The 57,671-nt window shown below is 69.1% G+C and carries 49 protein-coding genes (2 of these 49 cut by a window edge); 19 read left to right on the top strand and 30 right to left on the bottom strand.

Translation table 11 applies throughout. From position 1 onward, the window contains the following. The 3 genes from ACIBGM_RS36940 to ACIBGM_RS36930 all read right to left on the bottom strand — a co-directional run. A protein-coding gene (locus ACIBGM_RS36940; protein WP_396388195.1) for an alpha/beta fold hydrolase crosses the window boundary here: on the bottom strand, positions 1–92 show its beginning. The gene continues 880 nt to the left of window position 1, outside the view; the window shows 92 of its 972 coding nt (coding positions 1–92); the start codon lies at positions 90–92; its stop codon lies off the left edge, out of view. Between the two features lie 1,173 nt (positions 93–1,265). Beyond that, the gene (locus ACIBGM_RS36935; protein WP_360536798.1) at positions 1,266–1,475 is read right to left on the bottom strand and encodes a hypothetical protein; all 210 of its coding nucleotides are present in this window, start codon (positions 1,473–1,475) and stop codon (positions 1,266–1,268) included. A gap of 234 nt (positions 1,476–1,709) precedes the next feature. Continuing rightward, entirely contained in the window at positions 1,710–4,466 is a 2,757-nt protein-coding gene (locus ACIBGM_RS36930) for an AAA family ATPase (protein WP_360536801.1), read from the bottom strand. A gap of 558 nt (positions 4,467–5,024) precedes the next feature. Here ACIBGM_RS36930 and ACIBGM_RS36925 point away from each other — a divergent pair. Further along, positions 5,025–6,878: a glycoside hydrolase family 15 protein gene (locus tag ACIBGM_RS36925; RefSeq protein WP_396388194.1), complete on the top strand. Its 1,854-nt coding sequence runs from the start codon at positions 5,025–5,027 to the stop codon at positions 6,876–6,878. Between the two features lie 141 nt (positions 6,879–7,019). Here ACIBGM_RS36925 and ACIBGM_RS36920 read toward each other — a convergent pair whose 3' ends face one another. Then, positions 7,020–7,454 (bottom strand): transposase, encoded by a 435-nt coding sequence (locus ACIBGM_RS36920; RefSeq protein ID WP_396388193.1) that lies wholly within the window; start codon positions 7,452–7,454, stop codon positions 7,020–7,022. Between the two features lie 390 nt (positions 7,455–7,844). Then, entirely contained in the window at positions 7,845–9,266 is a 1,422-nt protein-coding gene (locus ACIBGM_RS36915) for an NAD(P)/FAD-dependent oxidoreductase (RefSeq protein WP_360536809.1), read from the bottom strand. Positions 9,267–9,541: 275 nt separating this feature from the next. On the opposite strand from ACIBGM_RS36915, the gene ACIBGM_RS36910 reads away from it, so the two are divergent. The 3 genes from ACIBGM_RS36910 to ACIBGM_RS36900 all read left to right on the top strand — a co-directional run bounded on the left by ACIBGM_RS36910 (position 9,542) and on the right by ACIBGM_RS36900 (position 13,762). Beyond that, positions 9,542–12,316, top strand: a complete 2,775-nt coding sequence (locus tag ACIBGM_RS36910; protein ID WP_396388192.1) for an AAA family ATPase — start codon at positions 9,542–9,544, stop codon at positions 12,314–12,316. Between the two features lie 551 nt (positions 12,317–12,867). Further along, positions 12,868–13,071: a hypothetical protein gene (locus ACIBGM_RS36905; protein WP_360536813.1), complete on the top strand. Its 204-nt coding sequence runs from the start codon at positions 12,868–12,870 to the stop codon at positions 13,069–13,071. Position 13,072: 1 nt separating this feature from the next. Beyond that, on the top strand, positions 13,073–13,762 hold the full coding sequence (locus tag ACIBGM_RS36900) for a hypothetical protein (RefSeq protein WP_360536815.1): 690 nt from the start codon (positions 13,073–13,075) through the stop codon (positions 13,760–13,762). A 200-nt stretch (positions 13,763–13,962) separates the two neighbouring features. Here ACIBGM_RS36900 and ACIBGM_RS36895 read toward each other — a convergent pair whose 3' ends face one another. From ACIBGM_RS36895 to ACIBGM_RS36885, 3 genes are read right to left on the bottom strand one after another with little or no spacing between them, the layout of a single operon-like run. Next, a complete protein-coding gene (locus tag ACIBGM_RS36895) occupies positions 13,963–16,290 on the bottom strand; it encodes an arylsulfatase (RefSeq protein WP_396388191.1) in 2,328 nt (775 codons plus the stop codon). A 54-nt stretch (positions 16,291–16,344) separates the two neighbouring features. Continuing rightward, complete coding sequence (locus ACIBGM_RS36890; RefSeq protein WP_396388189.1) at positions 16,345–16,641, bottom strand: SHOCT domain-containing protein; 297 nt, start codon at positions 16,639–16,641, stop codon at positions 16,345–16,347. A gap of 58 nt (positions 16,642–16,699) precedes the next feature. Beyond that, the gene (locus ACIBGM_RS36885; RefSeq protein ID WP_360537043.1) at positions 16,700–17,143 is read right to left on the bottom strand and encodes a DUF6325 family protein; all 444 of its coding nucleotides are present in this window, start codon (positions 17,141–17,143) and stop codon (positions 16,700–16,702) included. Positions 17,144–17,337: 194 nt separating this feature from the next. Between ACIBGM_RS36885 and ACIBGM_RS36880 the strand changes: the two genes are divergently transcribed. The 5 genes from ACIBGM_RS36880 to ACIBGM_RS36860 all read left to right on the top strand — a co-directional run bounded on the left by ACIBGM_RS36880 (position 17,338) and on the right by ACIBGM_RS36860 (position 21,490). Next, complete coding sequence (locus tag ACIBGM_RS36880; protein WP_360537041.1) at positions 17,338–17,592, top strand: hypothetical protein; 255 nt, start codon at positions 17,338–17,340, stop codon at positions 17,590–17,592. Next, entirely contained in the window at positions 17,589–17,852 is a 264-nt protein-coding gene (locus ACIBGM_RS36875) for a hypothetical protein (RefSeq protein ID WP_396388188.1), read from the top strand. Before ACIBGM_RS36880 ends, ACIBGM_RS36875 begins: the two co-directional genes overlap by 4 nt. 296 nt (positions 17,853–18,148) lie before the next feature. After that, entirely contained in the window at positions 18,149–18,286 is a 138-nt protein-coding gene (locus ACIBGM_RS36870; protein WP_360537037.1) for a hypothetical protein, read from the top strand. A gap of 63 nt (positions 18,287–18,349) precedes the next feature. Then, positions 18,350–21,091, top strand: a complete 2,742-nt coding sequence (locus ACIBGM_RS36865; protein ID WP_396388187.1) for an AAA family ATPase — start codon at positions 18,350–18,352, stop codon at positions 21,089–21,091. 111 nt (positions 21,092–21,202) lie between these two features. After that, positions 21,203–21,490 (top strand): YiaA/YiaB family inner membrane protein, encoded by a 288-nt coding sequence (locus ACIBGM_RS36860; protein ID WP_360537033.1) that lies wholly within the window; start codon positions 21,203–21,205, stop codon positions 21,488–21,490. Here ACIBGM_RS36860 and ACIBGM_RS36855 read toward each other — a convergent pair. From ACIBGM_RS36855 to ACIBGM_RS36840, 4 genes are all read right to left on the bottom strand, one after another. Next, entirely contained in the window at positions 21,474–21,857 is a 384-nt protein-coding gene (locus ACIBGM_RS36855; RefSeq protein WP_396388186.1) for a hypothetical protein, read from the bottom strand. The two genes, ACIBGM_RS36860 and ACIBGM_RS36855, sit on opposite strands and share 17 nt — an antisense overlap. An 8-nt stretch (positions 21,858–21,865) precedes the next feature. Beyond that, a complete protein-coding gene (locus ACIBGM_RS36850; RefSeq protein ID WP_360537031.1) occupies positions 21,866–22,120 on the bottom strand; it encodes a hypothetical protein in 255 nt (84 codons plus the stop codon). Positions 22,121–22,129: 9 nt separating this feature from the next. Then, a complete protein-coding gene (gene dnaG / locus ACIBGM_RS36845) occupies positions 22,130–24,040 on the bottom strand; it encodes a DNA primase (protein ID WP_360537029.1) in 1,911 nt (636 codons plus the stop codon). 64 nt (positions 24,041–24,104) lie between these two features. After that, entirely contained in the window at positions 24,105–25,241 is a 1,137-nt protein-coding gene (locus ACIBGM_RS36840) for an alpha/beta hydrolase (RefSeq protein WP_396388185.1), read from the bottom strand. Positions 25,242–25,366: 125 nt separating this feature from the next. Here ACIBGM_RS36840 and ACIBGM_RS36835 point away from each other — a divergent pair, with 125 nt between their 5' ends. Continuing rightward, positions 25,367–26,218 carry a biopolymer transporter Tol gene (locus ACIBGM_RS36835; protein WP_360537025.1) on the top strand — a complete coding sequence of 284 codons (852 nt, stop codon included), beginning with the start codon at positions 25,367–25,369 and terminating at the stop codon, positions 26,216–26,218. Here ACIBGM_RS36835 and ACIBGM_RS36830 read toward each other — a convergent pair. Further along, complete coding sequence (locus ACIBGM_RS36830) at positions 26,215–27,456, bottom strand: FAD/NAD(P)-binding oxidoreductase (protein ID WP_360537023.1); 1,242 nt, start codon at positions 27,454–27,456, stop codon at positions 26,215–26,217. The genes ACIBGM_RS36835 and ACIBGM_RS36830 overlap by 4 nt on opposite strands. A gap of 96 nt (positions 27,457–27,552) precedes the next feature. Between ACIBGM_RS36830 and ACIBGM_RS36825 the strand changes: the two genes are divergently transcribed. Continuing rightward, positions 27,553–29,439, top strand: a complete 1,887-nt coding sequence (locus ACIBGM_RS36825) for an exo-alpha-sialidase (RefSeq protein WP_396388184.1) — start codon at positions 27,553–27,555, stop codon at positions 29,437–29,439. On the opposite strand, the gene ACIBGM_RS36820 is transcribed toward ACIBGM_RS36825, so the two are convergent. Continuing rightward, positions 29,428–30,666, bottom strand: coding sequence for a deoxyguanosinetriphosphate triphosphohydrolase (locus ACIBGM_RS36820; RefSeq protein ID WP_396388183.1), 1,239 nt, complete (start codon positions 30,664–30,666; stop codon positions 29,428–29,430). The genes ACIBGM_RS36825 and ACIBGM_RS36820 overlap by 12 nt on opposite strands. Before the next feature lie 171 nt (positions 30,667–30,837). Here ACIBGM_RS36820 and ACIBGM_RS36815 point away from each other — a divergent pair, with 171 nt between their 5' ends. Continuing rightward, on the top strand, positions 30,838–31,572 hold the full coding sequence (locus ACIBGM_RS36815) for a DUF899 family protein (RefSeq protein WP_360537017.1): 735 nt from the start codon (positions 30,838–30,840) through the stop codon (positions 31,570–31,572). On the opposite strand, the gene ACIBGM_RS36810 is transcribed toward ACIBGM_RS36815, so the two are convergent. After that, positions 31,556–32,173, bottom strand: a complete 618-nt coding sequence (locus ACIBGM_RS36810) for a dihydrofolate reductase family protein (RefSeq protein WP_360537015.1) — start codon at positions 32,171–32,173, stop codon at positions 31,556–31,558. The genes ACIBGM_RS36815 and ACIBGM_RS36810 overlap by 17 nt on opposite strands. Before the next feature lie 74 nt (positions 32,174–32,247). On the opposite strand from ACIBGM_RS36810, the gene ACIBGM_RS36805 reads away from it, so the two are divergent. Continuing rightward, complete coding sequence (locus ACIBGM_RS36805; protein ID WP_360537013.1) at positions 32,248–32,814, top strand: winged helix-turn-helix domain-containing protein; 567 nt, start codon at positions 32,248–32,250, stop codon at positions 32,812–32,814. Then, positions 32,811–34,067, top strand: coding sequence for an MFS transporter (locus ACIBGM_RS36800; protein WP_360537011.1), 1,257 nt, complete (start codon positions 32,811–32,813; stop codon positions 34,065–34,067). Before ACIBGM_RS36805 ends, ACIBGM_RS36800 begins: the two co-directional genes overlap by 4 nt. Here the strand turns inward: ACIBGM_RS36800 and ACIBGM_RS36795 are convergent. Then, positions 34,013–34,633: a TetR/AcrR family transcriptional regulator gene (locus tag ACIBGM_RS36795; protein WP_360537009.1), complete on the bottom strand. Its 621-nt coding sequence runs from the start codon at positions 34,631–34,633 to the stop codon at positions 34,013–34,015. The genes ACIBGM_RS36800 and ACIBGM_RS36795 overlap by 55 nt on opposite strands. Positions 34,634–34,717: 84 nt before the next feature. On the opposite strand from ACIBGM_RS36795, the gene ACIBGM_RS36790 reads away from it, so the two are divergent. Then, positions 34,718–35,563, top strand: a complete 846-nt coding sequence (locus ACIBGM_RS36790; RefSeq protein WP_396388182.1) for an alpha/beta hydrolase family protein — start codon at positions 34,718–34,720, stop codon at positions 35,561–35,563. Here ACIBGM_RS36790 and ACIBGM_RS36785 read toward each other — a convergent pair. Continuing rightward, positions 35,528–37,054 (bottom strand): UDP-N-acetylglucosamine 1-carboxyvinyltransferase, encoded by a 1,527-nt coding sequence (locus tag ACIBGM_RS36785; RefSeq protein WP_360537005.1) that lies wholly within the window; start codon positions 37,052–37,054, stop codon positions 35,528–35,530. The genes ACIBGM_RS36790 and ACIBGM_RS36785 overlap by 36 nt on opposite strands. A gap of 196 nt (positions 37,055–37,250) precedes the next feature. Here ACIBGM_RS36785 and ACIBGM_RS36780 point away from each other — a divergent pair, with 196 nt between their 5' ends. Beyond that, positions 37,251–38,471, top strand: coding sequence for a hypothetical protein (locus tag ACIBGM_RS36780; protein WP_360537003.1), 1,221 nt, complete (start codon positions 37,251–37,253; stop codon positions 38,469–38,471). 126 nt (positions 38,472–38,597) lie between these two features. Here the strand turns inward: ACIBGM_RS36780 and ACIBGM_RS36775 are convergent, their stop codons facing one another. The 6 genes from ACIBGM_RS36775 to ACIBGM_RS36750 form a co-directional block, all read right to left on the bottom strand. Next, the gene (locus ACIBGM_RS36775) at positions 38,598–38,876 is read right to left on the bottom strand and encodes a YciI family protein (RefSeq protein WP_396388181.1); all 279 of its coding nucleotides are present in this window, start codon (positions 38,874–38,876) and stop codon (positions 38,598–38,600) included. A gap of 189 nt (positions 38,877–39,065) precedes the next feature. Beyond that, the gene (locus tag ACIBGM_RS36770) at positions 39,066–39,458 is read right to left on the bottom strand and encodes a hypothetical protein (protein WP_360536999.1); all 393 of its coding nucleotides are present in this window, start codon (positions 39,456–39,458) and stop codon (positions 39,066–39,068) included. A 73-nt stretch (positions 39,459–39,531) separates the two neighbouring features. Further along, entirely contained in the window at positions 39,532–42,186 is a 2,655-nt protein-coding gene (gene ppdK, locus ACIBGM_RS36765) for a pyruvate, phosphate dikinase (RefSeq protein ID WP_396388180.1), read from the bottom strand. Between the two features lie 278 nt (positions 42,187–42,464). Continuing rightward, the gene (locus ACIBGM_RS36760; RefSeq protein WP_360536997.1) at positions 42,465–44,423 is read right to left on the bottom strand and encodes a VWA domain-containing protein; all 1,959 of its coding nucleotides are present in this window, start codon (positions 44,421–44,423) and stop codon (positions 42,465–42,467) included. A gap of 2 nt (positions 44,424–44,425) precedes the next feature. Further along, the gene (locus tag ACIBGM_RS36755) at positions 44,426–45,823 is read right to left on the bottom strand and encodes a sigma 54-interacting transcriptional regulator (RefSeq protein ID WP_396388179.1); all 1,398 of its coding nucleotides are present in this window, start codon (positions 45,821–45,823) and stop codon (positions 44,426–44,428) included. A gap of 44 nt (positions 45,824–45,867) precedes the next feature. After that, on the bottom strand, positions 45,868–47,145 hold the full coding sequence (locus tag ACIBGM_RS36750) for a serine hydrolase domain-containing protein (RefSeq protein WP_396388178.1): 1,278 nt from the start codon (positions 47,143–47,145) through the stop codon (positions 45,868–45,870). A 36-nt stretch (positions 47,146–47,181) separates the two neighbouring features. On the opposite strand from ACIBGM_RS36750, the gene mug reads away from it, so the two are divergent. Beyond that, positions 47,182–47,682 carry a G/U mismatch-specific DNA glycosylase gene (gene mug, locus ACIBGM_RS36745; protein WP_360531441.1) on the top strand — a complete coding sequence of 167 codons (501 nt, stop codon included), beginning with the start codon at positions 47,182–47,184 and terminating at the stop codon, positions 47,680–47,682. On the opposite strand, the gene ACIBGM_RS36740 is transcribed toward mug, so the two are convergent. Beyond that, complete coding sequence (locus ACIBGM_RS36740; RefSeq protein WP_360531444.1) at positions 47,675–48,604, bottom strand: alpha/beta hydrolase; 930 nt, start codon at positions 48,602–48,604, stop codon at positions 47,675–47,677. The genes mug and ACIBGM_RS36740 overlap by 8 nt on opposite strands. Before the next feature lie 117 nt (positions 48,605–48,721). Here ACIBGM_RS36740 and ACIBGM_RS36735 point away from each other — a divergent pair, with 117 nt between their 5' ends. Together ACIBGM_RS36735 and ACIBGM_RS36730 are read left to right on the top strand one after the other, a co-directional pair. Then, complete coding sequence (locus tag ACIBGM_RS36735; protein WP_396388177.1) at positions 48,722–49,294, top strand: TetR/AcrR family transcriptional regulator; 573 nt, start codon at positions 48,722–48,724, stop codon at positions 49,292–49,294. A gap of 30 nt (positions 49,295–49,324) precedes the next feature. After that, a complete protein-coding gene (locus tag ACIBGM_RS36730; protein WP_396388176.1) occupies positions 49,325–52,630 on the top strand; it encodes a hypothetical protein in 3,306 nt (1,101 codons plus the stop codon). Here ACIBGM_RS36730 and ligD read toward each other — a convergent pair. The 6 genes in view from ligD to ACIBGM_RS36700 are tightly spaced (at most 26 nt apart) and all read right to left on the bottom strand, a layout consistent with a single transcriptional unit that may run on beyond the window. Next, positions 52,627–53,607, bottom strand: coding sequence for a non-homologous end-joining DNA ligase (ligD, locus tag ACIBGM_RS36725; protein ID WP_396388175.1), 981 nt, complete (start codon positions 53,605–53,607; stop codon positions 52,627–52,629). The two genes, ACIBGM_RS36730 and ligD, sit on opposite strands and share 4 nt — an antisense overlap. Positions 53,608–53,633: 26 nt before the next feature. Continuing rightward, a complete protein-coding gene (locus ACIBGM_RS36720; protein WP_396388174.1) occupies positions 53,634–54,728 on the bottom strand; it encodes an aminotransferase class V-fold PLP-dependent enzyme in 1,095 nt (364 codons plus the stop codon). Further along, positions 54,721–55,572 carry an acetylxylan esterase gene (locus ACIBGM_RS36715; RefSeq protein ID WP_396388173.1) on the bottom strand — a complete coding sequence of 284 codons (852 nt, stop codon included), beginning with the start codon at positions 55,570–55,572 and terminating at the stop codon, positions 54,721–54,723. The genes ACIBGM_RS36720 and ACIBGM_RS36715 overlap by 8 nt, the downstream gene beginning before the upstream one ends. A gap of 5 nt (positions 55,573–55,577) precedes the next feature. After that, a complete protein-coding gene (locus tag ACIBGM_RS36710; RefSeq protein WP_396388172.1) occupies positions 55,578–56,504 on the bottom strand; it encodes an acetylxylan esterase in 927 nt (308 codons plus the stop codon). Between the two features lie 26 nt (positions 56,505–56,530). Next, entirely contained in the window at positions 56,531–57,622 is a 1,092-nt protein-coding gene (locus ACIBGM_RS36705) for an ABC transporter ATP-binding protein (protein ID WP_396388171.1), read from the bottom strand. 3 nt (positions 57,623–57,625) lie between these two features. Continuing rightward, a protein-coding gene (locus ACIBGM_RS36700) for a carbohydrate ABC transporter permease (protein ID WP_360531469.1) crosses the window boundary here: on the bottom strand, positions 57,626–57,671 show its 3' end. Its footprint extends 848 nt past the window's final position; only the last 46 of its 894 coding nucleotides appear in the window; its start codon lies off the right edge, out of view — the gene reads right to left on this strand; it ends in the stop codon at positions 57,626–57,628.

Raw genomic sequence — 57,671 nt, 5'->3', positions numbered from 1 at the left:
GCCGAGAGCTGCGGAGACCCGGCGACCGAGCCGAACGAATCGCTCGCCGCGGCCGGTGCAGAAGAGGCGGTGCCGGCCGACAGCGATGCCAAGCACGCGACCAGTGTCGCCAGTGCTACCGAGGCACCGGTGACAATTCGGCGCGAGAACCTTCGACGGCGCGTGGTGGCTGGCGCCGGGGACGAGCCCGGCGGGGTGTCCAGGGGGGACATGTCCATGGGGTTTCTCCTTTCGTAGTACCGACCTTGAGGTCGGTGACGTCAGGAAGCCTCGTCCGATTGGCCCCCGGTGGCGCCCGTGGAATCCCTGGTCCCCTCCCTAGTCGCCAGAGGATCTCGTCAGACGCTGGCCAGCGAGCCGCTCACCATCAGCGTCAGTGAGTACTCCGGACCAGAGACCCGTACGGCGGCTTGCAGCCACCGTGTATTCGGCCCCGGAGGCGGACCTCCGAACCCCTGGGTTCCGCCCGGGACGCGGACCGGGGGTCTTCCGGGCGCCTTGGGGCTCGAAGGCAGCCATGCTGGGTGAGTGTTGGGCAACGGTTGGGACCCGCAAGAGGGAAATCGTGAGCAGCTCCGACATGCGGCCTCGGACGCCTGGTGCGGGCGGGACCGCAGCATGTCGACCGCCCTGTTCCCGTCGGCGCGGCCGATGTCGTCGGCACGCTTGACGTCACCAGAGCCCAAGTCCAGTCGACTGTCGGGGAAATGCGTAGGCATCCGGAATCGGAGTATGAGCTGCGACCTCATGTGGAGGCAGTCGTGGGTGACGGTCCGAACCGCGAAAGGCGAGGGGCGCGCGGGCCTCGAGACGAGTGCGAGGCGTTGGACGGTGTGGTGCAGGCGGCTCTTTCGGGCCGCAATGCGGTTCCGGTAGTGCGGAGCGAGCCGGGCGTCAGGACGTCGGCGCTGCTGGGGTACGTGGTCGGGCGCTGAGCCCCTATCGGGTCGCTGGTCCCAGGCGCGGACAGGCTGCGCCGGCATCTGTTCGACCGCTCGGGACCAGGACGCATCACCGATCGTGTCGGTCACCAGCTTGCCGCCGACCATCGCCGTGAAGAGTACGTGCCTGCTGCTCGTCGGGCCTCACCGGCCTCGGCGTCGCCAGCGGCCGTGTAGTTGAAGTCTTCGAAGAGGTTCACGACCCCTCGGGCGTACTCGGCGGATCATTCGCCCGCGTCCTAGGGGTTCGCGTCCTGGCCGAAGCGAGCATCGGATACCGCGCTGTCGTCGGTGCGCGATCGCTCAGGTAGAAGGGCATCACAGTCAGTCAGCCGGCGGCACGGCGACGTGCTTGACGTCGGCCATGTAGCGGCCGGCGGCCTCGGACGCCTGGTCGGGAGAGCTGCCGTTCTGCCGCGCGTGCAGGTAGGCGGCGTACCAGTCCCACCAGTCGTGCGCCGGTGCGATCTTCTCGTAGGTGTCGTGATGCTCGGCGGTTTCGTGGAGCAGGTCCGCCAGGGACGCTACGTCCATGTCAGTAACACCTCTCTCGACCCGGGGCCGGTTCGTGGTCTTCCCAGCGGAGATGGCGGTGTCGAACTGGGGATTGGTCGAGCTGATCGAGGCGGCTGTGCGTGCCGGTGATCGCCCCACTGCGCCGCTGCGTTCGAGCAGCTCTCCGAGATGACGCAGGCCAGCGGCACCGAGTGGGCGCTGGGGGTAGCGGCGCGCTCCGAGGCGCAGCTCCACATTCAAGGAATCAACCATCTAGGTGGTGCCGATGATCGGCAGATCGCGATCGGCCAGGGCATGGCGGAGCTGCCAGCGGGAGGTGATGGCGAGCTTGGCGAAGATCCTGCTGAGATGCCATTCGACGGTGCGGGCGGAGAGGAACAGCTGGGCTCCGATCTGCTGGTTCGACAGGCCGTCGCGGGCGAGCCGGGCGACCAGCGCCTCCTGTGCCGTGAGTTCGGTGGTGGTGTCGACTGTGCGCTTTCTCGGGGTCGCCCCGGTGGCCAGCAGCTCGCGACCGGCTCGCTGCGCGAACGCGGCCATTCCCATGGCCATGAACATCTCCTCGGCCGTGGTGAGCTCGCCGCGGGCGTCGGTACGGCGGTTGGCCCGGCGGAGCCACTCTCCGTACAGGAGGTGGGCACGGGCGAGCTCGGCGCGGACCCGGGCCCGGCTCAGACGCTCGATGGCTTCGCGGAACATGAGCTCCGCGTCATCGCTCAACAGGGCCTGTGAGCGGGCCGCGATCCCGAGCGCCCAGTCCGTTCGGCAAGCCCGGGTCTTCATGGTCAACCTCGCGGCGGTCTCTTGCGCCACATCGGCGTGTCCTGTTCGTACGGCGGACTCGATCAGCTCGGCCATAGCCCAGTTGTGGGCGACCATCTCCTTCGGGTCCACACAAGCATCGCGAGCGGCCTCGAACGCCTCGTCGTACCTGCCCAGGCCGTTGCACAGGACAGCGCGCGAGTACTCGCAGATGGCGACTCCGATTCCCTCACCGCGGGTGGTCGCCTCCCGTTTCGTGGTGTCGATGAGGTCGATCCCCTCGCGTTCCTGGCCTCGCCACGCTGCCAGGATCAGTGCGCCGTACGGCGCCTCAGCGATCCCCGCCGCCTGCAGCACCGACCGGGCTTCCGCTGCCAGCGATGCGGCGGCAGCGAGCTCGCCAGCGAACACGAGGATGGGTGTGTGCGCGCCGAGGGCGAGCGGGAGTTCGGTGAGCATGCCGGTCGTCCGAGCCGTCTGAAGATGCCGCTCCGACAGGATGTATGCGCTCTCGTCGTCCCACAGTTCGAGAGCGAGCACGCACCCCTGCCACAGCCAGCGAAGCCTCTCCCGCGCGGGATGGGCGTCGCCACGGAGCGCGGCCAGTGCTTCCCGGCCCGGCGGGACAGCATCGGTGTAGTCATCGTTGAGCGCGATGAAAGCGTCCAACAGCAGGTCGCCCGCCGTACGCGCAGTGTCGGGCGGCAGCGGTGCCGACCGGGCGGCACGGGCCACCTCAGCGGTGCCGACGCCCTCGTCGAGCCGGCCCGCGAACTGCGCGGCGGAGAACGCGTCCAGGTACGTCTGTCGTGCGAGCTCGAGGTTCAGTGGCTGAAGGCGCCGGGCGGCGGCCAGCATCAGCAGCATGGCTTCCTTCCCCCGGCTCGAGGCGAAGGCCAGCTGAGCACGTATCAGTTCGATCTGGGCGCGTTGCACGTCGTCGAGCGGTCCACTTCCGGCGTTGGTGAGCATGGATTGGGCGGTTCCGAAGGCGCCGGCCTGCACGTTGGCCGACGCCGCTGCAAGCGCGCGCCGGGCCTGCGTCGTACGAACCGGTGTGAGCTCGGTCGCGCCGGTCAGGAAGGCGGCAGCTGCTGCGAGCCCCGCACGAGCAGCGGCCCGGTCGGCCGACCGTTCCAGCTCGGCTGCCACGCCCTCGTCAGGTGTGCCGGTGGCACGCGCCCTGTGCCAGGCACGCCGGTCCGGGTCGATCTGGGCGTCGGTGACCTCGGCGAGGGTTTGGTGCGCACGGCGCCGGTCCGTCGTGGCGGCTGTGCGGTACACGGACGAACGGGCCAGAGGGTGGGCGAATTCCACGCGGTCGTGCACCCGGACGAGCCCGGCGTCCACCGCAGGATTCACATCGGCCATCGTTAGGCCCAGCACACCGGCGGCGCGTTGGATCAGCGCGGGGTCGCCGACCGGATCCGCGGCCGCGACGAGTGTGAGCAACTGGGTTTCGGTAGGGAGCGACTCGACACGCCGCGCGTAGCTGCGTTCGATCTTGCCGGTGACAGGCTGGCTGTTGCCGGGCAGGCCGAACCCGCCGGCGAGGTCTGTTTCCCGCCAGGCGCGCGGCAACTCGAGCAACGCCAGTGGGTTGCCGTGGCTCTCCGCGACGATCTGATCGATGACCGCCGCGTCGAGCGGGCCGTGCAGGTTGTCCAGCAGCAGTCGGTAGGCGTCGTGGTCGCCGAGGCGATGGATCAGCAGCTCGGGCAGTCCGGCCAGCACGCCGTCAACGGCTCCCGTGCGTGCCGCGCAGACCAGCGCGACGCGCTCGGCCAGCAGGCGCTGTGCCACGAAGGCGATGACCTGAGCGGACGCCTGGTCGAGCCATTGTGCGTCGTCGACGATGCAGGCCAACGGCTGATGCTCAGCGGCCTGGGCCATCAACGTCAGCGTACCCAGTCCCACCATGAACCGGTTGGGCGCTGGACCGGTGCCGAGCCCGAATACGGTCGCCATCGCGTCGCGCTGCGGTGCGGGGAGTTCGTCGAGCTGATCTAGCAATGGCACGCACAACTGGTGGAGACCGCTGTACGGCAGCTCCATCTCGGACTCGACCCCCCCAGCCGACACCAGCCGCCAGTCGGCCACCTGCCGCGACAGGTAGCCGAGCAAGGCGGTTTTCCCCATGCCTGGTTCGCTGCGGAGGACAAGGACACGACTGGCGCCGGCGAGCACCTCGGACACGAGCCGGTCGAGCTCTTCACATTCGGTACGACGCCCAACCAGCTCGCCCACGGCCCCTCCCCGGCCAAGTTTCATGCTCCCGGCTCTGACGGCATCGGTCGTCCGAAGCCGAGCTGCGTCACGCTCTTATCGGCATTCTTACCAACCGATCGACATCTGACCAGAGCGACGAACTGGAGACCGTCGGGTATGCGCCGACTCCGATACCGCGGTGGCCGAACAGTTCCTCGCCCGCGTCAGCGAACCATCAACCTGGTATGGAGATTCGGCCTCCCGACCGAAACATTCCCGTCGGGCGCCTCACCCTGCCTCTTGATAGGTAGCCACTCCATATCAGTCGTGTGGCTAGACCTGGACACCGTCCACTTCCGGTGACTGCGACCGCACCCGGAGACCACCGCGCCATCGGGGGCGCGCACGGACGCGATGCCGTCCGCGCAACCCACCAGCGGAGTGCGAGGGATCGGCCTGCGCCTACCGCCACCACCCGCGACTGACCAGGCTGGGGGAGCCTTCGCCAGGGTGCCGGCCAGGGCTTGCACGGGCGCGACCAGGGCCCTCGCCGACGAGTCTGAAGTACACGAACCAGAACCAGCGGAACGGACGACCATGACGCAGCACATCGAGGACTACGCCCTCATCGGCGACCTGCGCACGGCTGCCATGGTCAGCGTGGACGGGGGGATCGACTGGCTGAGTCTGCCGCGCTTCGACTCCCCAGCCGTCTATGCGGCCCTGCTTGGAGACGCGCGGCACGGCCAGTGGAGTCTCGCACCCGTCGGTCCGGACCGCTGCAGCCGACGCCGCTATCGGACCGGCACCCTCGTCCTCGAAACCGAGTGGACCACCGGCGATGGCGCGGTCAGGGTCACTGACCTGATGGTCCCCGACTCCTCCGCACCGATGGTGGTGCGGATCGTGGACGGCTTGGTCGGCACGGTTGCGATGCGTACCCGGATCGCGCCACGGATGAACTACGGCAAGAACATCCCGACCTTGCGGAGCGCCCACGGGGATCTGGTCGCGACGGCCGGCGGGGACGAGCTGTGGGTCACGAGCGACGTTGAGCTGAGCACTGCCGACGGGTCCTGGACCGGTGCCTTTATCGTCAACGCAGGCGAGAGGGTCTCCTTCACACTCAGCTACGCCGCGGCGGGGGAGCCCTACCGACCGGCCCCGGACGCCGAGTCCGCCCTCGCTGCCACTGACACGTTCTGGACCGAATGGATCAGCCGGTCGACCTACACCGGCCCCTGGGAGACCGAGGTCAGCCAGTCGCTGATCATCCTCAAGGCGCTCACCTACGCGCCCACCGGCAGCATCCTTGCCGCCGCCACCACTTCGCTACCTGAGCAACTCGGCGGATCGCGCAACTGGGACTACCGCTACTCCTGGTTGCGCGACGCCACCTTCACACTGCAGGCGTTCCTCGCCACCGGCTACCTCGAAGAAGCCGAAGCCTGGCGCGATTGGCTGATGCGCACCGTCATCGACGACCCCGCCGACATGCAGATCATGTACGCCGTCGACGGGACCGGTGACCTGCCCGAACAGACCCTCGACTGGCTACCCGGGCACGCCGGCTCCACGCCGGTCCGGGTCGGGAACAGCGCAGCCACCCAGCAGCAGAACGACGTGTGGGGCGAGGTGCTCGACATCCTGTCAGCGGCCCGGGACGCCGGACTGCCTGATGCCGCGGACCAGGAGAAGCTGGAACGGGCGCTGCTTGACCAGATCGAGAGCCAGTGGCAGGACCCCGACAATGGACTCTGGGAGGTCCGCGGTCCCCGACGGCACTTCGTGCACTCCAAGCTGCTGGCCTGGGTAGGTGTCGACCGGGCCGTGCGCTCGCTCGAGGATGACGGCACTGAGGAAACACACCAGCTGCGACGGCTCCGGGCGCTGCGTCGCACCATCGCGCGAGAGATCTCCGAGCGTGGGTACCACCCTGGACGGGGCGCGTTCACCCAGTCCTACGGGTCACCCAGGCTGGACGCGGCCGTACTGCTGATGCCGCGCTACGGCTTCCTCTCATGGGATGACGCCCGCATGGTCTCCACGGTCGACGCGATCGAACGCGACCTGAGCGACCACGGGCTCGTTCTGCGGTACGCCGTCAGCGATGACGGTCACAACGTCGACGGTGTCCCCGGCAGCGAAGGCGCCTTCTTGGCCACTTCGTTCTGGCTCGCGGACGCACTGCACGGCGTCGGCCGCTCGGACGAGGCGACCGAACTGTTCGAGCGGCTGCTCTCGCTTCGCAACGACGTCGGACTGCTCAGTGAGGAATACGACCCAAGGACCGGACGCCACCTTGGCAACACGCCCCAGGCCTTCAGCCACGCGGGCCTGATCAGCACCGCCCTCACGCTCAGCGCCGCTAACACTTCGGTCTCGAGCTTTGCAGGCGCACCGGAAGCGCTCGGTGGGCAGGGCGCCGAAACGCGCACCGCGGTCGCCTAGCAGTTCAGCCACGTCAAACAACGACCAGCAATGCGCGGGAAAGGGCGCAGGAGCGCCTTCTGCCTGTGACCGCATCGCCGATGGTCCGCCTGACACGCTGGGCGGATTGGTAGGGCGGGTCGTTCTTCAACCCGCGGCGCCTCAGGGTCTGCTGTTGTACCCGCCGGCGCACCTCGTCAGTTCGTTCGACCCCAGGCGTACGACGTGGAACGCGTCGAGCACCGCGACCGCGTCGGGCACTTCGTCGCGGATCGCGTTGGCGTAGCTGCGGAACGGGTCCAGGGCCGCGTGCTCGACGGTCACGGTGACCGTTCTTCTACCAGTCGGCGTAGACGGCGCCGGAGCGGCCTTCGACGGCGTCCAGCAGGCGGGCATGCAGACATCTGTTCTCGTCCGGGTCAGGTCCACAAACACCGTGACCGCCCGGTTCGTGCCGCGCAGGCCAGGTCGACAGATGTGCTCATCCACGCCGAGCGTCTTCACACCCTTCAGCCGTTTGGGCTTCTTGACCCAGCGTCTGGCTTCGGCCCAGGCGGTGCGCCAGTCCACGCCCAGGTGCCGGGCGATCGCTGACACGTTGTGTCGTCGTGCCGCAACGCATCCGTGGTCCACGAGATCGCCCGGGCCGTGAGCTTGGACCGCTTGGCGTAGCCGTGTTCCGCGGTCCAGATCGAGACCGGGCACGCCGCCTCAGCGCACCGCCAGACCGCTTGCGCCACCGCACCAGCACCACGCCGTCGTCGCGCGTGGACACGTCGAGGACATGCACGCCCTCGACACCGCACAGTTCATCGGCCCGGGCGCACCGCGACACACGGGAACTACACGTACAGTGAGACACGTCAGGGTCTTGTCTTGTCAGCTGCTTGGTCGCTGCTGATCGTGAAGGCCCTGACTCCTTTCTCCCGCCTACGCCACGCCGACAGTGACGAGCGCCTCAACCACGCTCAACTCCGAAGAGCCGGATCAGGCAACCGGCCGTCCGTACGTCTCGAGGAGGCGTAGCCAGATCTCGTTGACGGTCGGGTAGGCCGGTACTGCGTGCCAAAGTCGGTCGAGGGGCACCTCCGCTACGATCGCCACGGTCGCTGCCTGGAGCAATTCGCTCACGTCCGGACCGACGAAGGTGATGCCCAGGATGACCTTGCGCTTCTCGTCCACGACCATCCGGGCAGTTCCCTTGTAACCATCCGCGCGAACGCTCGCGCCGGCGACATAGCCGATCTCGTAGTCGACGACCCGGATGTCGTAGCCGGCCGCGCTAGCGGCTGCAGCCGTGAGGCCGACGGACGCGACCTCAGGCTCAGTGAACGTGACCTGTGGGACCACCGCGTGGTCGGCTGTCGCGACGTGGGCTCCCCACGGGGTGTCCGCGACTGACGCTCCCGTCGCGCGGGCGGCGATGACGTCACCGGCGGCCCGTGCCTGGTACTTGCCCTGGTGGGTGAGCAGCGCTCGATTCGTGACGTCGCCCACGGCGTACAGCCAGTCGAACCCGCGGACGAGGAGTGTGTCGTCGGTCTCCAACCAGGAGCCGGGCTTGAGCCCGATCGCGTCCAGCCCGATGTCACCGGTCCGCGGAGTACGGCCGGTTGCGACCAGCACCTCCTCGGCCGTGACGGTTGACCCGTCGCCGAGTTCGACGACGACCTTGGCTTCGGTCCGGGTGACCCGCCTCGTCTCGGTGTCGAGCAGAACCGTGGCGCCCTGCTCGCGCAACGCATAGGCCACCATGTCACCGGCAAACGGTTCCATGCGCTCGAGCAATCCGGAGCGCGAGATCACCGTGACCTCGGTACCGAAGGCGGCGTATGCCGTTGCCATCTCACAAGCGACGACGCCGCCACCGATGATCGCGAGGCTGCCGGGCACCGACTTGGCGCTCGTCGCCTCGCGACTCGTCCACCCGCGGGCCTCGTGGAGGCCCTCGATGCCGGGAACGAGTGCGTCGGACCCGGTCGCCACAACCACCGCGTGCCGCGCAGTGAGCAGGGCCGTGCCGTTCGCGGTGGTGACGGTGACCTCCTTCGGTCCCGTGATGCGACCGTGGCCCCGTACCAGCGAGATGCGTGCATGATTCAGCCACCGCACCTGTCCCGCATCGGACCAGTTGCTGGCGAAGGCGTTGCGGCGTGCGAGGACCGCATCGACATCGAGCTCACCGGTCACGGCCTGGGCCGCGCCGGGGACCTGCCGGGCTGCCCGGAGAACCTGCGCGGAGCGCAGCAATGCCTTCGACGGCATGCAAGCCCAATACGAGCACTCGCCTCCGACGAGGTCACTCTCGACGATGACGGCGGTCAGACCGCCTTGCAACGCACGATCGGCGACGTTCTCCCCGACAGCGCCACCGCCAAGCACGATGACGTCGTACTCGGTTGTTTCCATGCTGACTCCCTTGTTCGTACTCGATTGACACCCCGCCACAGTCGGTCGAGGTGGTCGTTGCTGGGATCTGTCGACTCACCACGGTGGCGTCTGAGCTGGCCGGTCGCGCCAGTGGAATGCCCAGGCGGCGCACTGGCCGGCACGGTTGACGGCGTCGCCGAGAACGGTGAGGTGGGCTCGGGTCGAGGGTTTGCGGCTGACGGGCGAGGGCGGCTTGTTGGCGCGGCCGTTGCGACTGATGTGCGTGTGCGTCAGGCTGTATTCGAGGAGCGCTGATGAACAGTCAACAGGAGCGTTCGCGACTACTGGGCAGACGCCGTGAATGCGCATTCCTCGACGAGCTAGTGGCCCGAGCCCGTTCCGGGGAGAGCAGCGGCTTGGTGCTCGAGGGCGAGGCCGGAGTCGGGAAGACCGCCCTCTTGGCCTACCTGGCCGAACACGCCCATGGGTGCAGGGTCGTGCGCGTTGCCGGAGTGGAGTCTGAGATCGAATTGCCGTACGCCGGGCTGCATCTGCTCTGCGCGCCCTTCTTGGATTGCCTCGACGCGCTGCCGGAGCCCCAGCGCGAGGCGCTCGAGACGGCATTCGGGCTTCGGCACGGCACATCTCCTGGCCGGTTCATGGTCAGCCTGGCTGTGCTGACCTTGCTGACCAACTCAGCCGAAAGGCAGCCGCTGGTCTTCGTCGTCGACGACGCCCAATGGCTGGACAGGGCATCGGCACAAACGCTGTCGTTCGTGGCGCGACGGCTGCTTGCCGAAAGAATCGTCATGGTCTTTGCCCTCCGTCACCGAGCCGACGACGACGAGTTGACGGGTGTGACTGTGCTGCGCGTCCACGGGCTGGAGAATGAGGACGCGCGCGAGCTGCTGCGCTCGGCCTTCCCCGGGCCGCTGGAGGACCGGGTCCGCGACCGCCTTCTGCGCGAGACACACGGGAACCCCCTTGCAATCCTCGAACTGCCACGAGGATGGACATCGGGCGAGTTGGCGTTCGGTTTCAGCGACACAGCCCGGATGCCGCTCGCCACCCGGATCGAGGAGGGGTTCCGGCGGCGACTGCAGCGGCTCCCGGGCCAAACGCAACGGCTGCTGCTCATCGCGGCTCTCGAGCCGTCTGGAGACGCCACGCTCGTGTGGCAGACAGCGAACCACCTCGGTGTTGACGTGACCGCGGCGGCCGCACCGGCTCTCGAGGCCGGGCTCCTCGCGCAGAGCGCGGGGATCGATCGCGGAGTGCGGTTCCGCCATCCGCTGGTGCGCTCGGCGGTCTACCGGGCGGCGACGGTCGGTGATGTCCGTGAGGTTCACGGCGCGCTGGCTGAGGTCACCGACGGTGACTCCGACCCGGACCGCAGGGCCTGGCACCGCGCACAGGCGACAGTCGGCTGGGATGAGGGCGTCGCAGCGGAATTGGAAGCCAGCGCCGAACGCGCGCAGGCGCGTGGTGGTCTCGCAGCCGCTGCAGCATTCCTCGAGCGTGCAACGGCACTGACCGCCGACCCGCTGCTGCGCGCACGGCGCGCGCTCGCGGCCGCGCAGATCAAGCAAGAAGCCGGCGCACCCGCGGAGGCTCTGACACTGTTGTCGGTCGCGGAGGCAGGGCCGCTAGGCTCTCTCGACCGAGCCCTGGTTCACCTGGCGCGGGCGCAGATCGCGTTCTTCTCCGACCACAGTGGGGACGCCCCGGGCCTGCTGCTCGCGGCAGCCCGGGCACTGGAACCGCTCGACGCGACGCTGGCCCTGCGCACGTATCTCGACGCGCTCTCTGCCGCCATGTTCGCCGGCCGACTCGCTCGTGGAGTTGGCTTGCGCGAGGTCGCCGCCGCCGCCCTCGCCACGCACACGCCCAATGGTGTCAAGGGCCCCTGCGATTTGCTTCTGGATGGCTTGGCTCTAGTCATCACCGAGGGATACGCGGCCGGCACCCCGGTGCTGCGCGACGCGGTGCGTGCCTTCCGCGGCTCCGACATGCCCGTGTTGGAGTCGCTGCGCTGGTTGTGGCTCGCCACGCATGCCGCACACGACCTGTGGGACGACGAGAGCTGGGATGAGCTGTGCACCCGGCATGTCGACCTCGCCCGTCGGGTCGGCGCACTCCACGTTCTACCAATCGCCTTGAGCGCGCGGATGGGTCTGCACCTGTTCGCCGGGGAGCTGTCCACAGTAGCCGTCTTGGTGCAGGAGGCCGCATCGGTGACCGAGGCGACCGGCAGCACGTTGCCGCCATACGGAGCCATCGCCCTAGCGGCCTGGCAGGGACGTCAGGCAGAGGCTACGCGCATGATCGATGCCGTCACCGCTGACGTGGTCACCCGCGGGGACGGGATGGGGCTGACTTTGATTCGGCATGCGCAAGCGGTGCTGTTCAACGGTCTAGTTCGCTACCCCGAGGCGCTGGCAGCAGCCACCGACGGCGCACAGCACCCGCAGGAACTCGCGTTTGCCACCTGGTCGCTGCCTGAGCTCGTGGAGGCCGCGGTCCACACGGAGAATCGGGCACCGGCCGAACGAGCTGTCGTTGCGCTGGCCGAGCTAGCCGACGCCAGCGGAACCGACTGGGCGCTCGGCGTGCTCGCTCGGTGCCGGGCCCTCGTCACCGACGACCCGCGTGTCGCGGAAGCGTACTACCGGGAGGCCGTCGAGCGCCTCAGCCGTACCCGCGTGCCGATGGTGCTCGCCCGAGCGCACCTGCTCTACGGCGAATGGCTCCGACGGCAGAACCGCCGCTTGGACGCCCGCGGGCAACTGCGCACCGCCCACGACCTCTTCCAGCAGATGGGTGCCGAGGCGTTTGCCGAGCGGGCTCGCCGTGAGCTCGCCGCGACAGGGCAGACGCTTCCCCGAACTCCACCGCCCGGACTGGTCGAGGCGCTCAGCGCCCAAGAGGCGCAGATCGCCCGACTCGCCGTGACCGGGATGACCAATGCCGAGATCGGCACGCACCTCTTCATCAGCGCCAGAACCGTGGAGTGGCATCTACGCAAGGTGTACACCAAGCTCCGCATCAGCTCCCGCAAAGGGCTTCTCACCGCCCTGCCGGCGAACTAGCACGCAACCGCCTCCACATAGGTCGCCTGCGTCGGGTGCCGCGCCGCAACTTGTACGTGGTCAACCGGGGTGCCAACTCATCGCGAGGGTCGCCGTTCAGTGCCCGTCCGGTACGCGGGATCGCGACAACGGGTCCGTCTGGCGGAGCCGGCCACCCGCCCTACCACACAGCATGCAGGCAGAGCCACGGCCCGGGTCGTGGCTCGCTCCATGGAGGTGTGCTTTCAGAAGCGGCATTGCGATGCCGCCCGCCTGGCGCAGGGACTGACCGATGGGACCCCACTGCTCGAGGCAGTCACGTCGTACCAGTAGGACGTGGGTCCACACGGTCATGCCCGGTCATCGAGTCGCGCCAGGACGGGGAGCGCCTCGTCTGCGTGACCAGCTGAGCGGGCTGAAGGGTGGCTGGGGATCTGAGGGGTTCGGGGGGCGGATCTGAGGGTTTTCCTCGGATGTGGCAGGGGTGGCGTGCGCGTAGTTGTGGGGGTAACAGCAAACAGGGGAGGTTCGCGATGAGCGAAGTAGTGGTCGACACTTCACAGTCTGTCGACGTGTTGGACGAAAGTACGTTGCTGCCGTTGAGCAAGTCGCCGGGAATGCTGGCCGATGACCCGGCGCTCGACAACGAGTTCGCCGAGCCGGGCGGCAACAGCGACGAGGGCGCCTTGGAGCCGGGCGAGGAGCCGGGGCAAGAGACTCGGCCCGACGAGGCCGTGAAGTCGGCCGACGAGGTCGATCCGGACGGGGGGCAGTGAGATGGCGATCCGCACCGGGCAGGCCGCGATCAACTTCGCGAAGGGCCAAGTGACCAGCCCGAGCCAGGACTGGTCCCGCCTGTGCCTGATGTTCGTCCGGAAGTGCTTCAACGTCGGGCCGCTGTACGGGTCGGCCGAGAAGGGCTACTTCGGGACCGACTTCAGGCACGGCACCACCGGTACGCCGCCACTCGGAGTCCCCGTCTGGTGGACCAACGGAGGTGACGGGCACGTCGCCATCAGCGCCGGCGACGGGACCTGCTTCAGCAACGACATCAAGCGGCGCGGCAAGATCGACAGGGTTGCGATCTCGTTCATCACCCGCAGCTGGGGCCAGCGGTACCGCGGCTGGAGCGAGGACGTCAACGGAGTCCGGATCTGGCGGCCGGGCGCGCCCACACCACTGCTGCCGGCTGTCGACCTCAGCAACGTCATCGACGCCGCCCGCCGGGACCAGTTCCGTCCGCAGGGGCAGGGGCTGCACAAGAAGGACATCCTGATCGTGGAGAAGGCGCTGCGGCATCAGGGCCTCAAGCCGGCGGAGTTCGTCGACGGCTACGCCGGAACCGAGTTCCGCAAGGCCTACGCCAAGTGGCAGAAGGCCACGGTCCCACCGCCGTTCGACGGCATCCCAGGCAGGGTAAGCCTGACAAAACTGGGCCAACGCAACGGCTTCCGCGTCATCAACTAACACCAACCGCCCGACCCAGAACCGTCGGCCGGCCCACACCGGCCGACGGTTCGCCCCGGCAGCGCCGACCGCATCCGCACCGGGAAGCAATCCGATGGCTGCCCTCGGGCCGACACCACGAACTCCCGGAGACCCAAGCAAAGACAGCAGGTACGAACCCTGGATCGCCGCTGTGGTGCTGCCAAGACCGGTCGCGAGGCCTATTGGGCCGACAGTGCGCTGCGGTAGCGGCCGGCTGTCTCTTCCTGGGCGTGGTCGGCGTCGGGCTGCTGGGGCAGGTCGATCTCGATTCGATCGATGGTGCCGGTGAAGGGGAAGTGCTCCGGGTACGGGCCCACGGGGGCGCAGGTGTCGATGCCGACGTCGAGTGTCTCTCCACTCATCGAGAAGATGAAGGGCACGGTGTGCTGGATCTGCCCGCGGGCGACCTCGCTTCCGGCGACGGTCAGGACGACATTGCCGCCGCGTCCGAGTCCGCCCCCGTCGTAGGCGAACTGCACCCCGATCTCGACGGGCCCGGCCGGGAGTTTGTCCGCTGCGCGGATGGTGACGAGGTCACGCCCGAAGTAGTTGTAGAGGTAGGTGGGAGCGCCGTCGTCGAGGTAGAGCGACCATCCCGCCATCGACCCTCCCTGGCAGATGATGACCCCTTCGGCTCCTCCGGGCGGGATCCGGACGTGCGCGCGGAGGTCGAACGATGTGTTCTTCAGGTTGACCGTCGCCAGTTCCGGCATCCGCACATTGTCGGGGTAGAGAGTGAAGTGTGAGATGCCGTCGAGATGGCTGGGCCGGTTGCCAGGCAGTGCCCGGACGACCGTTTCGTCGCTCAGCGGGTACACGTCGTACTTGCGTGCCTCTTCGTCGAACAGCGCTTGCAGCGTGGCCAGCTCGTCCGGGTGCTCGCTTGCCACATCGACCGCCTGGCTGAAGTCGTCACGAACGTCGTACAGCTCCCAGCTCTCTCCCTCACCGAACGGGTGTGCGGCGCTGCGTATCCAGGGCACGCGACCGTGGAAGCAGGCCGCGATCCAGCCGTCGTGGTAGATCGCTCGGTTGCCGAGGATCTCGAAGTACTGCGTCCGCCGCGTCGACGGCGCACCGGCGTGGTCGAAGCTGTAGCGCATGCTGACGCCTTCGATCGGCCGCTGCTCGACGCCGTTCACGTGCGTGGGCGCGCCGACGCCGGCAGCCTCCAGGATCGTCGGAACGACGTCGATCACATGGTGGAACTGGGACCGGAGCTCTCCCCTGCTCGCGAATCCGTTGGGCCATGACACGGCCAGTCCGTTGCGGGTGCCGCCGAAATGGGACGCGATCTGCTTCATCCACTGGAACGGGGCATCGAGAGCCCAGGCCCAACCCGCGTTGTAGTGGTTCTCGCAGCGGGCCGACCCGAAGTCGTCGAGGTGCGCGAGCAGCCAGTCGGGATCTTCCGGGACGCCGTTCTGGAACGATGGCGCGCTCCAGACTCCGTGCAGGGTGCCCTCGGCGGATGCTCCGTTGTCACCGGACAGGTAGAAGAAGATCGTGTTCTCCCACTCCCCCAGGTCCTCGAGCGCCTCGATGAGGCGGGCGATCTGCGCGTCGGTATGCGCGAGGAAGCCCGCGTAGACCTCCATCAGCCGGCACGCGACGGGCTTGTACCGGTCGTCGTAGTCGTCCCACGCCGGAAGCTCGGCGGGGCGGGGCGTGAGGACCGTGCCGGGCGGTACGACGCCGAGCGCGAGCTGGCGGGCGTGGATCTCCTCGCGCAGGGCGTCCCAGCCGTGATCGAACCTACCGCGGAACCTCTCGATCCACTCTGGCCACACGTGGTGCGGGGCGTGGGTGGCTCCAGGTGAGAAGTACAGGAAGACTGGCTTGGCCGGGGCAGAGGTCTTCTGCAGCCGGAGCCACTCGACCGCCCTCGCCGCAAGATCCTCGGTGAGGTGGTAGTCCGGCCGGCCGACGTGAGGCTCCACCGGGGTCGTCTGGTCGTACAGCGCCGGCTCCCATTGCGACACCTCGCCGCCGAGGAACCCGTAGAACCGCTCGAAGCCGAGTCCGGTCGGCCAGCGGTCGAACGGGCCTGCCGGACTCGTCTCCCACATCGGCGTCACATGCGCTTTGCCGAACATCGCGGTTCCGTAGCCGTGCAGCCTGAGGGTCTCGGCAACCGTTGCCGTACTGCGCGGGATCACACCGTCGTAGCCGGGGTACCCATAAGCGATCTCGCAGATCGCCCCCATGTGCACACTGTGATGGTTGCGGCCAGTCAGCAAGGCCGCCCGCGTCGGCGAGCACAGAGCCGTCGTGTGGAACTGGTTGTAGCGCACCCCGTCCGCAGCGACACGATCCAGCGCGGGGGTGGGGATGACCCCGCCAAAGGTGGCCGGCGCACCGAAGCCGACGTCGTCAAGCAGCACAATCACGATGTTCGGAGCGCCGGCCGGTGGCCTCTGGATCATCGACCGGGCAGGAGTCGACTCGCCGGCCAGTCTCCGTACCACCCCGTCGAACGGCGGCTCGGCCCGCGGAATGACCGTCACCCGCGCCACCGCCTGACCGGCACCGGCTCGCCGACCCTGTTCATGGCCTCACCTCTACATCGACAGAACCCGGGCCTTCTCCGCGGCGAACTCGGCCTCGGTGAGGAGGCCCTGCGCCTTGAGCTCGCCGAGCTCCCTGATCTTCGCGATCCGGTCGTCCACCCCGCCGGCACCGGCAGGCGCAGCAGCCGGTTGCGCCTGCTGCTGAGCCGCGGCCTGGGCCGCCGCTTGCTGCTGAGCCGCGGCCTGGTCCGCCGCCTGCTGCTGAGCGGCAGCCTTGTCGGCAGCCCGCCTCTGCACACCACCCGAAACCGCGGTGGCAGTACCAGCGATCACTGCCGTCCGGGCCATCGTCCCCATCAATCCGGGCCGTCCTCTGCGTCGACGCATCGCGCCTTCCCTCCGTCCGCTACCGATCGGCGTCGTCCAGGGCGGCAAGCGCCGCCACGACCGTCTCATGGGGAATCCGTTCCTCCGCGATGAGGCGCCCCTTGGATCCGCGCACAGCCGCCGCCAACTCCGCCGCCCAGGTGTTCTCCCACACGATCGCCAGCGCCGCCGAGCCCGGTTCGAGCCCGCTCGCCGCTTCGGTCAGGTCCTCGGCGCTCAGCAGGTCGAGCGGCTCGTCGTTGACCCGTTGGAACGCATCAGCCACCTCGGAGTCTTCGATCTCCACCACGGCGATCGACCCGTCGGCGTCACGCCGTACCAGCGCGAGGTCGATGACACGCACCGTCCCCGACTCGTGCAGCTTCACCAGGGCGGGAGCCACCTCGCCGTTGAACTCGCCGTCCTCGAACAAGATCACCGCGACGTCGACCGGACCGATCGAATCCGCCTCTAGCTTGGTCACCGAACAACCTCCGAGTCCGCGTAGGTCGACGTGCCGCGATCAGGCAACCGCCATCCGTGAGTCTCTGACGTCATCCTCGCGCGCACCTCACCCGACGTGGATGATCCGTCCGGATAAGAACTCTCAAAGCCTGAAGTAGGCTCCTCCGGGTCCAGCGGGTGAGTTCGAGGAGAGTGGAACGGTCGGTGGCGGGCTTGCCTGAGGTCGTTGCGGCGGTGGCGGCGTGTGTTGCGGCCGTGCTGTCGGGGGCCGCGTTGGTGGTCGGGGGCAAGCGGGACGAGCGGCGGTGGCGGCGGGAGGCGATGACCGACACCTTGGTCGCCTTCCTTGATGCCAGCTTCGCGGGAGCGGGTCAGCGGTCGTACGACGCCAGGCTGCGTGGCGACGACATGACGCCGTTCCGGGCGATCGCAGTCGAGTCGCACCGGCAGCGGATCGAGAGAGTTTGACCCGGCTCAGGTTGCTTGCGCCGGCGGCCGTCGTGACAGCTGCTGAGCGACTTCATGACGCGGACAACGCGGTGCACACGGCTGCGTTGAACGACGTCGTCGTACCCGAGCTGGATCATTGGGCTGAAGTACGTCGCGCCCAGCAGGAGGCACGTGAGCGGCTGTTGACTGCTGCTCGCAACTCGCTGGGGCTTGGTCCGGCGCAACGCATCGGAGGCACGGCGCGGATCACCACCGTCTCAGAGCCGTCGCAGCAGTAGACCGCCGTCACAGGGCGGGTTCATGGCTTGTCTTGGCTTCTAGGTACGTCGGGTGGCGTTGAGCTAGGAGGCCGGATGGGTGGTGGGCGTCGGTGCCGGGGTGGGGCGTTGGTTCTGGGGCGGCTTCTGCGGCTGTGGTTTGGGCGGAATGTGTTGCGGCGGCGGGGGGATCGGGTGAGCGGGCAGTGCTGGTCGGCTTGCTGGTGGCTGGCGTGTTGGCGGTGCCGACGGCGATGGGCAGGTGCGGCAGCCGAAGGAGGCGGCCGACAAGTGCTGCGCTCGGTGGGGCGGTCGCGATGACTTTGGTGATGGTGGTTTGGCCGTTGCTGTGGGCGCTGTTCCGGTTGGCGCGGTGGTCACTCGATCGGCGCCGGGCGCGGGAGTGGGCGCGTGGCTGGGAGCGGGTGGCGCCGCGCTGGATGCGGACCTACTAGCGGAACTTGTGGGTTCTGTCGCGCGCGAATCTTCGGGTCTAGCCTCGGGTGAGGGGTGGTGCCATGGCGATCGTTGGGCAGGTACCGGGGCTGCGGGGGCGGCGCGTCGAGTGTGAGCGGCTCGACCAACTCGTCGGCGCGGTGCGTTCCGGTGAGGGGCAGGTGCTGGTCGTCCGTGGTGAGGCGGGCATCGGCAAGTCGGCCCTGCTCGAGTACCTGGCCGAACGAGCCGAAGGCTGCCGCGTCGCACGAGGGGCCGGGGTCGAGTCGGAGATGGAGATCCCGTTTGCCGGTCTGCACCAGTTGTGCGCGCCGATGCTGGCCCGCCATGACGAGCTGCCGCGTCCACAGAGAGACGCGCTCGCGGTCGCGTTCGGGCTCGAGTTCGGTGGACCGCCGGACAGATTCCTGGTCAGCGCAGCCATCTTGAGCCTGCTGTCGGCCGTGTCCGACAGCAGTCCGCTGCTGTGTGTCATCGACGACGCGCAGTGGCTGGATCAGGCGTCGGTTCAGACACTGACGTTCGTCGGGCGGCGGCTGTTCGCGGACCGCATCGGCATGGTGTTCGCCGTACGCGAGCCGGTGACCGGGCCGGACTGGAGAGGGTTCCCGGAACTGGTGGTCGACGGCCTGGCCGACCACTATGCCGGGGCGCTGCTCGATGCCGTCTTCCCCGGCCGGCTGGACGAGCGTGTGCGGGACCGGATCGTGTCGGAGACCAGGGGCAATCCCCTGGCCCTGATGGAGCTGCCGCGCGGACTGACCGCAGGCGAACTGGCAGGCGGCTTCGAACGGCTGGACGCGCGGCCGCTGACGACGCAGATCGAGCACAACTTCGCCCGAAGACTGCAGGAACTTCCGCCAGACACGCAGCAGTTGCTGCTGACCGCGGCCGCCGACCCGGTAGGCGACGTACCGCTGCTGCTGCGCGCATTGAAGATCCAGAGCGTGCCGGTGACCGCGACCGCGCCTGCCGAAATGGCCGGCTTGATCGACATCGGAGCGCGCGTCCGGTTCCGCCACCCCTTGGTCCGATCGGCGGCAACCCGATCGGCGAACCACGACGACCGTCGTCGAGCCCATCAAGCCCTCGCCGAGGCCACCGATCCGGACCGGGATCCCGACCGCCGGGCCTGGCACCGCGCGTACGGCGCAAGCGGTCCGGACGAGCAGGTCGCCGCCGAACTCGTCGGTTCGGCCGAGCGGGCGCAGGGGCGCGGCGGAAACGCGGCCACAGCAGCCTTCTTGCAGCGAGCGACAGAGCTCACGCCGGACCCTGACCAGCGCGCGAGCCGGGCCTTGGCTGCTGCTCAAGCCACACTGCGCGCGGGCGACTTCACCACTGTGTCGCAGCTGCTGGCCACGGCCACCGAGCGACCGGTGGACGCCGTCCATCAGGCACGGGTGAATCTCGTGCGGGCTCAGGTCGCGTTCTTCTCCGGGCACAGCGTGAACGCCCCGCCGCTGCTCGTCGAGGCCGCCCGCCGGCTCGAGGAGCTCGATGTCGACCTGGCCCGCGACACCTATCTCGACGCGATCGCGGCGTGTCAGTTCCTTGGCCGGATGGCCGGCGGGACCGGTCTCGCCGAGGTGTCCCAGGCGGCCCGGGCGCTCCCGAAGCCGGATCTCAGCCGCAAGCGTGACCTCGTGCTGGAGGGCGCCGCGGCCTTGTTCACGGACGGGTACCCGGCGGCGGTCGCGCCCGTACGGGAGGCTGTCGAGGCGTTCGCTCGTGCGCAAGGACCGCCGGACGCCGACGACATGCGGTGGCTCGGGCATGCGTCGCTGCTGGCCATCAACCTGTGGGACGACGAGTACTGGGACGTGGTGACGGCACGGAACGTCGGGATCGCCCGCGAGCGCGGGGAGCTGACCGAGCTCCCGTACGCGTTGCACCACAGAGTCATGCTCAACCTGTTCGCCGGAGAGATCTCCACGGCGGCTGCGCTGGTCGCCGAGATCCAGACCATCAACGAGGCGACCGGGGCATCGCTGGTGCCGTATGGCGCTGTTGAGCTGGCTGCCTGGCGTGGCGATCCGGACGCGGCGCTTGCGCTGATCCGGAGGAGCAGGGAAGAGGCAGTGACCCGCGGCGAAGGCCTCGGCGTGACCATCGCGCAGTTCGCGCAGTCGGTGCTCCTCAACGGGCTTTCGCAGTACCAGGAGTCGTTGCCGTCGGCCCTTGACGCGATCGCGTATCCGCTCGAGCTCAGCGTCGCGAGTTGGGCACTGCCCGAGCTGGTCGAGTCAGCGGTGCGGAGCGGACGGCCGGAGCTTGCGGCCGACGGGTTCGAGCGGCTGCGCGTGATGACGGAGGCGTGTGGGACGGACTGGGGGCTTGGGGTACTCGCGCGGTCGGCGGCTCTGCTGACTACGGATCCGTCGGCGGCCGAGGCGTCGTACCAAGAAGCCATCGAGCGACTTGGCCGGACGCGGATGCGGATGGATCTCGCCAGGGCTCATCTCCTGTACGGCGAATGGCTTCGGCGGGAGGGGCGACGCCAGGACGCGCGTCAGCAGTTGCGGACGGCACACAAGATGTTCAGCACGTCCGGCGCCGACGCCTTCTCCGACCGCGCAGGCCGCGAACTGGCCGCAACCGGCGAACTGGTCGGCCGCCGCGCCGGCAACGCCCGCGACACTCTCACCGCCCAGGAAGCCCACATCGCCGAACTCGCCGGCGCCGGCCTCACGAATGCCGAGATCGGCGCCCAGATGGTCCTCAGCCAACACACCGTCGAATGGCACCTCCGCAAGGTCTTCACCAAGCTCGGCATCACCTCCCGCCGCCAGCTCCGCCCTTGATCCGCAGGGGAAACGCGCTCGGCTCCCACGCGGTCCTCGCTCAGCCACCTCCGGTGATCTGAGTAGTTCGGCGCATGCGTCGTACCTACAGCGACGACGACGATGTGACGCATGACGAAAACCATTCAGCCGTCTCAGACCGCGGCGTACTACGTGCAGGCTGTGCTGTCCTTCGCCATCTCCGTGATCGCCATGGTCGTCGCCCTCGCCTACCTGCCGGCGGCCGGCTGGGTGCGCGCCTTCCTCGCCCTGGGCCTCCTGTACGTCGTCACCTCGACGATCACCCTCTCGAAGGTCATCCGCGACCGCCAGGAACTCTCCGAAGTCACCAACCGCGTCGACCAGGCCCGCCTCGACAAACTCCTCACCGAACACGACCCCTTCAAGGTCGACCCCTGAAACCAGGCGCACGCCCCCTGATCAGAACGGCGGTTCGGAGGAGGGCGGTGAGGGGGCCGAGGGGGAGGGCGAAGCCTATCCAGAAGGCTAGTTCGATGGGGAGGAGTGCGAAGGCGAGAGGTGCGGCTCGGCGGGTCCAGAGGAGGTAGCCGAGTACCACCTCGGCGACGCAGACGGCCAAGAAGGCCACGAGGAGCGGGACGGTGGTCTCGAGACCGACGGATTCGAAGGGACCGCCGCCGTACGTCGGGAAACCGAGGAACGTCCACACCGTGCCGAACTCAGCCAGGTGCCAGATCGCGTATGCGCATGGTAGGCCGAAGCCGAGGCCCGGGATCCAGGCGAGGACGGCGGCTGTTTTCCACACGGGCAGTGTCAGTAGCGGCGGCGGAGGAAGGCTATGGGGTCGAAGTGGTCGTTGTCGGTGAGGTTGACGAGTTCCCAGCCGAGGGTTTCGAGGAGCTCGACCGCGCTGAGGACGACGTCGAAGGCCTGGTTGCCGAGGTGGCCTTCGGCGGTGAGGGCGATGTAGCGGAACGGGTAGCCCTCGAGGCGGACCTGGCCGCTTAGGACGTAGTCCGCGCGGAACAGGCGCGGCGGGCGCGGTAGTTGCCCTGGTGGCTGGGTCATGGCAAGAGCCTAGAGGGCGCCGGAGATGGCTTTTTTGCGGAGGTCGGAGCGGTAGGCCTCGAGGGCTATCAGCTCGCCGAACATCCGGTTGTAGTCGTCGGCGCGGTCGATCGGGTTGGTGCGCTGGAGCTTGGACTTGAGGTCCTGGATCCGGCGGGCGCAGGTCAGCTCCTGCAAGCGGGCCAGCAGCGCCAGGGCGTAGGCCGCGTCGGGCTCGCGTCCGAGGCGCAACGGGTCCACGGCCAGTGCGCCGACCACGGCCGCGGCCGGATCGTTGCCTACGGCATCGCGTACGGCGACCACCCACGCCTCACCGGGAGGCGCAGCGGACGGGCCGCCCACCTTCGCCATCGCGGAGCGTACGGCGGCCAGCCACGGGTGGGTGAAGTCGTGGTCGTCGAGCTCGTCGAACGCCACGCCCAGCAAGGCCGGGTGCTGCATCGCGACCTTCAGCACGTCCCACTCGATCACGAACCGCTGGTCCCGGGGCGACGGCACATCCACGCGGACGGGCGGCACCGGAGCCTCACCACCGTGAGCCCGATCGCCTCCCGGAGACCGATCCGCGCCGACAGCAGGAGCCGGCCGGGACGCAGCGCGGTAGACCTCCGTGCGAACCTGGTCGACCTCCATCCCGAGGTGCCCGGCGAGCTCACGGGTGAAGGCGTCCACCTTCGACCGGTCCCGGATGCTGACCACCAGCCGCGCCGCGTCACGCAGCGCGTCGATCCGCGTGTCCGCACGGTCCAGGTCGTACTTCGACAGCACGTTCGAGAGCACGAACCGGTACAGCGGAACCCGCCGGCCGATCAGCTCACGGACCGCCGCGTCGCCCTTCTGCAGCCGCAGGTCGCACGGATCCAGCCCGTCCGGCTCCACCGCGACGTACGTCTGCGAGGCGAACGCCTGGTCCCCCGCGAACGCCTTCAACGCCGCCCGCTGCCCGGCCTCGTCACCGTCGAAGGTGAAGATCACCTCGCCGCGGAACTGGTCGTGGTCCAGCAGCAACTGCCGTAGCACCCGCGCGTGGTCGTCGCCGAACGACGTCCCGCAGGTCGCGACCGCGGTCTGGACGCCGGACAGGTGGCAGGCCATCACGTCGGTGTAGCCCTCGACGACGACGGCCTGGCGGCCCTTGGCGATCTCGCGGCGGGCGAGGTCGACGCCGTACAGTACCTTGGACTTCTTGTAGATCGGTGTCTCAGGCGTGTTCAGGTACTTCGCTTCGATCCGGTCGTCGTCGAACAGCCGCCGGGCGCCGAACCCGATCACCTCCGACGTGGCGTCCCGGATCGGCCACATCAGCCGGCCGCGGAACCGGTCGTACAGGCCGCGCTGGCCCTCCGCCGACAGCCCGGACGCGACCAGCTCCGCGTTCGTGAACCCGCGACCGCGCAGGTGGTTGGTCAGCGCCTCCCCGCCGCGCGGCGAGAACCCGACCCCGAAGTGCACCGCCGCGTCCTTGTCGAACCCGCGCTGGTCCAGGAACTGCCGCCCGAGCGTCGCGTCGGCGGCGCCGAACAGCTGCTCGACGTAGTACTCCGCGGCGACCTTGTGCGCCTCGACCAGCCGCGGCCGCTGGTTCCCCGGACCGCGCTGGATCGGCGCGCCGGACTCGTCGTACCGGAGCTGGATCCCGACCTTGGCGGCCAGCGTCTCGACGGCCTCGTGGAAGGTGATCTGGTCGATCTTCTGGATGAAGTCGATGACGTCGCCGCCCTCTTGGCAGCCGAAGCAGTAGAAGAATCCGCGCGACGGGGTGACGTTGAACGAGGGCGACTTCTCGTCGTGGAACGGGCACAACCCCTTCAGGTTCCCGCCGCCGGCGTTCTTCAAGGTCACGTAGGAGCCGACGATGTCGTCGATGCGGGCCCGCTCGCGCACCAGCGCGATGTCCTCGTCCTTGATCCTGCCTGCCACCCCGCGAGTCTACGATCATCGCCAAGGATTCGTCCCCGCGGGACGGCGAACCGCGGCCGGAAGGTCAGGTCAACGCCCCGTCGAGGAAGTGAGTGACCCGCCGCTCCCACTCGCCGGGATCGGTCCGGAGGCCGGCCGTGTGGCCTGCCTGCGGGACGACCCACAGCTCGACAGTGCCGGGCGAGCCCGACCGGATGTACCGGCCCGCGTGTTCCTCGTCCGGTTTCGCACCGCCTGCGATCAGCAGCACCCGGCGGGGAGCCGCTGCGAGGGCTGCCGCCCGCAGCCCGATCGGCGCCTGGGCCGGCGTCAGGAGCGCAGTGGCCTGATAGGTCAGCCACTCGAGGCCTTCCTGCACAGTTCCCCGCCGGCCGTACTCGTCCGACATCCATGCACGGTCCGCCGTCGTCCGGTTGGTCGCACCCTCGGCGACCACCGCGCGAATCCGCGTGTCCGCGGCGGCCGCCCCGATCGCCTCCTCGCCTCCCATCGACAGACCGAGCACACCGATCCGCGCACCGTCGACGTCCGGCCGCGTCGCCAGGTAGGTCACAGCGGCGCCGACGTCGAGGTCGCCGTACCAGCCGAAGTCCATCGCCCGGCCCGCGCTCCGGCCGTGTCCTCGCGCGTCGAAGAGCAGGACGCCGTACCCGTGCCGGGCCAGTACGACGGCATGGTCGAGCACATCCGACCGGGTCGATCCGGCACCGTGCAGCATCGCCACAGCCGCACGGTTCGCGGACGGGATGTACCACCCGGACAAGGTGACGCCGTCAGCGGTGCCGAACTCCACCTCGGTGAACGCGACGCCGCGGCTCCCCGGTGTCTCCGCGCCGACGGCGGTGTCCGGAACATTCGTCACCGCGACCGCCTGGCCGAGCGCCGTCAAGCTGATCAGCAGCACTGACAACAGCACCGGTACGGCGAGGACCCGCCACCAGCCGGGGATCGCACGGACGAGGGCGATTCCACCTGCTCCGATCAGCACCAGTCCGGCAGTCAGACAGACCAACCCGGCCAAGGCGGTCGGGCCGACTCCCGTCTTGACCAAGTGCGGCAGGCCGAGGCCGACCCCGATCGCAGTCGCGACGCATCCGGCCAGGAAGGCGACCGCGCGGAGCATGATGCCTGGCTCGGTCCCGCCCGCCGGCGCACGCGGGCGCTGCCGGCGTACTGGTGGCTGAGATCGAATCGTGCTCATTGCGCTCCTCCACCTGCAACGCTAGGAACACCCGAGCAAGCCGATCAGGGCCGGAGGTCCTGGATTCGCAGGCCGTCGAGGCACCGGTTGTCATGGGCCTGTCCGGACTCGGGCAAGATGGGCGTGTGCCACGTACTCTTCGCCCTGGTCAACGGTCCGAGCTCTTTGTCGTCGATGTCGCGAGTGGTGAGCGGCGGTTGGTGTTCAGCTCGTCGACGGTCTTGTTCGAAGCACCCAACTGGACGCCGCGTGGTGACCTGATCGTCAACGGGAACGGGCGGCTGTTCCGGGTCGACGACGGGCTCGAGGAAATCGAGCTCGGCGGGGTGCCGCCGGTCAACAACGACCATGTGCTGAGCCCGGACGGTACGGCGATCTTCGTGTCGGCGGACGACGGACACCTGTACGCCGTACCGCTCGACGGCAGCGGCGGTCCGCGCAGGGTGAGCAACGATCGCGGGCCCGGGTTCCACCACTATCTGCACGGGGTCTCGCCGGACGGCCGGACGCTCGCGTACATCGGTCTGGAGCACGTGGACGGCCGCCGGATCACCAACGTGTGGACGATCCCGTCGGCCGGTGGCGCGGATGTGCAGGTGACGAACGACGAGCACGCCGACGACGGCTCGGAGTACAGCCCGGACGGGAAGTGGATCTACTTCAACTCCGAGCGAGCCGGGCATGCTCAGCTGTTCCGGATCTCGGTGAGCAGCGGCGAGGCCGAGCAGCTCACGTCCGACGAGCGGGTGAACTGGTTCCCACACCCGGCGCCGGACGGGTCGGCGATCGCCTACGTCAGCTTCCCGCCCGGCACCGAAGGGCATCCCGCGGACATCGACGACGTACGGCTGCGGTTGCTGACGCCGCAGGGCGAGATTCGTGAGATCGCGACGCTGTTCGGCGGCCAGGGCACGATGAACGTGCCGAGCTGGTCGCCGGACAGCGGCTCCTTTGCGTACGTGGCGTATCCGCTTTAGACCTCAGCCAGGTCGATCGAGGTGTCGGCCAGGCGTTCCGGGTCGAGTTGCTTGCCGGAGCGGATCAGGTCCTGGACGGCGTCGATCGCGCCCCAGGTGTTGACGTGCATGCCGGCCAGCAGGCGTCGGTCGTCGTCGAGCCAGAACGCGAGGTAGGCACCCGAGGCCGGGTCGCCGCGCAGCACCACCTGGTACGACGTCCCGCGCGGCACATCACCGGCGTACTCCATGCCCAGGTCGTACTGGTCGGTGAAGAAGAACGGGATCGCGTCGTGCGCGACGTCCTGGCCGAGGATCGCCTTCGCCGCGGACTTCCCGGTGTCCTTCGCGTTCTGCCAGTGCTCGACCCGGACCGGCCGGCCGAACAGCGGATGCTCCCACCGGACCACGTCGCCGGCCGCGTACACGTCCTCCGCCGAGGTGCGCAGGTCCGGCCCGGTGACGATGCCGGAGCCGTTGTCCGGGGTGGCGACCTCGATCCCGGCGTCCGCGGCCAGCTCGGTGTTCGGCTGGACGCCGACGCCGACGATCACCAGGTCCGCCGGGAGCACCTCACCGTCGGAGGTCCGGACCCCGGTCACCTTGTCGTCGCCCTCGAACGCCTCGACGCCAGTGCCGAACTTCAGGGTCACGCCGTGCTGCCGATGCAGGTCGGCGAACAGCTCGCCAACCTGCTCACCGAGTACGCCGGCCAGCGCGGTGGACTGGGGTTCGACCACGGTCACCTCGCAGCCGCGCTCCCGCGCAGCCGACGCGGCCTCGAGTCCGATCCAGCCCGCGCCGACCACGACGACTCGCGGCTTGGCGGCGTACGCGTCGGTCAGCGCCTGTGACTCCTCGGCCGTGCGCAGGTACCTCACTCCCGGCAGGTCGGCGCCCGGTACGTCGAGCCGCCGGACCCGACTTCCGGTTGCGATCAGGAGCTTGCTGTAGGACAGCTGGGAGCCGTCGTCGAGCGTGACGGTGTGGGCCTTGGCGTCGATGCCCGTGACGGTGGTGCCGAGCCGCAGGTCGATGGTGTTGTCGTCGTACCACTGCTGGTCGTGCAGTTGGGCGACGTCGGTCTGGTCCTTGCCGAGCAGGACGCCCTTGGACAACGGTGGTCGCTCGTACGGCAGCTTGGTCTCGCTGCCGATCAGGACGATGCCGCCGGTCCAGCCGTCGTTCCGGAGTTCCTCGGCTGCGGTCGCCCCCGCAAGACTCGCGCCGACGATGACAATCTGCTCTGCATCGGTCATACCCAGACTCTAGTGGCCGGGGCCTTGTGGCGCGCGCGACGCAGGGCTTACCTTTTCACAGGACATCATACGTCCTATGTCCTGCCAGGAGAGCCCATGCCCATGACCCTCCCCGGTCGCCTCGCAGGCACCGCCCTGCTCGCCGCCGGCTTACTGCTGGCAGCCCTCACCGGTCCACCGGTCGCCGCTGCCACACCAGACCCGGCCCCACTGCACGAAGACAGCGTGCTGTTCGAGCAGAAGACGAACGGGTACGCGTGTTTCCGCATTCCGGCGATCGTGCGGGCGGCCAACGGCACGGTGCTCGCGTTCGCCGAGGGCCGGGTCGCGGACTGCGGTGACGACGGCGACATCGACGTCGTACTGCGCAGATCGACCGACGGCGGCAAGACGTGGGGCCCGCTGCAGGTGGTCTCCGAGGGAAGCGGGAGCACTCATGGCAACCCGGTGCCGATTGTCGACAATCGGACTGGCCGGATCGTCCTGGTGACGACCCACAACGGCGCGGCACCCTGTACGAACGGCTGCGACCGCGACCCGTACGTCCAGACCAGTGACGACACCGGCGCGACCTGGACAGCGCCGCGGGAGATGACCGAGGGCAAGCTGCCGAGCTGGAACTTCTGGTACGCGACCGGCCCGATGCACGGCATCCAGATCCAACATGGTCGACATGCGGGTCGTCTGATTGTCGGCGCCAGCTTCGAGTCGTACGACGGCACCGGCGCGCACGTCTACGGCACGCACCTGCTCTACAGCGACGACTCCGGCCAGACCTGGCACATCGGCGCGACCACCTCCCGCGACGACGGTGCCGTCATCGCGCAGGAGGTCACAGTGGTCGAGCTGACCGACGGCCGGATCTACGCGCTGGCACGTGAGCGCGGCACCGACCCGGGCAGCCGCGCGTACGCGGTCAGCAGCGACGGCGGCGAGACCTTCGACCGGCCGTTCCGGACCCTGCCCCGGCTGGTGATGCCCGACGTCCAGGGTTCGTTGCTCCGGTTCAGCGCCCGAAATGAAGGCGATCGGCGTAACCGCATCCTGTTCTCCGCGCCCGCGCATCCGTCCGCGCGTGAGGTGATGACAATCCGGTCGTCGTACGACGAAGCACGCACCTGGGACACCTGGCAGCAGGGCAAGGTCTTCTACTGGGGCCCGACGGCGTACTCCGACATGGTCCGGCTCGACGGTGACCAGGCCGCGCTGCTCTATGAGGCCGGCGTCGCGACGCCGTACGAGTCGATCCGGTACGCGCGGTTCAACGAGGCCTACCTGGCGACGCCGAACGGCACTCCGCCGGGCATCCCCGGTCCGCCCGCGCCGGGTCCGATGACGCCTGACGTCGGTCCCGCGGACAACCCGGCGTACGTGCGCGGCGGGGCGACGGTTGCCGAGGGCAAGTTCGGCACCGGGCTCGCGTTGGACGGGGTGGACGATCGCGTCGAGGTGCCGTTCGACCGGTCGATCGACCTTGGTGCGCAGGACTTCACGATGATGGCGTGGATCAAGTACGGCGCCACCACCGGATCACACGCGATCCTGTGGGCCTTCCGCACCGGCTCGGGGACGACCCCGCAGGTCTGGTTGCGCGCCGAGCCGGAGAGCAACCGGATCCGGGCGCTGATGGCGGTCGATCGCTTCAACATCACGGTGCAGTCGGCGTCGGCGTACAACGACAACCAGTGGCACCACGTCGTTCTCCAGCGCGCTGACGGCAAGCTCCGTCTGCTCGTCGACGGCACCGAGGTCGGCTCGGCGACTGCCCCGCCCGGATCGGTCACGGCCGGCCAGGAGTTCGGCGTTCAGGGCATTCATGTCGGCCAACGCGTCGACGGCGCCAACCGCTTCAACGGCACCGTCGACGAAGTCCGCGTCTACCGCCGCGTCCTCTCCCCCGCCGAGCTCAACCAGATCCGCCTCACCAACAAGCCGATCCGCACCCAGCTCGGCCTGGACCTGCCGTTCACCTCAGTCCGCTGACGGACCGACGAACTGAGCGTGCCAGGCCACGGCTGACGGGTCGGTGAGGGATGCGACCTGGTCGACGACGACGCGCAGCCGGGCGTCGTCGTCGGCCGCCGCGGTGAAGTCGGCTTTGAACGCGGCGTCGAGGTGGGCCGGCCCCGACTTCCACAACGCTTCGACCAACTCGGTCAGGAGCTCGCGCTGGGAGGCTCGGCGGGCTTGGCGTTCCGGGGAGTTGAGGACGTGGAACATGCCGACGCCCTTGAGCAGACCGATCTCGACGCGGGTGCCGTCGGGGACGACCAGGTCGGCCTCGTAGCGGATCAGCCGGGAGCGGCCGAAGACCGCGTGCGTCGCCTGCTCGGCCGCCGTACAGAACCGGCCGATCAGCTGGCTGGTCAGGTCCTTCAACCCGCCGAGCGCTCGCCGGCTGTCGTCGAAGCCGGCACCCGGCCAGTACGGCAGGCTGGTCAGCCGCCGCCAGCCCTCGTCCAGCTCCGCGTCGGTTGCCTCAGGCAAATACAACTGCCGGACGATCTCCCAGTACGGCGCCCGCTCGGCGTCCACCGCCGCCAGGTCGATGTGGTGGGCAACGATCCCGTCCTCGACGTCGTGCACCGAGTACGCGACGTCGTCGGCGAAGTCCATCACCTGCGCTTCCAGGCAGCGCCGCTCACCGACCCCTTGGCGCAACCACGCGAAGACGGCCAGATCGTCGTCGTACACCCCGAACTTGCGCTCGCCCGGACGCCGCGCCCACGGGTACTTCGTCGAGGCGTCCAGCGTGGCCCGGCTCAGATTCAGGCCCACGCTGCGACCGTCCGCGTCGAACGTCTTCGACTCCAGCCGGGTGAGCAGGCGCAGTGTCTGCGCGTTGCCCTCGAACCCGCCGATCTCCGCGGCGACCGCGTCGAGCGCCCGCTCGCCGTTGTGCCCGAACGGCGGATGCCCGAGATCGTGCGACAGGCAGGCCGCGTCGACGATGTCCGGATCGCAGCCGAGCGTCGACGCCAACTCCCGGCCGATCTGCGCGACCTCAAGACTGTGGGTGAGCCGGTTCCGGACGAAGTCGTCGCTACCCGCCGTCACGACCTGCGTCTTGGCCGCCAGCCGACGCAGCGCGGCACTGTGCAGCACGCGCGCGCGATCGCGAGCGAAGGCCGTCCGCCCCGGCCGCTTGACCGGCTCCGGCACCCAGCGCTCTGCGTCGTGCTCGTCGTACCACTCATGCTGCTTCCTCATCACTGCAAACAGTAGCGGTGACCACGGACATTTTTCCTGGCCCACCCCACCGCCCCGGTCAGGCAGTTTCGTGAACACCACAAAAGGAAACCCGGAACAGGACAAGGGTCAGGTCGAGACCGGCATACCCGCTCCGACGTCCCGATCATGACCGAAAGAGAGGAACCAGTCATGAAGGACGCGACGACCACGAACCTGCCTCCCATCGTCGACCGGGAGGCTTTCGAAGCCGAGATCGAGGAACTCCGGGTCCGCGAGAAGGCGCACACCCACGAAGGTGATGCGATCGCCGCGGCCCGCCGCCGGCTGCCGATGGTCGAAGTGGACGCGAGCACCCAGCTGATCGGCCCGAACGGACCGCTGACCCTGCTCGACGCGTTCGAAGGCCGCAAGCAGCTCCTCGCCTACTACTTCATGTGGCACCCAGGCCACCCCGCGGCCGAGCAGTGCCAGGGCTGCACCTGGTGCAACACCCACGTCGCGGAGCTGTCCTACCTGCACTCCCGCGACATCACGTACGCCGTCTTCGCCCAGGGCCCGTACGACGAGGGCCGCCGCTACCACGACTTCATGGGCTGGACGATGCCGTGGTACTCCGCCGCCGACTCCCTCGACACGCTCCTGGTCGGCCGGGTGAAGAACAGCATGCACCTGATCTCCTACGTCCGCGACGGCGACCGGGTGTTCGAGACCTGGTGGACGACCGTGCGCGGCGTCGAGGTGATGGACAACAGCTACTCGCTGATGGACCTCACCGTCTACGGCCGCCGCGAGACGCACGAGGACTCCCCCGAGGGCTGGCCGCAGGAGTTCGAGCCCGGCGGCCTGATCAGCGACGGACGCCCGATGCCGCACTGGTCCCGCCTCGAGGCCGGCCGCAACGACGACCTCACCGCGGACCACTAGGACGGATGCAGTAACGAAGCCAGACAACGCCGCCCTCGAAGACCTCGGTGCCGGCGGGCTCGAGATCCAGCTCGTGCCCGTCGGACCAGCGGCGGCCGGAGCCGACGACGACCGGGTGGACGAGCAGCGCGAGCTCGTCCACCCGGCCGACGTCCAGCAACGCCCGCAGCAGCTCACCACCGGAGTCAACTCGAACAACCCGCACGCCGCGGCGTCCGAGAGTGTCCAGCGCCTCGACCAAATCCACCCGGTCGTAGCCGGTCACGAGCTCGCGGATCGTGCTGTCCACCGGCCGAGCCGGCGTCTGATCGGAGTACAAGGCCAGTACGTCGGACCAGTAGCCGAGCTGCCGTAGCCCCTCCCACGAGCGCACCCGCGCCCGGCTGTCCACGACCGCGAGCAGCGGACCGTCGGAGCGCGGCCCCGGGTGCGGAGCAGACCGTACGGCCTCCTCCTGCGCCAGGATCGTGTCGGCGCCGGTCAGCGTCACGTCCTCCTGCCACAGCGTGGCCAGCGCGTAGAACCGGGCGAGATCCACAGCGAATCCCGACGTCATCCCGTCGAGCGAGACCGCCACCTGAGCCACCACATGAGGCCGCATGCCGCCCAAGCTAGGTGAGCCCACCGACAATCCGGATCTTGCAGAGACTTCTCTGCAGAGACTACTCTGCAACTATGCGACGGATCGATGCCCGCAGCCTGCGCGGACTTGCGCACCCGCTCCGGATGAACATCCTGGAGGCCCTGGAGCTCGACGGCCCGGCCACCTCGACCACCCTGTCCGAGCGACTGGGCGAGAACACCGGCACGATCAGCTGGCACCTGCGCCTGCTCGCCGAGCACGGCTACATCGAGGAGGACGTCGAGCGCGGCACCAAGCGCGAGCGCTGGTGGCGGATCCCGGGCCGGACCGTCCTGGACCCGGCCGAGTTCCGCGACGACCCCGAGACCAGCGGCGCGCTCGACGTCTACCTCCGGCACTTGGTCGAGCGGTACTTCGACCGCGTCCGGACGTACGTCGACGAGAACTGGCCGGGCGAGTGGCAGCACGCAGCAGCGCTGTCCGACTGGCGCGATCTCCGGCTCACGCCGGAGCAACTCACCGCCCTCAACGAGGAGCTCGGCGAGGTCATCGACCGTTACACCAAGGTCGCACCAGCCGGCGACAACGCCGAGCGGGTCATCGTCCAGCTCCAGTCGTTCCCGCGACGGTCGGCCGACGACGAGACCGACCGGTCATGAGCCTCCTCCGGCGGCACCGCGACTTCCGACTGCTCTGGTTCGGGGAGACGATCAACCGGTTCGGCAGCGCGACCTCGGCGGTCGCACTGCCGCTGGTCGCCATCTCGCTGCTCGACGCCAGCACCTTCGAGGTCGGCGTACTCACTGCCGCCGCATGGGCACCCTGGCTCCTGATCGGTCTCCCGGTCGGCGCCTGGGTCGACCAACGCCACCGCCGTCCGCTCCTCCTCGGCAGCTCGGCCGCATCCTTCCTCCTGCTGGCGGCCATCCCCGTCGCGGCCTGGCTCGACATCCTCACGATCCACCTGCTGCTGACAGTCGCCCTCCTCACGGGAGCGGCCGCCGTCGTCTTCCAGACCGCCTACACCGCCTACCTGCCGACGCTGCTCGACCCGGCCGACCACTCCGAGGGCAACGCCAAACTCCACGGCAGCGCGTCCGCCGCCCAGCTCGCCGGCATGGGCTGCGGCGGCCTCGTCGTCCAGTACGCCGGACCAGCCAACGCGATGCTTGTCGACGCCACCACGTTCCTGATCGCGCTCGCCTGCCTGGCCGCGATCCGCTTTCGGGAGCGCCGTACGACGGAAGGCCGTCGAGCCGGCCTGATCCGGGAAGGGATCGGGCTCGTCGCACGTGACGTGTGGCTGCGGACGCTGACGATCTTCGGGGCGGTCTCGAACCTCGCGCTGATGGGCTACCAGGCCATCATCGTCGTCTTCCTGGTCCGCGAGGTGGGACTGTCCGCAGGCACGGTCGGCGCGTTGATCGCCGCGGCGACGAGCGGTGGCATTCTCGGCGCGTTCCTCGGCCGCCGTCTGGCCGCTCGCTTCGGCACCGCACGGGCGCTGCTGCTGTGCGAGCTTGGCCTGCCGACGCTCGCGCTGCTGATCCCGCTGAGCAGCGTCAGGCCGTGGCTGTACCTCGTCGGCGGCTTCGGCGTCAGCCTGGGGGTCGTCGGCGGCAACGTCATCAAGGCGACGTTCCAGCAGTCCTACTGCCCGCCGGAACTGCTTGGCCGACTCACCGCGACAGCGTCGTTCCTGAACTACGGGACGATCCCGCTCGGCGCACTGATCGGCGGAACGCTCGGCGAGCTGCTCGGTCTCGGCCCGGCGCTCTGGATCACCACAGCCGGCGTCCCGCTAGCAGGCCTGGTCCTCCTGTGCTCGCCGATGCGGGGACGGCGCGATCTGCCGGCCTACCAGGGCAGCGCCGACCCGGTCGCCGACTCCAGCCGGGTCCGGATCGACTGACGCGCCTGGTCGTAGCCGGCCTGGTTGTCGTGCAGGATCGACGCCAGGTTCGCGGCCTCGTAGTACGCGTTCAGGTCGAAGGCCAGCTGCGCCGGGTCCGCGTCCAGCTCGCCACGCTCGACCGCTTCGCGAACGACGTCCTCCATCAGGTCCATCCACTCGCGGTGCACCCCGGCCAGCGCCTCGTGGACGGCTCCCCCGCGGGCGGCGTACTCGTGGGAGACCTTCTGGAAGAAGCAGCCGCCGGGGAACACCCGGCGCCGCGAGTAGTCCAGCCAGCACTCACTCATTCGCCACACCCGCTCGAGCCCAGGCTCGAACTTGAACGCCGGGACGACCACCTCGTCCGCGTAGATCCGGCGCGCGGCCCGGATGGTCGCGAGCTGCAACTCCTCCTTCGAGCCGAAGTGGGCGAACAGCCCGCTCTTGCTGATTCCGAGCTCGGTCGCCAGCCGCCCGATCGACAGCCCTTCCAGCCCGTCGACCGAGGCGATGTCGACCGCCCGGCGCAGCACGGCGCGGCGGGTCTGGTCACCGCGCGCCAACCGCCCGTCCACCTTCTCCACCCCGCGATCCTATTCCGCTTGACCATCGGCCTTGTTCAAACTAATAATACGACCGTTCGTATTGTTTGCCAGCCGAGGAGCGAGATGACAGACATGACAACTGCGGTCGGGGCGGGACTGCGGGCGATCGGCGCGGTAGCACCGCGGCTGGCCGGGCGGGTCGCATTCGAGTTGTGGCGGCGGCCGCTGGCGCGCGGGCGAGTCCGCGAGGCGGAGCAGGAGATCCACGCGGCCGCCCGGGTCGAGATCGTCGACGGAATCGTCACCTACGCCTGGGGCGACGGGCGCCGACCGGTGCTGCTCGTGCACGGTTGGCGCTCCCGCGCGTCGAGGTACGCCGCCTTCGTCACCAGACTGCTCGAGCTCGGCTACAGCCCGGTCTCGTACGACGGCCCCGGGCACGGCGACTCGACCGTCCCGATGGGGACGATCCTCGACCACCGGCGGATCATCACCGAGCTCGCCGGGAAGCACGGCGCCTTCGAGGGCGTGATCGCCCACTCGCTCGGTGTCCCGTTCGCCCTGTACGCCGTGCGCCAGGGGGTCGCCGCCGGGCGGATCGTGTCGATCAGCGGGTTCGCGGACTTCGGCTACCTGGTCGAGAAGTTCAGTCGCGAGCTCGGGCTGAAGGCCGGTGTGCAGAAGGAGTTGAAGAGGTCGATCGAGCGCCGGCTGTTCGACGGCGATCCGGAGATCTGGACCAAGTACTCGGTCGGGCCGGGCGCCGCCGAGTTGCTGGTGATCCACAACGACGTGGACGACGTGGTGGATCCGGCGCAGGTCGACGTACTGCTGGCGTCGTACGGGCCGAACGCTCGCTTCTCGGGCAAGACCGGCCTCGGCCACGGCCGGATCCTGTCGGACCCGGCCGTGATCGAGGAGGCCGTGGCGTTCCTAGATGTCGCGGAACGTCTCGATCTGGGCGCCTAGCGAGTTGAGCCGGGTGGCCAGGTCCTCGTAGCCGCGGTTGATGACGTAGACGCTGCGCAGCACCGACGTACCCTTCGCCGCCATCATCGCGATCAGCGTGACCACGGCCGGCCGGAGCGCCGGCGGGCACATGATCTCGGCGCCGGAGAAGTGCGTCGGGCCCTCGACCATCACCCGGTGCGGGTCGAGCAGCTTGACCCGGCCACCCAACTTGTTCAGGTCGGTCAGGTAGATCGCGCGGTTCTCGTAGACCCAGTCGTGGATCAGCGTCTGCCCGGTCGCGGTCGCCGCGATCACCGCGAAGAACGGCAGGTTGTCGATGTTCAGGCCGGGGAACGGCATCGGGTGGATCTTGTCGATCGGCGCGTGCAGCCGCGACGGCCGGGTGGTTAGGTCGACCAGCCGGGTCCGGCCGTTCTCGGCCAGGTACTCCGCGCTGCGGCTGTAGTCGAGGCCCATCTCCTCCAGCAGCGCCAGCTCGATCTCCAGGAACTCGATCGGCGCCCGCCGGATGGTGATCTCCGACTTGGTCACGATCGCCGCGGTGAGCAGGCTCATCGCCTCGATCGGGTCCTCCGACGGCGCGTAGTCGACGTCCACGTCGATCTCGGCCCTGCCGTGCACCGTGAGCGTCGTGGTGCCGATGCCGTCGATCTGCACGCCGAGCAGGTCGAGGTAGAAGCACAGGTCCTGGACCATGTAGTTCGAGCTCGCGTTGCGGATCACCGTGACACCGTCGTACCGGGCCGCGGCCATGATCGCGTTCTCGGTCACGGTGTCGCCGCGCTCGGTCAGCACGATCGGCTTGCCCGGCGTCACCGCGCGATTCACCATCGCGTGGTACTCGCCGCCGGTCGCCTTCACGTCCAGGCCGAACGGCCGCAGCGCCGCCATGTGCGGCTCGACCGTCCGGGTGCCGAGGTCGCAGCCACCGGCGTACGGGAGCTGGAAGGTGTCCTCGCGGTGCAGCAGCGGGCCGAGGAACATGATGATCGAGCGGGTACGGCGGGCCGCCTCGGCATCCATCGCGGCCAGGTCCAGGTGGGCCGGCGGGACGATCTCCAGGTCGCCGGCGTCGTTGAGCCAGGTGGTCCGGACGCCGATCGAGTTGAGCACCTCGAGCAGTCGGTTGACCTCTTCGATCCGGGCGACCTTGCGCAGCGTGGTGCGGCCCTTGTTCAGCAGGCTGGCGCACAGCAGCGCGACGCCGGCGTTCTTGCTGGACTTGACGTCGATCGCCCCGGACAACTGCCGGCCGCCGGCCACGCGCAGGTGGACCGGGCCGCCGCCGAGAGAGACAATTTCAGAGTCGAGTGCCTCGCCGATCCGGGCGAGCATCTCCAGGGTGAGGTTCTGATGACCCTTCTCGATCCTGTTCACCGCACTCTGGCTGGTGTTCAGTACGTCTGCGAGTTGCGCCTGTGTCCACCCGCGGTGCTTGCGGGCGTCCCGGATGAGATTGCCGATCCGGCTCAGGTAGTCATCAGTCATGCGCGGGACCTTATCTCACATGTGAGATACCCCAGCACCGACCCGCCGTGACCAGCGTAGCCAATGTCACGCCGGCCCGATCACCGCCCCCTCGGCCGCTGACAGCACAGCAAAGTCTCGCCCCCTACAGTCCGTCGAGACGCCCGCCGCCTAGAGTTACCCCAACTCCCGCCGCCACCCGGAGAGGACCCTGCAGATGGCCGATGACACCTCCGCCGCGGTGGTGAACGAGTTCGAGGCGGAGTCGTGGCCGCTGGAAGCGGCGGCGGACAGCCTGCACCAGGTGATCGACGGCTTCCAGAACGGCGACACCCGGCCGCTGGTCATCGGCGACGGCGACCAGCCGGTCCTGGTGGTGCTCGCGATCGCCGACCTGGCCGACTTCCGGGCCCGGATCGCGGAGCTGCTGGCGAACCCGGTGGACGCCGGCTGGCTGCGCTACTACCTGCGCTCGCACTTCGACATGAGCTCGGAGCGGCTGGTCGAGCTGCTCGGCGTCGACGCCGACCACGGCCTGTCCTCGCTGGCCAGCCAGGTCAACGTCGAGCAGGCCGCCGTACTGATGCCTGATCATCTGCGCCGGACCGAGGCCGGCGGGAACCCGCTGATGCTGATCGGCGACGGGATGATGGCGAGCGCGGCGCTGCTCGCGTTCCCGGCGTTCCAGGTGCTGCTCGCGATGGAGAGCGACGGCAAGGTCGACGACGACTCCTGCGCGCACGACGACGACGAGAAGCCGACCACGCCGCTCGAGGTGCTGGCCGAGCGGCTCGGTCCGGTGGCGACCCAGCTGGTCGCGCAGATCAACGCCGGCCGCGAGCCCGGCCTGCCGCGGTACGAGCTGCACTTCGAGGACGACCTGGTCGAGCACCTGCGCGACCTGGAGGCGCGTGCGGAGAAGGCGCCGGGCGGCGGTGCGCACGACGAGCTGAACGACCTGCTGCACCAGTTCGACCAGATGCGCAGCGGGCTGGTCGAGGTCGAGGAGGACGACGAGCCGGGCGAGGCGCCGTACCTGGAGGCGACCGATCTCAAGGCGGCGTTCCCGGAGCTGCGGGACAACTTCCGCGGCGGCTCCGACGACCCGTACCTGGTCGGCCTCGACGGCCGGCCGCTCGCCGGGCTGATCACCTTCGACCTGTACGAGGAGCTGCAGAAGGTCTCGGTCGAGTTGGACGGCACCGACGAGGCGCCGGTGCTTCCGCTGCCCGCGCCGCGCTGGGAGCACGGTCCGCGGATGCTGCCGTTCGAGGCCGCGGTCGAGGTGTGCGAGGCGGTCATCGAGGACATCTCGAACGGCGAGGCCTCAATGGTCTTCGTCGAAGACGAGGACGGCGAGCCCGAACTCGTCCTGGCCCCCATCGTCTGGCTCTGGGCCTACGTAGACCACCTCAACCTGGAAGCCGCCGACGCCTGACGTCCCTCCCCCGCCCGATGCGTTCGAGGGGATATCCGTTCGCAGGCAGCCTTCTCCCCTCGTGTGGGAGCAGAGAAGGCACGCGCCGAGGGGTTATCCCCTCGAAGGCGACCGGGGCGGGAGGGGTCAGTTGAAGGGGAGGAGGGGTTGCCACTCGGCGAGGGTGGCTAGCTCGTAGATGTTGGCGGGGGTGTAGGGGTCCTTGGCGAGGATGTCGCGGAGCTCGGCCTCGTCGGCGACGTCGTACACGAGCAGGGCGCCGGTCTGGTCGGTGAAGGGTCCGGCGGCGACGAGCTTGCTGGCTTCCTTCAAGGAGTTGAGGTACTCGCGGTGCGCCGGACGGACCTCCAGCCGGCGGTCGGTCTCGGCGAGGTCGAAGCGCAGCTGCACGACGTAAAGAGCCATGCCGAAACCCTACACGCCCTGCTGCACAAGGGATTTGGTGCGGGAAAGGGCGTCACGAGCCGCCACAGCGGCTGGTTCAGGTCAGACCCGAAAGTCGACGAGTGATCGCCCTTCCCGCCCGGTTAGTTTGACTGGTCGACGAGCCGGGATGCAAGGGGTTGGTTAAGGAAATTGCTGCAGACAGTTGAGTCAGGTAACGCTTCGTGATCGAACCCCGGCCGCATCGATCCTGGCGCCGATGCAGCCGTACAGTCCGTCACGCCGCTCGGTTGTCAAGGCCCGATGTCCCGAGTACGACGACAGCACTTCGAGGTACTGCGACGTCGTGTAGGCCAGATCGCGTTCGTACCGGCGGAACTCCACCGGCCCGAAAAGACCGGTCGCGTCGATCTCGGAGGCGTCCTGCGGAAACGCATCCGCCGGCTGCAGCCCGGTGGTGTCCGCGTCGTCCATGAACTGCTGGTAGCAGTACATGATGTCGGCGAAGAGCTGCACGCTGCCGCCGAGGATGTGCTCGGTCGACACCACCGCCAGCAAGCCGCCCGGACGCAGTACCGGCAGCTCCGCGAGGCCGTCCCGCACGCTACCGACGTACGTTGAGAACCCACCAACCATTTTCCGGCGCGCGGAATGGTTGGTGGGTTCTCGAGGTCGGTCAGGCGAGGGCGGCGCGGCCTGCCTCGAGGCGGGCTACGGGGATGCGGAACGGGGAGCACGAGACGTAGTCGAGGCCCACCTCGTGGAAGAAGTGGATGCTGTCCGGGTCGCCGCCGTGCTCGCCGCAGATGCCGAGCTTGAGGTCGGACTTGGTGGCCCGGCCGCGCTCGGCGCCGGTCCGCACCAGCGCGCCGACCCCCTCACGGTCGATCGACTCGAACGGCGACACCGCGAAGATGCCCTTTTCCAGGTACCGGGAGAAGAACGCCCCCTCGACGTCGTCGCGGCTGAAGCCCCACGTGGTCTGGGTCAGGTCGTTGGTGCCGAACGAGAAGAAGTCGGCCGCCTCGGCGATCTGGTCCGCGATCACCGCGGCCCGCGGCAGCTCGATCATGGTGCCGATCGGGATCGACCACTCGACGCCGATCTCGGCTAGTACACCTTCCACCTCGTCGCGGGCCAGGTGCAGCTCCTGGACCGCACCGACCAGCGGAATCATGATCTCCGGCTGCGGGTCCTTGCCCTGCTGCCGGAGCTCGACCGCCGCGGACGCGATCGCCCGGACCTGCATCGCGAACAGGCCGGGGATGACCAGGCCGAGCCGGACCCCGCGCAGGCCGAGCATCGGGTTCTCCTCGTGCAGCCGCTCGACCGCGGTCAGCAGCGCGGCGTCGTGCCCGGGCTCCTCACCGCGCTCGCGGGCCAACGCGACCTTGACCGCGAGCTCCTCCATCGACGGCAGGAACTCGTGCAGCGGCGGGTCGATCAGCCGGATCGTCACCGGCTGCCCGTCCATCGCGGCCAGCAGTTCGAGGAAGTCGCCGCGCTGCAACGGCTCGAGCTCGGCCAGCGCAGCCTCCCGGTCGGCGTCGTTGTCGGCCAGGATCAGCCGCTCGACCGACTCCCGCCGCTCCCCCAGGAACATGTGCTCGGTCCGGCACAACCCGATCCCCGCGGCGCCGAACCGCCGGGCCCGGGCCGCGTCGTCGGCCGTGTCCGCGTTGGTTCGTACGCCGAGGCGCCGTACCTGGTCGGCGTGGCTGATCAGCCGGTGCACCGAGGCGACCAGCTCGTCGCCGGCGTCGGGAGCCAGCGTGCCCTCGAAGTACTGCACGACCGGGGACGCGACGACCGGGACCTCGCCCTTGAACACCTCGCCGGTGGTGCCGTCGATCGAGATCGTCTCGCCGGCCTCGATCACCGTGCCGTTCACCTTGATGGTGCCCTGGGCAACGTTCACGTCGAGCTCCTCGGCGCCGCAGACACAGGTCTTGCCCATGCCACGGGCGACCACGGCCGCGTGCGAGGTCTTGCCGCCGCGGCTGGTCAGGATGCCCTGCGCCGCGATCATGCCGTGCAGGTCGTCCGGGTTCGTCTCGCGGCGGACCAGGATCACCTTCTCGCCGCGCTCGGCCGCCTCGACCGCGGCGGCCGAGGTGAACACCACCGTGCCCGAGGCGGCGCCCGGCGACGCGCCGATCGCCTTGGTGATCCGCTCCTTGTCCGCGTCCGCGTCGAACCGCGGGAACATCAGCTGCGCCAGCTGGGCGCCCTTCACCCGCTTCAGCGCCTCGTCGGTGTCGATCACGCCCTCGTCGACCAGGCTGGTCGCGATCCGGAAGGCGGCCGCCGCGGTCCGCTTGCCGACCCGGGTCTGCAGCATCCACAGCTTGCCACGTTCGACGGTGAACTCGATGTCGCACAGGTCGCGGTAGTGCCCCTCGAGCTTGGCCATGATCGCCATCAGGTCGTCGTACGACGTCTTGTCGAGCTGTTCCATGTCCGCCAGCGGGACGGTGTTGCGGATGCCGGCCACCACGTCCTCGCCCTGCGCGTTCTGCAGGTAGTCGCCGTACACGCCGGGCTGGCCGCTCGCGGGGTCACGGGTGAACGCGACGCCGGTGCCGGAGTCCATGCCGAGGTTGCCGAACACCATCGAGCAGATGTTGACCGCCGTGCCGAGGTCGGTGGCGATCCGCTCCTGGCGGCGGTAGAGGACGGCGCGGTCGGCGTTCCAGGACCGGAACACGGCCTCGATCGCGAGGTCCATCTGGGTCCGCGGGTCCTGCGGGAAATCGCGGCCGGTGTGCTCGTGGACGGCGCGCTTGAACGTCTCGACCAGGGCCTTCAGGTCGTCGGCGTCCAGGTCGAGGTCGTTCCGCGTGCCCTTCGTCTCCTTGGCCGCCTCCAGCGCCTCGTCGAAGACCTCGCCGTCCACGTCCAGCACGGTCTTGCCGAACATCTGGATCAGCCGCCGGTACGCGTCCCAGGCGAACCGCGGGTTGCCGGACTGGTGGGCCAGACCGTTCACCGAGTCGTCGTTCAGGCCGACGTTGAGGACGGTCTCCATCATCCCCGGCATCGACGCGGCCGCACCGGAACGCACCGACACGAGCAGCGGGTCGTCGGCCTGGCCGAGCTTCTTGCCCATCTTCTGCTGCAGCGCGTCGACGTGGTGATCGATCTCGTCGGCCAGCTCCGCGGGGACCGCGCCGGTGCGCAGGAACTCCTTGCAGGCCTCGGTGGTGATGGTGAAACCGGGTGGCACGGGAAGGCCGAGATTGGTCATCTCGGCCAGGTTCGCCCCCTTCCCGCCGAGCAGGTCCTTCATGTCCTTGTTGCCTTCGGCGAAGTCGTAGACGAGTTTCGGCACGATCACTCCCTGGGTTTCAGGTGGCGTTTCAGGCGCGGGGAGGTGACCCGCTGGCCCATCGACTCCGGCGGCGGGGGCGTGTTTTCAGAGTAAGCCCAAAAACCAGTCCAGTTGAACACTGGTCTCACGATGTCGACGTGACCCTGCCCACAGGTCAAAGGTCGGAAAACCCTTCCCCTGTTGACAACGCGAGACAATCACCATGTTTGCCGAGGAAACGCAGAAGCAGGGTGTTACCCACCTTCCGGATGGGTACCACCCTGCTTTTCGGGCTGCTGCTACAGCTTCCGGCGGGTCCTCAGGTAGTCGCCGACGACGGCGGCGCCGAGGCCGTCGGGGTCGGGGGCCAGCACGCGGCCGCCGCTGCGGCGGGCGAGGAGGTCGACGAACGCGTTCAGGCGCGGGTCCTCGCCGAGGCGGAAGACGGTCAGCGAGGCGCCGAGCTTGGCGAGCCGGTCGACCTCGAAGATGGTCTTGCGCAGGGTGGCCGGTTCGGGCGGGTAGGAGAACTCGGCCGTCCCGTCCGGCTCCAGGTGGGCGGTCGGCTCGCCGTCGGTCACCATCAGCACGACCGGCTGGGCGTCCGGGTGACGACGGAGGTGACGCCCGGCCAGCAGCAGGGCGTGATGCGCGTTGGTGCCCTGTTCCCAGGTGCCTTCCATCCCGATCAACTGCGGTAGCTCGACGACTCCGGCGTACCGGCCGAAGGTGATCAGCTGGAGTGCGTCGTTGCGGTAGCGCGTCGAGATCAGCTGGTGCAGCGCGAGCGCCGTCCGCTTCATCGGCAGCCAACGACCTTCCTGCACCATCGACCACGAGGTGTCCACCAGCAACGCGACCGCGGCCCGGGCCCGGTGCTCGGTCTCGGCGATCTCCACGTCCGACACGTCGAGCTTGACCGACCCGCTCCGCGAAGCAGTCCGCAGTACGGCGTTCCGCACCGTGCGCGGCACGTCCCACGGCTGGGTGTCACCGAACTCCCACGGCCGCGAGGACCCGCTCAGCTCACCGGCCGCACCGGCGTTCGCCGCGTCCCGTTCACCCGAGCCCCGAGCGGTCCGCAGTACGTCGGCCAACGCCGTCTGACCGAGTTGGCGCAAGGCCTTCGGCGACAACCGCAACGAACCGTCCGGCGCCCGCTCGAGCAACCCCTGGTCGCGAAGCTGCCGCTCGAGCTCGGACAACCGCCGCGCGTCGACCGTCGCCTCGTCACCGAGCTGCCGGGTGAGCGCATCCAGGTCGATGTCCTCGAGCCGTGCCCCCGGGTAGGACTGCGCGAGCTGCTCGGCCAACGCGTCCAGCTCAGCCAGGTCCGACATCGCCCGCGCACCCTCTGCGAGGCCGAGTGGATCGTCACCACTCATCTGGTTCGAACCGGTCCAGTCCTCCCCCGGCCGCAGCGCCTGCAGCTGGGAGTCCAGCTGCGCCAGCTGCTGGGCGAGCTGCGGACTGCCGAACGCCTGCTGCGACAGCTCCATCAACTCGGCCCGCTGCTCGGGCGTCATCGAGTTCAGCATCCGATGCGCCGCGGCCGCCCGCTGCGCCAGGACGTCGATCAGCTCGTCGACGTTTCGCGGGTTCTCCGGGAAGAACTCGCCGTGCTTGGCCATGAACTCGTCGAACAGCTGCGGGACCTCCGGCCGGCCCTGCGCGTGCGCGGCGAGCAACGCATTCAGGTCGGTCAGCATCTCGTTGATCCGGGCAACGTCTTCCGGCGTGGTCTGCTGCAACGCCTCCTTCATGCCCTCGAACCGGGACCCGAGCAGCTCCTTGCCGAGCAACTCCCGGATCTGCTCGTACTTCTCTCGCGCTTCCGACGACTCCCACTGGTAGTTCGCAAGCTCCCGTACGGCGGCCGCCGTACCGGACGGAAGCGCGTCGAGCTCAGCCTCCTTGAAGCGGGCGTCGTCGGACGGGTTCGGGAACAGCTCCCGGCGCTCGGCCTCGAGCGCCTCGTCGAGCAGCCGCTGGACGTCGCGCAACGTGCCGTCGAGGTTATGCCGCCGCTGGATCTCGCGGCGGCGCTCCCACAGCCGGCGGGTGAGGTCGTCCAGACCCTGCGTGCTCCGGGTGCCGCGCCGGAGCAGCTCCTCCAGCGCGGACCGCGGCGACGAGCCGTTCATCACGTCACGGCCGATCTCGTCCAGCGCGTCGCGCAGGTCCACCGGCGCGGCAAGCGGATCCGGACCGTCATGCCACGGCCCGTACGACCAGCCTTCTGGAATGGACGCGGTCACGGTCAGACTCCGTACACCGTGGTGTCGTTGTCGGCGTCTTTGGCCAGGCGTTTCGACAGGTAGAGCGCCTCCAGGGCGAGCTCGACCGCGGCGGCGATCCGGCCGGGCGACTCGTTCGGGTCCACGCCCGCCCGGGCGGCGACATCGTGCAGCACCGGCAGCTCGGGCAGGGCCGCGAGCACGTCGCGGCCCGGCACCCGCTCACCTGTGGTCACCAAGTGGCCGTCGGCAACAGCGTGGGCGAGCGGACTCAGGTCGAGACCGGCGAACCGCTCCCGCGCGGTGTCGGCCACCGAGCGCCGCAGCAGGTACTCGAGCAGCTCGATCTCGCGTCCTTCCTCACCGGGCTCGAACTCGAGCTTGCCCCGCAGTACGGCGGGCACCGCCTCCAGGTCGACCGGACGCGCGACCGCCGGCTCCTCACCGGTGATCGCACTGCGACGCAGCGCGGCCGCGGCGATCGTCTCGGCCGCGGCGACCGCGAACCGGGCCGACACCCCCGAGCGCTGGTCGATCGCGTTCGACTCCCGCAGGTGCCGGACGAACCGGGCCAGCACCTCCAGCAGCGACTCGCCGACCTCGGCGGTGAACTCGGCCTCCTGCCGGATCACGTCCACCTCGGCGTCGATGTCGAGCGGGTAGTGGGTCCGGACCTCGGCGCCGAACCGGTCCTTCAGCGGCGTGATGATCCGGCCGCGGTTGGTGTAGTCCTCCGGGTTGGCCGTTGCCACCAGCAACACGTCGAGCGGCAGCCGCAGCGTGTACCCGCGGACCTGGATGTCGCGCTCCTCCATCACGTTCAGCAGCGCGACCTGGATCCGCTCGGCCAGGTCCGGCAGCTCGTTGATCGCGACGATCCCGCGGTGCGACCGCGGGACCAGGCCGTAGTGGATGGTCTCCGGATCACCGAGGCTGCGGCCCTCGGCCACCTTCACCGGGTCCACGTCGCCGATCAGGTCGCCGACCGACGTGTCCGGCGTGGCCAGCTTCTCGGCGTACCGCAGGTCGCGATGCAGCCACGCGACCGGCAGGTCGGCACCGAGCTCGGCGGCCCTGCGCTTGGACTCGGGGGTGATCGGGTCGAGCGGGTGCTCGGGCAGCTCGGCCCCCTCGATCACCGGAGTCCACTCGTCCAGCAGGCCAACCAGGGTGCGCAGCAGCCGGGTCTTGCCCTGGCCACGCTCACCCAGCAGTACGACGTCATGCCCCGCGAGCAGGGCGCGTTCGAGTTGCGGAATCACCGTCCGGGTGAATCCGACGATCCCGGGCCACGGGTCACGCCCGGCCCGCAGTTCCTTCAGCAGGTTGTCACGGAGTTCGGTCTTGATCGACCGTGGGAGATACCCGGCGGCCCGGAGGTCACCGGCCTGACGGGGAAGTTCAGCAGGTGCACTAGTCACCCTGATGACGTTAGCTCGGTCACCCCAAATCGCACCTGGTTATCTCAGCGTCTGGGGGTAACCCGGCCCGAGGTGAACACGTGGGTGGGTGTGAAGGTGACGGGGACCCAAGGGTGCGTCTCCGACTCCCGGGTGACGAAGTGGTCGCCGTCCGCGGGCGCCGTCGGCCGCAGTTCGTACTCGTGCACCGGCTCCTCGGAGAACGCCAGCCGCTCCCCCGTGGCCTGGTAGTTCATCACCAGCCGATCATCACGCCGTACGACGTCCAGCCGGACGCTCGCGCGTTCGAACCGGCCGACGTGGCGATCGTCGATCGGTACGTCGATCGGCTGCGGCGGCTTCGGGTGCGCGACCCCGACGTAGTGCGTGAAGACCTCGGACGCGAGCGGCTCGAACAGGCTCGTGCCGTTGCCGGAGTTGGTCAGCAGGCACATCACCAGCCGCGCCTCGGGGTCGATCCGCAGGAACGCCAGCTGCGAGATCGTCGTACCGTCGTGGCCGAGCAGGGTCCGGCCGCCCCAGTCGTAGATCCGCCAGGCCAGGCCGAGGTTGCTGAACCCGCCGATCCCGCCGGCGTACGGGACCTGCGGCTCCTGCATCGCGGCGTACCGCTCGTCGGTCAGGTGCATCCGGGCGAACTCGAGCAGGTCGCCCGCACTCTGCGTGATCAGACCGGCCGGGCCGATGCTGCGCGGAAGCTGCCACGTCTTGGCCGGGGAGCCGTCGGTCAGCAGGTGGCCGCGGGCCGCCCGGTGCAGGATCGCCTCTTCCGGCAACGTCACCGTATGCGTCAGGCCGAGCGGCTCGACCAGCCGTGCCTTGAGCGACTCGTCCCAGGTCCGGCCGTCGAGGACCTCGATGATCCGGCCGAGCAGCACGAATCCGGCGTTGCAGTAGGAGTACGCCGTACCGGGCTCGAACAGGCTGTCCACGTCGCGGAGCAGGTCGACGTACTTCGCGAGGCAGTCGTCACCGCGTCCGGTGTCGGTGAACACGTCGCCGTCGATGCCGCTGGTGTGGGTCAGCAGCTGGCGGACCGTGACCCGCGGATCGATCGGTGCCTCGGGCAACAGCTTCACCACCGGGTCGTCCAGCCGCAGCCGGTCCTCGGCGGCCAACTGAACGATCATCGTCGCCGTCCACGGCTTGCTGACCGACCCGATCTGGAACACCGAGTCCGCGGTCGTCTCGACCCCGGTCGCCGCATTCAGCACGCCGTACGGCGCGATCGTCGTCTCCCCGTCGTGCCAGATCCCCAGCACCGCCCCGGGAACCTTCGCCACCTCCGCCAACTCCCGCAACCGCACCACCCAGTCAGCCATGGGGCCAACCTACGTCAGCCGGTTAGGGTGACGTCTGTGCAGGCGCTACCGGATGTGATCGATGACGGGTTGCGGGTGTTGTTCTGCGGGATCAACCCGGGGTTGATGTCCGCGGCGACCGGGCATCACTTTGCGCGGCCGGGGAATCGGTTCTGGCCGGCGTTGCACTTGAGCGGGTTCACGCCGCGGCAGCTTGCGCCGGCCGAGCAGGGTGAGATGCTGGGCTACCGGCTCGGGATCACGAACGTCGTGGATCGTCCGTCCGCGCGGGCCGATGAGCTGACCCGCGCGGAGTACGTCGCCGGTGGGGAGAACCTGGTCGCCAAGGTCCTCACTTACCAGCCGGAGTGGCTCGCCGTCGTCGGGGTCACGGCCTACCGGGACGCCTTCGGTGAGCGTACGGCGCAGATCGGCAAGCAGGACCGCCTGATCGGCGACACCCGGGTCTGGATCCTGCCGAACCCGAGCGGCCTGAATGCTCACTACACGCTGCCGAAGCTGGCGGCTGCCTTCGCGGAGCTCGAGCGGGTCAGTTGAGCGCCGTACGCAGGGTCGAGATCGCCAGGTTGATGGCGGCGTTGGCGGCGTAGGTGTCGCGGAGCGCGTCCAGCATGACGAAGTCGTGGATGATCGCGGCGAACCGTACGGCGGTCGTCGGGACACCGGCCTCGAGCAGCTTGGCGGCGTACGCCTCACCCTCGTCGCGCAGCACATCCGCCTCACCGGTGATCACCAGCGCCGGCGGCAGGCCGGTCAGCTGCTCGGTGGTGGCGCGCAGCGGAGACGCGGTGATCTGGTCCCGCTCCTGCTCGTCGGTCGTGTACTGGTCCCAGAACCACTTCATGCCCTCACGCATCAGGAAGTAGCCCTCGGCGAACTGCTTGTAGGAGTCGGTGTCGAACGCCGCGTCGGTGACCGGGTAGAACAGCACCTGCTGGACGAACTTCACGTCACCGCGCTCCTTGGCGAGCAGCGTCAGCGCGGCGGTCATGTTGCCGCCGACCGAGTCGCCTGCGATCGCCAGCCGATTCGGGTCCAGGCCGTGCTCCTTGCCGGCGGCGACGATCCAGCGCGCGACCGCGTAGTTCTGCTCGAGCGCGTGCGGGTAGCGGACCTCGGGCGACAGGTCGTACTCCGGGAAGACCACGGCCGCTCCGGCGCCGACCGCGAGCTCGCGGACCAGGCGGTCGTGGGTGTGGGCGTTGCCGAACACCCAGCCGGCGCCGTGGATGTAGAGGATGACGGGCAGCACGCCGGTCGCGCCGGCCGGCTTGACGATGCGGGCCTTCGTTCCGTCGGCCGCGGTCACCCACTCCTCGTCGACGTCGAGCTTCGGGTAGTCGGTGGTCTGCACCTCGTCGACCAGCTTGCGGCCTTCTTCGGGGGCCAACTGGAACAGGAACGGGGGCTTGGCGGTCGCGTCGGCGAAGGCCTGGGCAGCGGGCTCTAGCACGGTCATCTTTGGACTCCCTCAGCAGTGGAGAACGGGCGTTCTCCGCGATGTCCTGTACTCTAGGAGAACGATGGTTCTCCGCGCAAGGTGGCGCGGATCACGTGGCCTCGGAGGATGGGTGAGATGGCGATCGACACGGCGACCGCGCAGCGGCAGGTGCTGGACGCGGCGGACGAGCTGTTCTACGAGCGCGGCGTCCAGGCGGTCGGGATGGACGCGATCCGGACCGCGTCCGGTGTCTCGCTGAAGCGGCTCTACCAGCTCTTCCCGTCCAAGGACGCCCTGATCGAGGCGTACCTGGACCGCCGCGACGCGCTGTGGAAGTCGATGCTCGCCGAGCACGTCGACGCGGCGACGGATCCGCGGGACCGGATCCTGGCCGTGTTCGACTTCCTGGACGACTGGTTCCGGCAGCGGGACTATCGCGGCTGCGCGTTCATCAACTCCTTCGGAGAGCTCGGCACCGTCTCACCCCGGGTCGCCGAGCTCGCGCTGGAGCACAAGGAGGGCTTCCGCCAGGCCCTGACCCAGTTGTCGAAGGCCGCCGACGCCCCCGACCCGGAGCGCCTCGCCGACCACCTCATCCTGCTCAGCGAGGGCGCCATCACCCGCTCCACGATCTCCGGCTCCCCCGACCCCGCGGTCCGCGCCCGCGAGGCCGCCGTACTGCTGCTCGACGCCACCCTGCCGCGCTGACTGACACCCGCGCTCGGCAGGATTGGGCGCATGCGTGCGAGTGACCTACTGCGATCGATCGACGGGCTCTCGTACGGGCAACGGGTGCGGTACGTCGCCGACCGCGCCCAGGAGCTGACCGGGCTGCTCGACGAGCTGGGCCGGGGCGACGCGTTCGAGCGGATCGTCGGCATCCAGATAGCCGAGGTCGTCCGGGACACGTCGTACGTCTCCAGGCTGCTCCGCGACCCGGAACCGGCCGTTCAGTCGCGCGCGCTGGCTGCGGTCTGGCGTGGCGTGCCGGTGTCGGACGACGACCTCCGGATCCTGTACGACGACGCACCCGCGACACTGCGGTCGAAGCTGGTGGCCCTGGTACGGCGCACAAGTCGAGAGCACCTCGCCAATCGGCTGATCGACGACCACCGGGCGCGCTGGGGTGACGTGGCCGCGGTCGGCCTGCTGGAAGCCACCTCCCGGGCGACCGTGGCCCGCTTGCTGCCAGAGCTGGCGTACTGCGTGACGCCGGCGGGCTGGCGTGGTCTGGCCAGACGGCATCCCGACGAGGTGCTCGCTTTCGCGGCGCGCACGCTGCCCACCGGTGAGGACGGGGACGAGTGGTGGGAGGGCGTCGGATACGGTGTCACCGCGGCGCTGAAGCACGACCCGGATGCGGTGCTGGCGCTGATCAAGCAGGCGATCCCGGCGCATGAGCTGCCGGTCGCCGTACTCGACATCCTTGGGCGCCTTGCCGATCATGATCCGGCCGGGGTGCTCGCGCTCCTGCTTTCGCCGGACCGGGAAGCCGTGGTCTGGAAGGCGCTCACTCCCGGGTTCCGTCGCCGGTTACACCGATACTCGGACGACGACCTGATTGCGCTCGGCCGACTCGTCTGGCCGGACCTTGCTGGGCTGCTGGCCGACCTGGCGCCGTCTCGCCGTACGACGATCTTCGAAGCGGTCACGAAGGACGTCGAGCTCGGGCAGACCGTGCTCGGCGACGAGCTGCTGCAGGTGCTGCCGCATCGAGTGCGGGTCGAGCAGGCGCGTCGGATGCTGGAACTGCCGAGCGTCCGCGAGGACGACTCGGTGCGACGCGGCATCAGTAGCTATCTGCCCTACGAGGAAGCGTTCGCCCTCCTCGAGTCCGAGGTCCGTGCTCCGGATGCCGGGGTGCGGTCGGCGGTCTACCGGTCGATCGTCCGGTCGGCTGGCTACTCACGGGATCCTGAGCTCGTCGTGCGGGCGTTGAACTGGGCCGCGGACCGTGTCCGGAACGACAAGGATCCGGTGCGGTGCAGTCTCCTCCAGGCCGCTGCTGGGATCTCACCGACGCTCTTCACGGATCCGCAGCCGTTGGAGTCCCTGCTAACTGACGCGCTGAACGCACGGGACACGTCGTGGGCGACCCGGCGGGCGCTGACCAGTCTGGCCGAGCACGCCGTCGTACAAGGTGCCCTCGGCAACCGGGCCGCCTTGCTGGACTGGGGTTTGCAGGCTCATGCCCGGCTGACCGACAACCGCGGGCGGATCGATCTGGACCGGCTGGTCGACAATCTTCCGCGCGGCCGGGAGACCGCCGTGTACGACGCCTTGCGGCCGGCGATCGAGGCCGCTGCGAAGCGGGACGAGTACATGCTTGCGTTCACGGTAGCCTCAGCGTTGGGTCGGCGCGGTTGGTCGCTGGACCATCTGCACGGGATCCTGGAGCAGGCGGTCTGGTCGGACAACGAGTCCACCGCCGACCAGGCCTGCCGCTACTGGCTCGATCCGCTGCCGACCCGGTCCGAGCGGGTCCGGCAGATCATCGACCGCGACGTCACGATGGCTCGCTTCCACCCGGTGTGGTGGCTCGTCACCGAGATCTACACCGACCTGCTCGACCCGGTGCTCGCTGCTGCGGACCGCATCCAGCGCTTCGACCGCAACAGCACGTCGTGGCAAGTCCCGGACTATGCACTGCGCACATGGCTGCCGCGCGAGCAGTCCCGGTACGGCGAACTGCTCGTCGCGGCGGCGCGGGACGATCGGCTGCACGAGTGGTACCGGGCGCTGGCGGTGCGGTCGCTCGGTCACGTGCCGGGGGCTGCGCTGGACGAGTTCCTCGGCAGTGACGACGTGTTGTTGCAGGAGGCTGCACTGGCGGGGCTGGCGTGGTCCGCTCGGCCTGAGCTTGCGCTGCCGGTGCTGCTCTCGCATGCGGGTGACGACCGCGCCCGGGTCGCCATGTACGCGGCGGCGCGTGCTGCACGGTACGTGCGGCCGAGTATGTTGCCTGGTCTGCTGCAGCCCGTGCTGGCGGGTTCTGGCGCGAAGATCACCTCGCGCAAGGCAGCGGTGCGGATGCTGGGCGAACTGCGTGCACCTGGCGCGGGCGCCGTACTGACTGAGGCTTGGGCTCCCGCCCATCGGGATGTGCGGGCGGCGATCGCCAGCACGATGGCGCAGTACCTGCTTCATGACCCGGCTGCCTGGGCGGTGCTGGAGCAGGCAGTGCACGACTCTGCGGCTACTGCTGTCGTGCTGACCGAGCGGCGGGCGTACGACGTACCGCTGTTGTATCGGGCGCGGTATGCGGATCTGTTGATCGCGGTGACGACCAGGAGCGAGCCGGAGGTCGTCGGGCCGGCGCTGCTGGCGTTGCGGCAGTGGGCGCGCTACAACCGCGCGGCCGCTCGGGTGTGTGCTGACTTCATCAGCGACTTGTCCATCCGGAGCCGGGTCTGGAGTGACGCGCTCACGTCACTCGTCTCCATCGTCGCGACGAATCCGTCGGACGGTCTTGATGAACTGCTCGACGCGGTCCGGCTCCTGGTTCGTCTGGAAGCCGCCCCCGATCTCCCCAACGCGACCCCGGACCGCGACCACCCCGCCCGGCAGCGCCTGGCTCGTCTGGTCAATCAACTGACTGCCCACTTCGGCGGTCGCTCAACTCTTGTCCGCCAACACCTCAAGCAGGTCGCCGCGGAGCTGACCGACTCAGACTTCCTCCACCTCCACCTGCGACTGCAGGTCGCCTCCCTGCAGTCCGATCGACTCCCCCAAGAACTCGCTGCGTTGCACCGGACGATTGTCGACAATCCGATCGCAGCATTGTCCGCATCCGACCTTCTCTACCAGCGGCTGTCCGCCACCGAAGCAACCTGGTCCCCGCAGGAGCTCCTCCCCACAGCCGAGTCTCTGGTGACGTCCCCCGACGCGACCTCCGGTCTCCTGGCCCACGCCCTCCTCCGCGCCGCCGGCCCCCGCACCGGCTGGCCCACCGAGTGGCGCACCCTCTTGATTGCCCTCCGCAACCACCCCCACCCAGCCATCCGCCACCAGGCCCTGGACCTGACAACCGCCCCAGAGAACTAACTCTCCGAGGCCTCCTTCTCAGCCGCCTCTTTGGCGCGTTTGCGGCGTTTGCCTTCGTGCATGGCGGCTACTCGGGCGACCGGGATGGCGCGGCCCTCCTCCAGCAAGTCTTCGGGGAGGGTTTGGGGCGCGGGCAACTGATCAGCCCAGCGGTCAGCTTCACCCAGCTGGTCTGGCGCAGTGCGGACGGTGAAGTCCCGCGGCGTGACCCGGTCGAGGTCGTCCCAGCCGACCGGGAACGACACCGGCGTACCAGGCCGGACCCGCGGGCTGTAAGCGGCGACCACCGTCGCCCCACCCGACCGGGTCGAGTCGACGAACACCTTCCCGTGCCGGTCCTCCTTGATGTACGCCGTCGTCGCGACCTCCGGATCGACCCGCTCGGCCCGCGCCGCGATCGCCCGTGTCGCGGCCGCCGCATCCTCGATCGACACCGACTCGTCGATCGGCACGAAGACGTGTACCCCCTTGGCCCCGCTCGTCTTCACCGCCCCGGCCAGCCCGGAGTCGGTCAGCGCCTGCCGGACCAGGAACGCCGCCTGGACCGCCATCGCGAACGTCTCCCCCTCCGGCGGATCCAGGTCCAGCACGAGATGCGTCACCCGGTCCCAGCGCTCGGCCCGCATCAGCGTCGGGTGGTACTCGACCGCCCGCTGGTTGGCGAACCACAGCAGCGTCCGCCGGTCGTCGCACAACGCGTACGACACCTCCCGCTTGGACGCCTCCGCCCAGACCGACACCGTCTTCACCCACTCGGGGGTGTACTTCGGCACGTTCTTCTGCATGAAGGCCGGCTGTCCCGGCCGGATCCGGATCACCGACAGCGGCCGCCCCCGCAACTCCAGCAGGATCCGCTGGTGTACGGCGTCCAGGTAGTCGACCAGATCCCGCTTGGTCGCGTCCGCACCGTCGAACAACGGCTGATCCAGGTTGGTCAGCTCAACCCCGTCACGCGTCTCGTCCGGCTTCCTCGCCATCCCCAGAGCCTACTCGCGACGAGGCCTCACGACGGGCCCTCGCGACCGGTGCCGAGAAGCCGAACGAGTGCATCGAGAACCACCTCATCCTCCCCCGGCTCGATCGTCTGCGGATTCAGCGCGAGCTCGTCCTCCCGCACGCCGATCGTGCCCACGGCGATTCGCGGCTCCCCGTCCCACAGCGTCGCCACCAACTCGTCCCGCGTCCATCCGGAGGTTGTCGACAATCGGACAACGGCCCGCGAGTGCGGCTGCCCCGCCTCGCTCGGATAGCCCCGTCCAACCTCCACCCCGGGCAATCCGCGCAACTTTTCGACCCACCGCGTGACCATCTGCTCGTACCCCTCGAGCAGCGCGTCCTCGTCCTGCTCCAACGTCCACTCGACCGCCGCGAGCAGGCCCAGCAACTCCTCCTTGCCCACCTTCATCCCGCGCCCGATCTCCTGGTACGGCGAGGCATGCGCCCGACACCGCTCGACGATCCACCGCCGCCCCAGCACCAACCCACTCGACTGCGGCCCCCGCAATCCCTTGCCCCCACTGAAGATCACCGCATCCGCGCCGATCTCCGCAGTGAACCGCCAGAGCGAAGCCACCGGCGGCACCTGCGCGGCCGCATCCACGATGACCGGCACGCCGTACGACTCCGCTGTCTCGACAACCGGCTCGACCGGAAGCGCGCCACTCGCGTAGTGAGCACCGGCAAACCACAGGACACAGGCAGGCCGACGGGACAGCGCGTCACGCAGCTCGTCGACGGACGGACCGATCTCGACGATCCGCGCGCCGGTCAGACGAGCCGAGTAGTCGTAGCCGTTGCGCTGGCTCGCGAACATCACCACCTTGGAGTCCACCGGAAACGCCTGCCCAGGCTCGCCGACACAAGCCGCGACCGTCAGCGTGATCCCGGCCGCGGCACCCGACGTCACATAAGCAGCCTCGTTGCGGGTCAGCGCCGCCAACCGCTCGCCGACTCGCGTGTGCAACTCGTGAAGATCGACGAAGTGCGCCGCCGCTTCGGCCATCGCCTTGATCGCGGCCGGCGGCATCAACGAACCGCCCAACGCGGTCAGCGTCGCCGACGCGTTGATCACCGGCCGCACCCCGAGCGGATTACCCATGCGCGACGAACCGAGACATCGGCGGCACACCGGACAACTCCGCCAGCCACGCATCGAGGAAGTCGTTGTCCGTCCCGTCCTGATGCGTCAACTCGTAGACGCTCGCCGCCGGGAACGTCTCGGCCAGCGGCGCCGACCACGTCGGATTGTCGACAGCCAACAATGTGCGTCCCCGGACCGCGGGCGCATGCCGGACCGGGTCGAAGTACGACAACGTCCGCTCAAGACTGGCCAGTGACGCGCCGGCACGCAGGTGATCGTTCAACTCCTCCAGCGGGTACAGCGACGATCGCAAGCGCGCCTCGAGCGCCCGGTAGAACAGCAACTCCGACACCCGTACGGCGCTGAACCCGGGCCGCCGCGCAGCCGTCAGCACGGCCAGGTCGTCCCCGCTCACCGCGACCCGCGCAGGATCCACCTCCGCCAGCCCGAGCAAGAACTCGGCCGCCCGCAGGCAGTCCGCCGCGATCCCGCGGTAGATGTACGACGCCGGGTCGTCGATGCCCATCGTCAACAATCCTGGGTACGCCGCCGAGAATCCCTCGTCGGCCAGCCGCTGACCACGGTGCATCAGGCCGAAGACGACATACCGGCTCCGGTCGTTCGGATGCGGGACGTGGTTGACGCTGCCGTAGCGCGGAGTCGACAGCAGCGCAGGGAACGGCCCGTCACCGGTCGGGATGCTGAGGTGGCCGAACACGCGGTACGGCCCGGTGCTGGTCAGCCGCACGGTGTAGCTCGTCGCCTCGTCGGTCGTCCGCGCCGGTACCAGGTCGAGCACCGGCCGCGACGGGATCGCGGCCAGCTCGGCGTCGACAGCGGTCCAGTAGGCCTCGAAGTCCATGAGTGTCACCGTCCCGGCTTCAGGTGGTCGGCAAGGAAGTCCTCCACGATCCGCATCACACCCGGCAGCCCGGCGTGGTGCGCACAGTGCGGGAACGTGTGCAGCGTCGTCTCGCAGGTCAGCGCCCGCTGCAACGCGAATCCGGTCTCGGGCGGGCACACGTCATCCTCGAGCCCGAGGTACAGCAGCGTCGGCGCCGTCACGTTCGGCGCGAAGTTCAGCCCGTCGTAGTACGCGACTGTCTCCCGCACCCGGTCGACATCCTTCGGATGCACCCGCAGGTACTCGTTGATCTCCTCGTACGGGTACGACCGGGTCAGCGTCGGCGCAGTCATGATCCCGCACAGGTACGGCGCCCCGGCCGCGACGCAGGCGACCGCTTCGGGTCGCAGGGCAGCCGTGGAGATCCCGAGCCCACCGCCCTGGCTCGACCCCTGCAGGCCGATCCGCTCATTGTCGACTTCTGGACGACCGAGCAGCACGTCGACCGCCCGCACCACGTCGAGGTAGAACCCGCGGTACCCGTACGTGTTGTGGTCGACGACGTTGTGCGTCAGCAGCCCCGGATAGCCCGGGTTGAACACGCTGTTCGACCGGAGCTTTCCCCGCGGCGCCACCGCCAGCGCCGCGTACCCGAGCTCGGACCACTCCTTCGGGATCGTCGGCTCGGAGATGTACCCGGGAATCGTGACCAGCGCCGGGTACGGCGCCGCCCCATCCCGCGGCACCGTGTACCAGCCGGCCACCCGGAGACCGCCGTAGCTGGTGTAGCGCAGGTCGTAGACAATCACCTTCTCCGTCGACAAGCCCGGCATCTCGGTCAACGAAGGATCCAGCGGGTACGACGCGCAGTCCGCCAGGCCGGCCGCCCAGAAGTCGTCGAAGTCGGCCGGCCGCTCGACCTCGACGGTCGCGTTCTCGGGGTCTCTCAAGAGCATTCCTCTCGACTCGGGGGTGCCTACACGGCCAGGGGTGCGTGCACGGCGGCGCCGTCGGAGGCGGTGAACAAGTGCAGTCGGTCCGGGTTGAAGCCGACGTACACCGTGCTGTCGTGACCGAGCCGGAACGGCACCGGGACGCGGGCCTTGATCAGCTCGCCGTCGATCCGGACCGTGACCAGCACGTCGGGCCCGAGCGGCTCGGAGACGAAGACCTTCCCGGGTCGGTACCCGGGCAAAGGCTCCGGCGACAGCGACACGTCCTCCGGCCGGACTCCGAGGACGACGGCCGGGTCGTCGGGCAGCGCGCCGTACGACTGGATCTCCTGGGTGATCGCGCTGCTCCGGAACGACCGCTTGCCGTCGGCATCGACCAGCTCACCGGTGACGAAGTTCATCGGCGGTGAGCCCATGAACGACGCGACGAACCGGTTCGCCGGGCGCTCGTAGATCTCCTCCGGGGTCGCGCACTGCTGGACCACGCCGTCGCGCATCACCGCGATCCGGTCCGACATCGTCATCGCCTCGACCTGGTCGTGGGTGACGTAGATGAAGGTCCGGGCGACGTCGACGTGCAGGCGCTTGATCTCGGCCCGCATCAGCACCCGCAGCTGCGCGTCCAGGTTGGACAGCGGCTCGTCGAGCAGGTACGCGCCGGCGTCGCGGACGATCGCCCGGCCGAGCGCGACCCGTTGCCGCTGGCCGCCGGACAGCTCCCGCGGCTTGCGGTCCAGCAGGTCCTCGATGTCCAGCGTCCGGGCCGCCTGCTGCACCTGCTCGGCGATCGTTGCCTTCGGCACCCGCATCATCTTGAGCGCGAAGCCGATGTTCTGCCGGACCGTCTTGTGCGGGTAGAGCGCGTAGCTCTGGAACACCATCGCGACGTCCCGCTTGTTCGCCGGCAGCCAGCTGACCGGCTTGCCGTCGAAGTAGATGTTGCCCTCGGTGGCCCGCTCCAGGCCGCAGATCATCCGCAGCGTGGTGGACTTCCCGCAGCCGGACGGTCCGACCAGGGTGAGGAACTCCTGATCCTGGATGGTCAGGTTCAGGTCGTGCACGGCGACCTTGCCGCCGAACGACTTGGTCACGCCTTCGAGTTGCACCTCTGCCATCTGTCAGCCCTTCACGGATCCGGCGGCCATACCCTGGACCAGCTTGCGC

Origin of the sequence: Kribbella sp. NPDC050470 (assembly GCF_044458365.1) — a bacterium.
Taxonomy (GTDB): domain Bacteria; phylum Actinomycetota; class Actinomycetes; order Propionibacteriales; family Kribbellaceae; genus Kribbella.
This window is presented reverse-complemented; position numbering and strand designations above follow the sequence as displayed.

Bases quoted from the DNA above. Each gene is read 5' to 3' on its own strand.
- ACIBGM_RS36865 (WP_396388187.1), top strand. From the start codon at position 18,350: ATGGCGATCGTTGGGCAGGTACCGGGGCTGCGGGGGCGGCGCGTCGAG.
- ACIBGM_RS36790 (WP_396388182.1), top strand. From the start codon at position 34,718: ATGACAGACATGACAACTGCGGTCGGGGCGGGACTGCGGGCGATCGGC.
- ACIBGM_RS36900 (WP_360536815.1), top strand. From the start codon at position 13,073: ATGGCGATCCGCACCGGGCAGGCCGCGATCAACTTCGCGAAGGGCCAA.
- ACIBGM_RS36935 (WP_360536798.1), bottom strand. From the start codon at position 1,475: ATGGACGTAGCGTCCCTGGCGGACCTGCTCCACGAAACCGCCGAGCAT.
- ACIBGM_RS36860 (WP_360537033.1), top strand. From the start codon at position 21,203: ATGACGAAAACCATTCAGCCGTCTCAGACCGCGGCGTACTACGTGCAG.
- ACIBGM_RS36780 (WP_360537003.1), top strand. From the start codon at position 37,251: ATGGCCGATGACACCTCCGCCGCGGTGGTGAACGAGTTCGAGGCGGAG.
- ACIBGM_RS36925 (WP_396388194.1), top strand. From the start codon at position 5,025: ATGACGCAGCACATCGAGGACTACGCCCTCATCGGCGACCTGCGCACG.
- ACIBGM_RS36720 (WP_396388174.1), bottom strand. From the start codon at position 54,728: ATGGGTAATCCGCTCGGGGTGCGGCCGGTGATCAACGCGTCGGCGACG.
- ACIBGM_RS36825 (WP_396388184.1), top strand. From the start codon at position 27,553: ATGCCCATGACCCTCCCCGGTCGCCTCGCAGGCACCGCCCTGCTCGCC.
- ACIBGM_RS36830 (WP_360537023.1), bottom strand. From the start codon at position 27,456: ATGACCGATGCAGAGCAGATTGTCATCGTCGGCGCGAGTCTTGCGGGG.
- ACIBGM_RS36910 (WP_396388192.1), top strand. From the start codon at position 9,542: ATGAACAGTCAACAGGAGCGTTCGCGACTACTGGGCAGACGCCGTGAA.
- ACIBGM_RS36850 (WP_360537031.1), bottom strand. From the start codon at position 22,120: ATGACCCAGCCACCAGGGCAACTACCGCGCCCGCCGCGCCTGTTCCGC.
- ACIBGM_RS36715 (WP_396388173.1), bottom strand. From the start codon at position 55,572: ATGGACTTCGAGGCCTACTGGACCGCTGTCGACGCCGAGCTGGCCGCG.
- ACIBGM_RS36890 (WP_396388189.1), bottom strand. From the start codon at position 16,641: ATGGCCCGGACGGCAGTGATCGCTGGTACTGCCACCGCGGTTTCGGGT.
- ACIBGM_RS36915 (WP_360536809.1), bottom strand. From the start codon at position 9,266: ATGGAAACAACCGAGTACGACGTCATCGTGCTTGGCGGTGGCGCTGTC.
- ACIBGM_RS36815 (WP_360537017.1), top strand. From the start codon at position 30,838: ATGAAGGACGCGACGACCACGAACCTGCCTCCCATCGTCGACCGGGAG.
- ACIBGM_RS36740 (WP_360531444.1), bottom strand. From the start codon at position 48,604: ATGACCGTGCTAGAGCCCGCTGCCCAGGCCTTCGCCGACGCGACCGCC.
- ACIBGM_RS36840 (WP_396388185.1), bottom strand. From the start codon at position 25,241: ATGAGCACGATTCGATCTCAGCCACCAGTACGCCGGCAGCGCCCGCGT.
- ligD (WP_396388175.1), bottom strand. From the start codon at position 53,607: ATGGCGAGGAAGCCGGACGAGACGCGTGACGGGGTTGAGCTGACCAAC.
- ACIBGM_RS36735 (WP_396388177.1), top strand. From the start codon at position 48,722: ATGGCGATCGACACGGCGACCGCGCAGCGGCAGGTGCTGGACGCGGCG.
- ACIBGM_RS36820 (WP_396388183.1), bottom strand. From the start codon at position 30,666: ATGAGGAAGCAGCATGAGTGGTACGACGAGCACGACGCAGAGCGCTGG.
- ACIBGM_RS36705 (WP_396388171.1), bottom strand. From the start codon at position 57,622: ATGGCAGAGGTGCAACTCGAAGGCGTGACCAAGTCGTTCGGCGGCAAG.
- ACIBGM_RS36785 (WP_360537005.1), bottom strand. From the start codon at position 37,054: ATGACTGATGACTACCTGAGCCGGATCGGCAATCTCATCCGGGACGCC.
- ACIBGM_RS36800 (WP_360537011.1), top strand. From the start codon at position 32,811: ATGAGCCTCCTCCGGCGGCACCGCGACTTCCGACTGCTCTGGTTCGGG.
- ACIBGM_RS36775 (WP_396388181.1), bottom strand. From the start codon at position 38,876: ATGGCTCTTTACGTCGTGCAGCTGCGCTTCGACCTCGCCGAGACCGAC.
- ACIBGM_RS36810 (WP_360537015.1), bottom strand. From the start codon at position 32,173: ATGCGGCCTCATGTGGTGGCTCAGGTGGCGGTCTCGCTCGACGGGATG.
- ACIBGM_RS36870 (WP_360537037.1), top strand. From the start codon at position 18,149: ATGACTTTGGTGATGGTGGTTTGGCCGTTGCTGTGGGCGCTGTTCCGG.
- ACIBGM_RS36730 (WP_396388176.1), top strand. From the start codon at position 49,325: ATGCGTGCGAGTGACCTACTGCGATCGATCGACGGGCTCTCGTACGGG.
- ACIBGM_RS36750 (WP_396388178.1), bottom strand. From the start codon at position 47,145: ATGGCTGACTGGGTGGTGCGGTTGCGGGAGTTGGCGGAGGTGGCGAAG.
- ACIBGM_RS36805 (WP_360537013.1), top strand. From the start codon at position 32,248: ATGCGACGGATCGATGCCCGCAGCCTGCGCGGACTTGCGCACCCGCTC.